The 56,390-nt window shown below is 64.0% G+C and carries 53 protein-coding genes (2 of these 53 only partly in view); 19 read left to right on the top strand and 34 right to left on the bottom strand.

Features of this window, described 5'->3' with window-relative positions; translation table 11 throughout:
* Positions 1-579 carry the 5' portion of a hypothetical protein gene (locus AC5ZG5_RS10325; protein ID WP_456641760.1) on the bottom strand. 219 nt of this gene lie to the left of the window's left edge, so only the first 579 of its 798 coding nucleotides appear in the window; it begins with the start codon at positions 577-579; its stop codon lies beyond the left edge, outside the window.
* 116 nt (positions 580-695) lie between these two features.
* Between AC5ZG5_RS10325 and AC5ZG5_RS10330 the strand changes: the two genes are divergently transcribed.
* From AC5ZG5_RS10330 to AC5ZG5_RS10345, 4 genes are all read left to right on the top strand, one after another.
* The gene (locus tag AC5ZG5_RS10330; protein WP_456641761.1) at positions 696-1,208 is read left to right on the top strand and encodes a YaiI/YqxD family protein; all 513 of its coding nucleotides are present in this window, start codon (positions 696-698) and stop codon (positions 1,206-1,208) included.
* Entirely contained in the window at positions 1,208-3,019 is a 1,812-nt protein-coding gene (locus AC5ZG5_RS10335; protein ID WP_456641762.1) for an ABC-F family ATP-binding cassette domain-containing protein, read from the top strand. Before AC5ZG5_RS10330 ends, AC5ZG5_RS10335 begins: the two co-directional genes overlap by 1 nt.
* Before the next feature lie 3 nt (positions 3,020-3,022).
* Positions 3,023-4,102: a D-TA family PLP-dependent enzyme gene (locus AC5ZG5_RS10340; RefSeq protein WP_456641763.1), complete on the top strand. Its 1,080-nt coding sequence runs from the start codon at positions 3,023-3,025 to the stop codon at positions 4,100-4,102.
* Between the two features lie 303 nt (positions 4,103-4,405).
* On the top strand, positions 4,406-4,801 hold the full coding sequence (locus AC5ZG5_RS10345) for a hypothetical protein (RefSeq protein ID WP_456641764.1): 396 nt from the start codon (positions 4,406-4,408) through the stop codon (positions 4,799-4,801).
* A 552-nt stretch (positions 4,802-5,353) separates the two neighbouring features.
* On the opposite strand, the gene AC5ZG5_RS10350 is transcribed toward AC5ZG5_RS10345, so the two are convergent.
* From AC5ZG5_RS10350 to AC5ZG5_RS10385, 8 genes are all read right to left on the bottom strand, one after another.
* Positions 5,354-6,583, bottom strand: coding sequence for a BaiN/RdsA family NAD(P)/FAD-dependent oxidoreductase (locus AC5ZG5_RS10350; protein ID WP_456641765.1), 1,230 nt, complete (start codon positions 6,581-6,583; stop codon positions 5,354-5,356).
* A 152-nt stretch (positions 6,584-6,735) separates the two neighbouring features.
* Complete coding sequence (locus AC5ZG5_RS10355; protein WP_456641766.1) at positions 6,736-7,653, bottom strand: SDR family NAD(P)-dependent oxidoreductase; 918 nt, start codon at positions 7,651-7,653, stop codon at positions 6,736-6,738.
* Positions 7,654-7,772: 119 nt separating this feature from the next.
* Entirely contained in the window at positions 7,773-8,249 is a 477-nt protein-coding gene (locus AC5ZG5_RS10360; RefSeq protein WP_028164634.1) for a MaoC family dehydratase, read from the bottom strand.
* Positions 8,250-8,253: 4 nt separating this feature from the next.
* Complete coding sequence (locus AC5ZG5_RS10365; RefSeq protein ID WP_456641767.1) at positions 8,254-9,987, bottom strand: AMP-binding protein; 1,734 nt, start codon at positions 9,985-9,987, stop codon at positions 8,254-8,256.
* A 51-nt stretch (positions 9,988-10,038) separates the two neighbouring features.
* Positions 10,039-10,926, bottom strand: a complete 888-nt coding sequence (mmsB, locus tag AC5ZG5_RS10370) for a 3-hydroxyisobutyrate dehydrogenase (protein ID WP_456641768.1) — start codon at positions 10,924-10,926, stop codon at positions 10,039-10,041.
* 25 nt (positions 10,927-10,951) lie between these two features.
* Positions 10,952-12,028: an enoyl-CoA hydratase/isomerase family protein gene (locus AC5ZG5_RS10375; protein ID WP_456641769.1), complete on the bottom strand. Its 1,077-nt coding sequence runs from the start codon at positions 12,026-12,028 to the stop codon at positions 10,952-10,954.
* Positions 12,025-13,170: an isobutyryl-CoA dehydrogenase gene (locus AC5ZG5_RS10380; RefSeq protein ID WP_028164630.1), complete on the bottom strand. Its 1,146-nt coding sequence runs from the start codon at positions 13,168-13,170 to the stop codon at positions 12,025-12,027. Before AC5ZG5_RS10380 ends, AC5ZG5_RS10375 begins: the two co-directional genes overlap by 4 nt.
* 119 nt (positions 13,171-13,289) lie before the next feature.
* Positions 13,290-14,786, bottom strand: a complete 1,497-nt coding sequence (locus AC5ZG5_RS10385; protein WP_456641770.1) for a CoA-acylating methylmalonate-semialdehyde dehydrogenase — start codon at positions 14,784-14,786, stop codon at positions 13,290-13,292.
* A gap of 175 nt (positions 14,787-14,961) precedes the next feature.
* On the opposite strand from AC5ZG5_RS10385, the gene AC5ZG5_RS10390 reads away from it, so the two are divergent.
* A complete protein-coding gene (locus AC5ZG5_RS10390) occupies positions 14,962-15,873 on the top strand; it encodes a LysR family transcriptional regulator (RefSeq protein WP_456641771.1) in 912 nt (303 codons plus the stop codon).
* A 105-nt stretch (positions 15,874-15,978) separates the two neighbouring features.
* Here AC5ZG5_RS10390 and AC5ZG5_RS10395 read toward each other — a convergent pair whose 3' ends face one another.
* Both AC5ZG5_RS10395 and AC5ZG5_RS10400 read right to left on the bottom strand, forming a co-directional pair.
* Positions 15,979-16,593, bottom strand: coding sequence for a TetR/AcrR family transcriptional regulator (locus tag AC5ZG5_RS10395; protein WP_456641772.1), 615 nt, complete (start codon positions 16,591-16,593; stop codon positions 15,979-15,981).
* A gap of 60 nt (positions 16,594-16,653) precedes the next feature.
* Positions 16,654-17,190 (bottom strand): PaaI family thioesterase, encoded by a 537-nt coding sequence (locus AC5ZG5_RS10400; RefSeq protein WP_456641773.1) that lies wholly within the window; start codon positions 17,188-17,190, stop codon positions 16,654-16,656.
* A gap of 144 nt (positions 17,191-17,334) precedes the next feature.
* On the opposite strand from AC5ZG5_RS10400, the gene AC5ZG5_RS10405 reads away from it, so the two are divergent.
* The 3 genes from AC5ZG5_RS10405 (at position 17,335) to AC5ZG5_RS10415 (ending at position 20,916) form a co-directional block, all read left to right on the top strand.
* On the top strand, positions 17,335-18,105 hold the full coding sequence (locus AC5ZG5_RS10405; protein ID WP_456641774.1) for an enoyl-CoA hydratase: 771 nt from the start codon (positions 17,335-17,337) through the stop codon (positions 18,103-18,105).
* Positions 18,106-18,313: 208 nt separating this feature from the next.
* Positions 18,314-19,510 carry an acetyl-CoA C-acyltransferase gene (locus tag AC5ZG5_RS10410; protein ID WP_028164626.1) on the top strand — a complete coding sequence of 399 codons (1,197 nt, stop codon included), beginning with the start codon at positions 18,314-18,316 and terminating at the stop codon, positions 19,508-19,510.
* Positions 19,511-19,623: 113 nt separating this feature from the next.
* Positions 19,624-20,916: an MFS transporter gene (locus AC5ZG5_RS10415; RefSeq protein ID WP_456641775.1), complete on the top strand. Its 1,293-nt coding sequence runs from the start codon at positions 19,624-19,626 to the stop codon at positions 20,914-20,916.
* A gap of 132 nt (positions 20,917-21,048) precedes the next feature.
* Here AC5ZG5_RS10415 and AC5ZG5_RS10420 read toward each other — a convergent pair whose 3' ends face one another.
* From AC5ZG5_RS10420 to AC5ZG5_RS10430, 3 genes are all read right to left on the bottom strand, one after another.
* The gene (locus AC5ZG5_RS10420; RefSeq protein ID WP_456641776.1) at positions 21,049-22,389 is read right to left on the bottom strand and encodes a carbohydrate porin; all 1,341 of its coding nucleotides are present in this window, start codon (positions 22,387-22,389) and stop codon (positions 21,049-21,051) included.
* A 19-nt stretch (positions 22,390-22,408) separates the two neighbouring features.
* A complete protein-coding gene (locus AC5ZG5_RS10425) occupies positions 22,409-23,428 on the bottom strand; it encodes a transporter (protein ID WP_456641777.1) in 1,020 nt (339 codons plus the stop codon).
* Between the two features lie 132 nt (positions 23,429-23,560).
* Positions 23,561-24,340 (bottom strand): acetoacetate decarboxylase, encoded by a 780-nt coding sequence (locus AC5ZG5_RS10430; RefSeq protein ID WP_028164622.1) that lies wholly within the window; start codon positions 24,338-24,340, stop codon positions 23,561-23,563.
* 164 nt (positions 24,341-24,504) lie between these two features.
* Between AC5ZG5_RS10430 and AC5ZG5_RS10435 the strand changes: the two genes are divergently transcribed.
* Positions 24,505-25,677, top strand: coding sequence for a patatin-like phospholipase family protein (locus AC5ZG5_RS10435; RefSeq protein ID WP_456641778.1), 1,173 nt, complete (start codon positions 24,505-24,507; stop codon positions 25,675-25,677).
* Positions 25,678-25,830: 153 nt separating this feature from the next.
* Here AC5ZG5_RS10435 and AC5ZG5_RS10440 read toward each other — a convergent pair whose 3' ends face one another.
* Together AC5ZG5_RS10440 and AC5ZG5_RS10445 are read right to left on the bottom strand one after the other, a co-directional pair.
* Positions 25,831-27,390, bottom strand: coding sequence for an acyl-CoA carboxylase subunit beta (locus AC5ZG5_RS10440; protein ID WP_456641779.1), 1,560 nt, complete (start codon positions 27,388-27,390; stop codon positions 25,831-25,833).
* The gene (locus AC5ZG5_RS10445; protein WP_130228320.1) at positions 27,320-28,294 is read right to left on the bottom strand and encodes an IclR family transcriptional regulator; all 975 of its coding nucleotides are present in this window, start codon (positions 28,292-28,294) and stop codon (positions 27,320-27,322) included. The genes AC5ZG5_RS10440 and AC5ZG5_RS10445 overlap by 71 nt, the downstream gene beginning before the upstream one ends.
* 133 nt (positions 28,295-28,427) lie before the next feature.
* Between AC5ZG5_RS10445 and AC5ZG5_RS10450 the strand changes: the two genes are divergently transcribed.
* The 4 genes from AC5ZG5_RS10450 (at position 28,428) to glsA (ending at position 33,950) form a co-directional block, all read left to right on the top strand.
* Positions 28,428-28,649 carry an acyl-CoA carboxylase biotin carboxyl carrier protein subunit gene (locus tag AC5ZG5_RS10450; protein WP_028164618.1) on the top strand — a complete coding sequence of 74 codons (222 nt, stop codon included), beginning with the start codon at positions 28,428-28,430 and terminating at the stop codon, positions 28,647-28,649.
* Positions 28,650-28,805: 156 nt separating this feature from the next.
* Complete coding sequence (locus AC5ZG5_RS10455; protein ID WP_456641780.1) at positions 28,806-29,951, top strand: TAXI family TRAP transporter solute-binding subunit; 1,146 nt, start codon at positions 28,806-28,808, stop codon at positions 29,949-29,951.
* A gap of 47 nt (positions 29,952-29,998) precedes the next feature.
* A complete protein-coding gene (locus AC5ZG5_RS10460; protein ID WP_456641781.1) occupies positions 29,999-32,074 on the top strand; it encodes a TRAP transporter permease in 2,076 nt (691 codons plus the stop codon).
* A gap of 22 nt (positions 32,075-32,096) precedes the next feature.
* The gene (gene glsA / locus AC5ZG5_RS10465; protein WP_456641782.1) at positions 32,097-33,950 is read left to right on the top strand and encodes a glutaminase A; all 1,854 of its coding nucleotides are present in this window, start codon (positions 32,097-32,099) and stop codon (positions 33,948-33,950) included.
* A gap of 203 nt (positions 33,951-34,153) precedes the next feature.
* Here glsA and AC5ZG5_RS10470 read toward each other — a convergent pair whose 3' ends face one another.
* From AC5ZG5_RS10470 to AC5ZG5_RS10535, 14 genes are all read right to left on the bottom strand, one after another.
* Complete coding sequence (locus tag AC5ZG5_RS10470) at positions 34,154-34,681, bottom strand: carboxymuconolactone decarboxylase family protein (protein WP_456641783.1); 528 nt, start codon at positions 34,679-34,681, stop codon at positions 34,154-34,156.
* A 375-nt stretch (positions 34,682-35,056) separates the two neighbouring features.
* Positions 35,057-35,416: a Zn-ribbon domain-containing OB-fold protein gene (locus tag AC5ZG5_RS10475; protein WP_456641784.1), complete on the bottom strand. Its 360-nt coding sequence runs from the start codon at positions 35,414-35,416 to the stop codon at positions 35,057-35,059.
* On the bottom strand, positions 35,413-36,549 hold the full coding sequence (locus AC5ZG5_RS10480) for a thiolase family protein (protein WP_456641785.1): 1,137 nt from the start codon (positions 36,547-36,549) through the stop codon (positions 35,413-35,415). Before AC5ZG5_RS10480 ends, AC5ZG5_RS10475 begins: the two co-directional genes overlap by 4 nt.
* Before the next feature lie 139 nt (positions 36,550-36,688).
* A complete protein-coding gene (locus tag AC5ZG5_RS10485; RefSeq protein ID WP_130231085.1) occupies positions 36,689-37,855 on the bottom strand; it encodes an acyl-CoA dehydrogenase family protein in 1,167 nt (388 codons plus the stop codon).
* Between the two features lie 11 nt (positions 37,856-37,866).
* On the bottom strand, positions 37,867-39,066 hold the full coding sequence (locus tag AC5ZG5_RS10490; protein ID WP_456641786.1) for a CaiB/BaiF CoA transferase family protein: 1,200 nt from the start codon (positions 39,064-39,066) through the stop codon (positions 37,867-37,869).
* Positions 39,067-39,196: 130 nt separating this feature from the next.
* Positions 39,197-39,397, bottom strand: coding sequence for a hypothetical protein (locus tag AC5ZG5_RS10495; protein ID WP_027579670.1), 201 nt, complete (start codon positions 39,395-39,397; stop codon positions 39,197-39,199).
* A gap of 154 nt (positions 39,398-39,551) precedes the next feature.
* A complete protein-coding gene (locus AC5ZG5_RS10500; RefSeq protein WP_456641787.1) occupies positions 39,552-40,718 on the bottom strand; it encodes an acetyl-CoA acetyltransferase in 1,167 nt (388 codons plus the stop codon).
* A 54-nt stretch (positions 40,719-40,772) separates the two neighbouring features.
* Positions 40,773-41,420, bottom strand: a complete 648-nt coding sequence (gene eda / locus AC5ZG5_RS10505) for a bifunctional 4-hydroxy-2-oxoglutarate aldolase/2-dehydro-3-deoxy-phosphogluconate aldolase (RefSeq protein WP_456641788.1) — start codon at positions 41,418-41,420, stop codon at positions 40,773-40,775.
* Positions 41,417-42,385 carry a sugar kinase gene (locus AC5ZG5_RS10510; RefSeq protein ID WP_456641789.1) on the bottom strand — a complete coding sequence of 323 codons (969 nt, stop codon included), beginning with the start codon at positions 42,383-42,385 and terminating at the stop codon, positions 41,417-41,419. Before AC5ZG5_RS10510 ends, eda begins: the two co-directional genes overlap by 4 nt.
* A 21-nt stretch (positions 42,386-42,406) precedes the next feature.
* Positions 42,407-43,393: a D-erythronate dehydrogenase gene (gene denD, locus AC5ZG5_RS10515; RefSeq protein WP_028164606.1), complete on the bottom strand. Its 987-nt coding sequence runs from the start codon at positions 43,391-43,393 to the stop codon at positions 42,407-42,409.
* Between the two features lie 44 nt (positions 43,394-43,437).
* Positions 43,438-44,346 (bottom strand): carbohydrate ABC transporter permease, encoded by a 909-nt coding sequence (locus AC5ZG5_RS10520; RefSeq protein ID WP_456641790.1) that lies wholly within the window; start codon positions 44,344-44,346, stop codon positions 43,438-43,440.
* Entirely contained in the window at positions 44,339-45,298 is a 960-nt protein-coding gene (locus tag AC5ZG5_RS10525; protein WP_208826716.1) for a carbohydrate ABC transporter permease, read from the bottom strand. Before AC5ZG5_RS10525 ends, AC5ZG5_RS10520 begins: the two co-directional genes overlap by 8 nt.
* A 114-nt stretch (positions 45,299-45,412) precedes the next feature.
* Positions 45,413-46,735 (bottom strand): ABC transporter substrate-binding protein, encoded by a 1,323-nt coding sequence (locus AC5ZG5_RS10530; protein WP_028164603.1) that lies wholly within the window; start codon positions 46,733-46,735, stop codon positions 45,413-45,415.
* 157 nt (positions 46,736-46,892) lie between these two features.
* Positions 46,893-47,954, bottom strand: coding sequence for an ABC transporter ATP-binding protein (locus tag AC5ZG5_RS10535; protein ID WP_028164602.1), 1,062 nt, complete (start codon positions 47,952-47,954; stop codon positions 46,893-46,895).
* Positions 47,955-48,175: 221 nt separating this feature from the next.
* Between AC5ZG5_RS10535 and AC5ZG5_RS10540 the strand changes: the two genes are divergently transcribed.
* The 3 genes from AC5ZG5_RS10540 to AC5ZG5_RS10550 all read left to right on the top strand — a co-directional run bounded on the left by AC5ZG5_RS10540 (position 48,176) and on the right by AC5ZG5_RS10550 (position 51,636).
* Positions 48,176-49,984: an IlvD/Edd family dehydratase gene (locus AC5ZG5_RS10540; protein WP_456641791.1), complete on the top strand. Its 1,809-nt coding sequence runs from the start codon at positions 48,176-48,178 to the stop codon at positions 49,982-49,984.
* A 153-nt stretch (positions 49,985-50,137) separates the two neighbouring features.
* Positions 50,138-50,872, top strand: coding sequence for an SDR family oxidoreductase (locus tag AC5ZG5_RS10545; RefSeq protein WP_456641792.1), 735 nt, complete (start codon positions 50,138-50,140; stop codon positions 50,870-50,872).
* A gap of 17 nt (positions 50,873-50,889) precedes the next feature.
* A complete protein-coding gene (locus AC5ZG5_RS10550) occupies positions 50,890-51,636 on the top strand; it encodes an SDR family NAD(P)-dependent oxidoreductase (protein WP_456641793.1) in 747 nt (248 codons plus the stop codon).
* Here the strand turns inward: AC5ZG5_RS10550 and AC5ZG5_RS10555 are convergent, their stop codons facing one another.
* The gene (locus tag AC5ZG5_RS10555) at positions 51,637-52,479 is read right to left on the bottom strand and encodes a LysR substrate-binding domain-containing protein (RefSeq protein WP_456641794.1); all 843 of its coding nucleotides are present in this window, start codon (positions 52,477-52,479) and stop codon (positions 51,637-51,639) included.
* Positions 52,480-52,581: 102 nt separating this feature from the next.
* Here AC5ZG5_RS10555 and AC5ZG5_RS10560 point away from each other — a divergent pair, with 102 nt between their 5' ends.
* From AC5ZG5_RS10560 to AC5ZG5_RS10570, 3 genes are all read left to right on the top strand, one after another.
* The gene (locus AC5ZG5_RS10560) at positions 52,582-53,499 is read left to right on the top strand and encodes a DMT family transporter (RefSeq protein WP_456641854.1); all 918 of its coding nucleotides are present in this window, start codon (positions 52,582-52,584) and stop codon (positions 53,497-53,499) included.
* Positions 53,500-53,610: 111 nt separating this feature from the next.
* The gene (locus AC5ZG5_RS10565) at positions 53,611-54,291 is read left to right on the top strand and encodes a site-2 protease family protein (RefSeq protein ID WP_028164597.1); all 681 of its coding nucleotides are present in this window, start codon (positions 53,611-53,613) and stop codon (positions 54,289-54,291) included.
* A 43-nt stretch (positions 54,292-54,334) separates the two neighbouring features.
* A complete protein-coding gene (locus AC5ZG5_RS10570; protein WP_130227807.1) occupies positions 54,335-54,742 on the top strand; it encodes a hypothetical protein in 408 nt (135 codons plus the stop codon).
* A gap of 130 nt (positions 54,743-54,872) precedes the next feature.
* Here the strand turns inward: AC5ZG5_RS10570 and AC5ZG5_RS10575 are convergent, their stop codons facing one another.
* The 3 genes in view from AC5ZG5_RS10575 to exbB are tightly spaced (at most 12 nt apart) and all read right to left on the bottom strand, a layout consistent with a single transcriptional unit that may run on beyond the window.
* A complete protein-coding gene (locus tag AC5ZG5_RS10575) occupies positions 54,873-55,661 on the bottom strand; it encodes a cell envelope integrity TolA family protein (protein WP_456641795.1) in 789 nt (262 codons plus the stop codon).
* 12 nt (positions 55,662-55,673) lie between these two features.
* Positions 55,674-56,144 (bottom strand): TonB system transport protein ExbD, encoded by a 471-nt coding sequence (exbD, locus tag AC5ZG5_RS10580; protein ID WP_028164594.1) that lies wholly within the window; start codon positions 56,142-56,144, stop codon positions 55,674-55,676.
* A gap of 3 nt (positions 56,145-56,147) precedes the next feature.
* Positions 56,148-56,390: the end of a tonB-system energizer ExbB gene (exbB, locus tag AC5ZG5_RS10585; RefSeq protein ID WP_130227795.1), read on the bottom strand. 747 nt of this gene lie beyond the right edge of the window; the window shows 243 of its 990 coding nt (coding positions 748-990); its start codon lies beyond the right edge, outside the window; its stop codon occupies positions 56,148-56,150.

Raw genomic sequence — 56,390 nt, forward strand, 5'->3', positions numbered from 1 at the left:
GATGGCGTTGTCCACCAGGAGCTTGTTCATCACCTTCTGCAGCATGCCGGGATGGCCGAGATGTTCGCGCGTGTAGATCGTGTGGGTTTCCCTGATATCGGCGAGATATCCCGTCGCAGCATCGCCGGCCCAGACGTACGGCCGGGTGCCGAGCCATTTGCCGACTTCGTAGGACGAGGCATTCACCGGCTTGCGCTCGGCGACTGCGGCGACCTCGATGTAATCCCTGATCGAAACAGCGGGCGCCGCAGTCGGCAGCGACGCGCTGCCGGTGGCGCAAAGCTCGCCGCGCCTGAACACCTCGATCGCCAGCGCGCCGTCGCGCTCCTCGCCCCTCACCTCGGCCTGTTCGCCATCATAGACCGGCTTGAGGAAACGCGCGTCGATCAAGCCGCGCCCGAGGAAATCGCGGCCCCATGTCGCAACCGGTAGGTGCATCATATATGCCATCACGTCGACGCCGGGGACCAGCCCGCCCGAGAAGCCGTACCGCCGCGCCACCGCATCGTCATGGATCTTGTTCTCGGACTCTTTCGAGGTGTTATAGGCCGAGACGCGGTAGGTTTGCGGATGGCTCATGGGGTTCCCCTTATTTCGGTTGTTTGTCTGACCGGATCGTACGCCATCAACCGTCCGTGGCAAGCCTGTGGGCGGCCTCGCAATTTTCCGCCCGATGGGTTACATGCGGCCCACGAATGAACCGCCAAACAGTGATGCCGACTAAAAACCCCACCCGCATCTATGTCGATGCCGACGCCTGTCCGGTGAAGGACGAGGTCTATCGCGTCGCGCTCCGGCACGGACTTGCCGTCAGCGTGGTCGCTGGCAATTTCATCCGCGTGCCGCAGGACCCGCTGATCGAACGCGTCGCCGCCGGTTCCGGCATGGACGCCGCGGATGACTGGATCGCCGAGCGCGCCGGACATGGCGACATCGTCATCACCGCGGATATTCCGCTGGCGAGCCGCTGTGTGAAGGCCGGCGCAGACGTGATTGCGCCGAACGGCAAACCGTTCACGGAGCAGTCGATCGGCATGACCCTGGCGATGCGCAATCTGATGACCGACCTGCGCTCGTCGGGCGAGATCACCGGCGGGCCACGATCGTTCTCGCCGCGCGACCGCTCGGCGTTCCTCTCGGCACTCGACACCGCGATCCGCCGCATCCAGCGCCGCCGCGCCGAACAAACCGTAACGGGACAAAACTGATGGCGCCGCCCCTGATCCAGCTCAAGGACATCAGGCTGACGTTCGGCGGCACGCCGCTACTCACGGGCGTCGAGCTGTCGGTCTCGGCCGAAGAGCGCGTGTGCCTGATCGGGCGCAACGGCTCCGGCAAATCGACGCTGCTCAAGATCGCGGCCGGGCTTGTCGAGCCTGACGCCGGCAACCGTTTCGTGCAGCCGGGCGCGACCATCCGCTATCTGCCGCAGGAGCCGGATTTCGGCGATCACGCCACCACGCTCGCCTATGTGGAAGCCGGTCTTGGACCCGGCGATGACCATTATCAGGCGCGCTATCTGCTCGAGCAGCTCGGACTGCACGGCGACGAAGATCCCGCCCATCTCTCCGGCGGCGAGGCGCGTCGCGCGGCGCTCGCGCGGGCACTAGCGCCCTCGCCCGACATCCTGCTGCTGGACGAGCCGACCAACCATCTCGATCTGCCGACCATCGAATGGCTGGAAGGCGAATTGCAGAACCGGCGCTCGGCGCTGGTGCTGATCAGCCACGACCGCCGCTTCCTCACCAATTTGTCGCGCGCGACCGCCTGGCTCGACCGCGGCCAGATCAGGCAGATCGACCGCGGTTTCGGCGCATTCGAGGCCTGGCGCGACGAAGTGCTGGCGGAGGAAGAGCGCGATCAGCACAAGCTCGACCGCAAGATCGTCAACGAGGAACACTGGCTGCGCTACGGCGTCTCCGGACGACGCAAGCGCAACGTCAAGCGGCTTGCCAATCTGCATACGCTGCGCGCGCAGCGGCGGAACTATCGCGGCACCGCGGGCAGCGCCAATCTCGCTGCTGCCGAGGCAGACAAATCCGGACGGCTGGTGATCGAGGCGAAGAACATCAACAAGGCATTCGGCGAGCGCAACATCGTGGAGGATTTCTCGATCCGCATCCAGCGCGGCGACCGCGTCGGCATCGTCGGCCCGAACGGCGCCGGCAAGACCACGCTGGTCAACCTGCTGACCGGCGCGGAGGCACCCGATGCCGGCAGCGTGCGGCTCGGCGTGAACCTTGAAATGGCAACGCTCGACCAGCACCGCGAAAGCCTCGATCCGAAATCGACGCTGTCGGAAGCCCTGACCGGCGGTCGCGGCGACCACGTGATGGTCGGTGGCAAGCCGAAGCATGTCGTCAGCTACATGAAGGACTTCCTGTTCTCGCAGGAACAGATCCGCACGCCACTGGAAGTGCTCTCCGGCGGCGAGCGCGGCCGGCTGATGCTGGCTCGCGCACTTGCAAAACCCTCGAACCTCCTGGTGCTGGACGAGCCGACCAACGATCTCGATCTCGAAACCCTCGACGTGCTCGAGGAGATGCTCGGCGATTACGAGGGCACGGTGATCCTGATCAGCCATGATCGCGACTTCCTCGATCGCGTGGTGACGTCAGTGATCGTGCCCGAAGGTAATGGCCGCTGGATCGAATATGCCGGCGGCTATTCAGACATGCTGGCGCAGCGCGGCGCGGATCTGAAGCGCGAGGCGGTGAAGACGACGGTTGTCGAGGAGAAAAAGGAAACGAAGGCTACGGCGCCGACGGCTACGCCAAAGCGGCGGCTGAGCTTCAACGAGAAGCACGCGCTGGAGACATTGCCGAAGACGATCGAGAAATTGCACGCGGAAATCGCAAAACAGCAGAAGCTGCTTGACGATCCCAACCTCTACGCAAAGGATCGCAAGACATTCGACGACGCCTCCGCCGCGATCGCCAAGGCGCAGCAGGAGCTTTCCGCCGCCGAAGACCGCTGGCTCGAACTCGAAGTGCTGCGCGAAGAAATTGAACAGGCATAATCCATGACCAATCCCCTCGCCGCAAAAATCGCCCGCGACTATGGCACGCCTTGCGCCGTCATCGACATGGACCGCGTCGAACGCAACATCGCGCGGATCCAGGCGGCGTGCGATGCGGCCGGCGTGGCGCATCGTCCGCATATCAAGACCCACAAGAACCCGATGCTGGCGCAGATGCAGATCGCGGCCGGCGCCAAGGGCATCACCTGCCAGAAGCTCGGCGAGGCCGAGATCATGGCGGATGCCGGGATCGCCGATATCCTGATCAGCTACAATTTGCTGGGCGACGAGAAGATGGCGCGGCTGGGCGCGCTGCAGGGGAAAGCAAACGTCACCGTGGCGGCGGACAATTCGGTTGTCGTCGCCGACCTGCCGAAGGCCGCGGCTGCGTCGGGCCGCACGCTGTCGGTCGTGGTCGAATGCGATACGGGGCGCAAGCGCGCCGGTGTCGAGACGCCGGCAGAAGCTGTCGCATTGGCGCGCGAGATCGCCGGCGGCAAGGGGCTACAGTTTGCCGGCTTCATGCTGTATCCGACCGAGACCGGCTGGGCGGACGCGCAGAAATTCTTCGACGAGGCCCTGGCCGGCGTGCGCGCCCACGGGCTTGACGCGACCATCGTATCCACCGGCGGCACACCGAACCTGAAAAATCTCGGCAAGCTGAAGGGCGCGACCGAACATCGCTTCGGCACCTATATCTACAACGACCGCATGCAGATCGCCGCCGGCGTCGCCACCTGGGACGACTGCGCGCTGCACATCTATTCGACGGTGGTGAGCCGCGCCGCGCCCGAGCGCGGCATCCTCGATGCCGGCTCGAAGACGCTGACCACCGACACCGGCGGACTCGAAGGCCACGGGCTGATCCTCGAACATCCCGAGGCCAAGATCGCGAAGTTCGCCGAGGAGCACGGCTTTCTTGATCTCTCCCGCAGCAACACGCGTCCCAATGTCGGCGACGTCGTCCGCATCGTGCCCAACCATGTCTGCGTCGTCGTCAACATGATGGACGAGGTGGTGATGGTGCGCGGCGAGGAGATCATCGGAACGCTGCCGGTCGCCGCGCGCGGAAAGCTGCGCTAGCCAAAGCGTGGTGATCTGAATCTCTCACAATACGCCTACCCGCTGGCTCGACTTGGCGACCGAGCTGGCAGCGCTCATTCGAGACATCCCTCTCTTCTCATCAGACGGCCGGCTGGGGCGCGTCACTTACTGGTAGAGATCGAAACATTCCCCCATCGAGTTTGGCGCAGCGCCTATATGGCAGAGGCGCTGTCTAGTTCACGCGCTAATCTGGCGCATGTACAACGCTAGCTTGCAGGCATAGATTACTACGACTGGGTAGCGCCCTACTGCAAAATGCTTTTCATTAGGGAGGAATTGACCGTGGCCGTCATCAGGAAAGTGAAGACAGCTCGGGGCACGGAAGATAGAGACATCACACAGCCAACTCTTTCCTACCCCGACACCGACCTTCCGAGAGTGATCGTTGAGGTGTGGAACAACCGTGGACACATATTGGACCGGGACCCCGACAGCAACATTCCGACGAAACAGGCCGTAGATGAGGCTACGGAACTGATTAATCGAGAAACCGGCATGGCACTGAGGCGTGCCGTCATCATCACCGAAGAAGAGCACGATAATCACTATACTATGCAAGACGATGACGAAATCGTCTTTGTACTGCCGAACCTAAGCCGGATAATCAAAGGCTCAAGCCAACATCAGCTTCTCGAGTCTGCCAAGTTGCTGATGGCCTGTACGCCGAATGGGATTTAGGCATAGGCCTGGCCCAGGCTTAGCAAAAAAGGTAGCTGACTAAGTGATGGTGCTCGACCGCACCGCCGACTGCGGCGCGGGCGCCATATCGTGCGAGGTCAGCCGCGGCGTCGCTACATTTCAGCACTGACTGATCCACAGGGCTTGAAGGTTTGGAGCGAGTGCCCGTGCAAGCACCCTTCATGTTTCTGGGCGTAGGCAAGCACGCCCATGATAATCAAAGCCACCACGACCAGTCCGGCTACGAGGTTCTGCACCATGGCTGCCACTCCAGCTCAACTCACAAGGCGACCAACGCGATCGTGCCCCGGCGCGATCGTGGGGATCAACGCCGGGGCGCGCTTCCTCTCCGCCGACCGGGGCTGGGGGCTGAGTGGCCAGCGAGAGGTCGCGCAGCCAAGGAGAGCACAGCCGTCGAACTGATGGCAGTGCAAACCGTGCCGCGCAGTGCAAAAAATCTGGACGTCGTACAGCGCCTTCGGCTGAGTGCAGCAAAACCCATCAACTCCTCATCGGGACTAAGATGATGGGTTTCGCTGTGCTCTAGCCATCCTACGCATCGAGCCAGTTCAACGCGCCCTTCCCCGCGGCGGCGCCCGTCGCAAACGACGCCTGCAAGAGATAGCCGCCGGTGGGCGCTTCCCAGTCGAGCATCTCGCCGGCGACGAAGATGCCGGGCAAGCGGCGGAGCATGAAGTTGTCGTCGAGCTCGTCGAAGGCGATGCCACCGGCGGTGGAGATGGCGCGGGCGATGGGTGCTGTGCCGGAGAGGCGCAAGGGTACGGCGTTGATGAGGCGCGCGAGATCGGCGGGAGGCTGCAAGGGCAAAGACTCACCTGATGCTTTCGCCGCTTCCTGCAGCAGGCCGATGGCGACGGGCGACAGATTTGCGGTCTTGCGCAGGAAGTTCGAGAACGATTGCTTGCCCTTCGGCGTTGATAGCTTTGCGGCGAGTTCATCGATTGAGAGATCGGGCCTCAAGGCGATATGGAGCGTTGCCTCGCCATCACGGAGGATCGCCTCGCGCAGATCGGCCGATAGCGCGTAGATGGCGCCTCCCTCGATGCCGGTGCGGGTGATGATGGCTTCTCCCCGTACCTGCTGCTCGCCGAAGCTTAACGCGACGCTCTTGAGCGGCTGGCCCTCGAAGCGATCGCGGAAGATATCCGACCAGGCGACGGTGAAGCCGGAATTGGCCGGCCGCAGCGGCGAGACTCTTACGCCTTTCGCCGCGAGCACATCCACCCATGCGCCATCAGATCCGAGTCGCGGCCAGCTCGCGCCGCCGAGCGCCAGGATGGTGGCGCGGGCTTCAACGGCGCGCGTTCCTTCCGGCGTTTGAAACAGCAGGCGGCAGTCATTGTCCCACCCGCTCCAGCGATGCCGCAGCAACAGCCGCACACCTGCGCCGTCTAACCGGCGCAGCCAGGCGCGCAGCAGCGGCGAGGCCTTGAACGCTTTCGGGAAGACACGGCCGCTGGAGCCGACAAAGGTCAGCTGGCCCAGCGCCTCGCTCCAGTCGCGCAACGCTTGCGGCGGGAACGCTTCGATGGCGGCCTCAAGATGCGGCATCGCCTCGCGATAGCGCGCGAGGAATTTTGGCAGCGGCTCGCTGTGGGTGAGATTGAGGCCGCCGCGGCCGGCCATCAGGAATTTGCGGCCAGCCGACGGCATCGCGTCGTAGATCGTGACCAGCGCACCGGCCTGCGCCAGCACCTCAGCCGCCATCAGGCCGGCGGGGCCGGCGCCGATGACGGCAACTTCGTGTGGAGTGGAAGGCATGGCTTGAGTTTAGGCAGGATTCTCGTACCGCAAAACGGCCGTCATGCCCGGGCTTGACCCGGGCATCCACGAAGAACTTGCGCAGCCCTCACGACGTGGATGGCCGGGTCAAGCCCGGCCATGACGGTTGAGTGCGGCGACGCGACGTCGCGTTACAGCTTGACCCCTGCTCTTGCTGCCGCCTGGGCGACATATTTCTGCGTCTGCTCGAACGCGCCCTGCAACGCCCTGGCTTTCGACATGTCGCTGATCTCAGCGAAATGCGCGGCGATGGCGTCGGGGGTCCATTCGGAGGGCGGCAGGTTGATGCCCTCGGTCTCCAGGATCTTGATCACCGCAAACGAGCCGGCGCCGGCGCCCATGATGGTGCGGGTCGGCGCATCCTCGCTCAGCATATATTCCACCGCCGGCGTAATCGCTTCCGGTTTCATCAGCGCGAGCGCCTGCGGCGGCAGCAATTCCTCGGTCATGCGGGTCGCGGCCGTCGGCGAGATGGTGTTGACGCGGATGTTGTTCTTGCGGCCTTCCTCGGCGAGCACGTTCATCAGCCCGACCATGCCGGCCTTCGCCGCACCGTAATTGGCCTGACCGAAATTGCCGTAGAGGCCCGAGGACGACGTCGTCAGCACGATGCGGCCGTAATTGCGGTCGCGCATGCCGGCCCACACCGCCTTGCAGCAGTAGAAGCTGCCGACGAGATGGACGTCCAGCACCTTCTGGAAATCGGCGACTTCGAGCTTGCCGAACGACTTGTCGCGCAGGATGCCGGCATTGGCGCAAAGCAGATCGACGCTGCCCCACTCCTTGGTCGCGCGCTCGAGCATCGCCGTGACCTGCTCGAAGTTCGAGACGTCGGCGCCGTCGGCGATTGCGGTGCCGCCCGCTTTCCGTATCTCCTCGACCACAGCTTCAGCCGGCGACAGCGAGGCGCCGGTACCGTCGCGCGCGCCGCCGAAATCATTGACCACCACCTTGGCACCACGGCTCGCGAGCCCCAGCGCGTGCGCCCGTCCGAGACCATTGCCCGCGCCGGTGACGATGGCGACGCGTCCGTCAAACCTGATTGTCATGAAGTGTGTTCCCGATTTGTCATGCCCGGGTTTGACCCGGGCATCCATCAAAAATCAAAGCGTTTTGAGCAGCGATGGATGGCCGGGTCAAGCCCGGCCATGACGCTGAAAGGAGCGGCTCAGGCGAAGTAGATCAGGCCGAGCCAGTCGGCGACCAGCGCCGGCTTCTCCTCGCCTTCGATCTCGACCGTAACGTTCGTGCGCGACGCCAGCTCGGTCGGCTTGCGCAGCTTGGCCTCGGCGAGCACGAAGCGTCCGCGGACGCGCTTGCCGGAGCGCACCGGCGAGATGAAGCGCAGCTTGTCGAAGCCGTAATTGACGCCCATCGTGGTGCCCTCGATGACGGGCATCACCTGGTAGGACATGATACTGAGCAGCGACATCGTCAGGAAACCGTGGGCGATCGTGGTGCCGAACGGGGTGTCCTTCGCGCGCTCAGGGTCGACATGGATGAACTGGTGATCCTCGATCACGTCGGCATAGGTATCGATCCGCTGCTGATCGATCAGGTGCCAGGCCGACACGCCGATCTCCTTGCCGACCATGCCCTGATACGTCTCCAGCGACACGGGCGGCTTCTTCCAGACTTCGTTCATTTTTCTAATTCTCCGATCCAGTCGCGCGGACCTTCTGCAGCTCCGGGAATTCTTCCTCGCGGAACTCCACGCCGCGCAAACTGTCCTCGCGATTATCCTCATGTTCGAGCCGACGCAACTGCACCCGGCGGATCTTTCCGGAGATGGTCTTGGGCAGCTCGGTGACGAGCTCGATCTTGCGGATGCGCTTGAACGGCGCCAGGCGGGTGTGCAGATGCCCAAAGATCGACAGCGCCGTTTCCGGCGTGCGCTCGACGCCCGAGACCAGCAGCACATAGGCCTTCGGAATTGCGAGCCGGATCGGATCGGGGCTCGGCACGACAGCAGCTTCCGCGACCGCCTCATGCTCAAGCAAGATGCTTTCCAGTTCGAACGGGCTGATGCGGTAATCGGATGATTTGAACACGTCGTCGGTGCGGCCGACGAAGGTCAAATACCCGTCCTCATCGCTGAACACGACGTCGCCGCTGCGATAGATCGCGCCGTCGGCTCCGGAGAGCTTGCCGTCATCGCCCTGATAGCCCTGCATCAGACCAGCGGGCCTGTCGGCACCGAGTACCAGCGTGACCTCGCCCTCCCGGGTCGGATTGCCGTCGAGATCGGTAATCGCGACGCGATAGCCGGGCAGCGGCCGGCCCATCGAGCCGATCTTGACCTTCTGACCCGGCGAGTTGCCGGCCAGCGCAGTGGTCTCGGTCTGGCCATAGCCGTCGCGAATGGTCAGGCCCCATGCCGCCTGCACCTGATCGATCACTTCCGGGTTGAGCGGCTCGCCGGCGCCGCAGACCTCGCGGAGCGACACCTTGAAGGTCGACAGCTTCTCCTGGATGAACAGGCGCCATACCGTCGGCGGCGCGCATAGCGTGGTGACGCCGCAGCGGCCGATCGTTGACAGCAGCGACTTGGCGTCAAAGCGCGGCTGGTTGACCACGAACACGGTGGCCCCAGCATTCCAAGGCGCGAAAAAGCAGCTCCAGGCGTGCTTGGCCCAGCCGGGCGAGGAGATGTTGAGATGCACGTCGCCCGGCTGCAGGCCGATCCAGTACATGGTCGAGAGATGACCGACCGGGTAGCTGCGCTGGCTGTGCCGCACCAGTTTTGGCTTCGCCGTGGTTCCCGACGTGAAATAGAGCAGCATCGGGTCGTCGGCCTTGGTCGGCCCATCGGGCGTGAAGGTTTCCGATGCATCCGCGGCCTGCTCGAAAGGCAGCCAGCCGTCGTGCTGCGACGTCGCTCCGACCACGATGCGCACGAGTTTATCGCTGCCGAGGCCGGAGAACTTCGCAACCTGATCCTGCGTTGCGACCACCGCCCTCGCCTTGCCGCGGTCGAGCCGGTCGCGCAATTCGTCTGCCGTCAGCAGCGTGGTTGCAGGAATCACGACGACGCCGAGCTTCATCGCGGCCAGCATGGTCTCCCAGAGCGGCACGACATTGCCGAGCAGAAGCAGCAAATGATCGCCGCGCCTCAAGCCTTGCGTGCGCAGGAAATTCGCAACCTGATTGGAGCGGCGCGACAGCGTGGCGAACGACAGTTTCGTCTCGCGGTCGCTGCCGGCATCGACGATCCACAGCGCCGCGCGGTCGCGGCTGTCAGGGTTTTGCGCGAGCTCGGCATCGAACCAGTCCAGCGCCCAGTTGAAGGGCACCGGATCGGGCCAGCGAAAACCCTTTACCGCGGTCTCGTAATCCGTGCGGTGCTGAAGCAGAAACGCGCGCGCTTCCTGAAAGGTGGTCATCAGGTCATTCCCTCCGCGCCTTATCCGGCCGCTAAGGGAAACCAGCGACCATTATTTTCCGGCGAGTGCTCTAACGTGCTGGATAATTCCGGAAAAGTCGACCCCGCCGTGACCGGCTGCATCGAACGCCTGATAGATCTCCTGCGCATGCTTGCCGAGCGGCGTCACCGCGCCGGCGGTGTTGGCGGCGTCCTGCGCCAGCGTCAGATCCTTCACCATCAGGTTCGCGGCGAAGCCGGGCTTGTAGCCGTTGTTGGCCGGTGAGGTCGGAACCGGGCCCGGCACCGGGCAATAGCTCGTGATCGCCCAGCACTGGCCCGACGAAGTCGAGGCGACGTCGAACAGCGCCTGATGCGAGAGCCCGAGCTTCTCCGCGAGCACGAAGGCTTCGCCGACGCCGATCATGGAAATGCCGAGGATCATGTTGTTGCAGATCTTGGCCGCCTGCCCTGCACCGGCGCCGCCGCAATGCACGATCTTCTTGCCCATGTTCTCCAGCACGGGCTTGGCCGCCGCGAACGCCTTGTCCTCGCCGCCGCACATGAAGGTGAGCGTCGCTCCCTTGGCGCCGCCGGTGCCGCCGGAGACCGGCGCATCCACCGACAAAACGCCATGCTTGGCCGCAAGCGCATGCGCCTGGCGCGCGCTTTCGACATCGATGGTCGAGCTGTCGATGATAAGCGCACCCTTGGTCACCGCGGGCAGGATCTCGTTCCACACCGACAGCACATGCTTGCCGGCCGGCAGCATGGTGATGACGATGTCAGCGCCCTTCACCGCGGCGACGCTGCTTTCAGCAATCGCGGCGCCATCGCTCTGAGCCTGATTGCGCGACGCGGCCACCAGGTCGAAGGCCACCACCTTGTGGCCGGCCTTCACCAGGTTGGCAGCCATCGGACCGCCCATGTTGCCAAGGCCAATGAATGCAATCGTTGCCATCTGGATGTCCTCCCCGTTTCGTTTTCTATTTCTCGAATGTCAGCTCGTCGGCGCCGATCTCGGCGAAGTATGGCGCCAGCATTTCCGGTGTCACATCCTCGACCCGCGCCGGCGACCATTTCGGATTGCGGTCCTTGTCGATCACGGCGGCGCGCACGCCCTCGCGGAAATCGTCGCTGGCGAACACCGCGAGCGCGGCGCGATATTCCCGCACCAGGCATTCCTCGAGCGAGGACGATGTCCGCGCCAGCCGCAACAGCTTCAGCGTCACCACCATGCCGCGCGGCGATTTCTCGTGCAGCACCTTCAAGGTCGACAGCGCGAATTCCGAGCCGTCGCGCTGCAGCGATGCGATGATATCTTCCATGCGATCGTGCGCGAACCAGGAATCGATCCTGCGCTGCATCGCCGCAGCAGGACCTGAGGTCTCGCCGGTCGCAAAGCCGTCGATCAGCTTCCTGACCTCGGCGTGCGTCACGCCGGCGCGGACTTTCGTCAGCGCCTCGCGCAGTTCAGGCAATTTCGACGACGGCACCTCGGCGTCTGCAAACTTCGCATAGATCGCATCGGGCCCGTTCATGGTCTGCCCGGTCAGGCCAAAATAGGTCCCGAGTTCGCCTGATGACCGCGACAACAGCCAGGTGCCGCCGACATCAGGAAAAAAGCCGAGACCGACTTCGGGCATCGCCAGCTTGGTGCGCTCAGTGACGACACGGTGCGAAGCGTGGCCGGACAGGCCGACGCCGCCGCCCATCACCAATCCATCCATGAACGCCACGTACGGCTTCGGATATTTCGCGATCCGGGCGTTCATGACGTATTCCTGGCGCCAGAACCGCTTGCCGAGATCGCCTCCCGCCTTGGAGCTCTCGTAGAGCCCGCGGATGTCGCCGCCGGCGCAGAGGCCGCGGTCGCCGGCGCCTTCCAGCAGCACCACGGCAACAGCAGGATCGGACTCGAACCGGTCCAGCGCCGCGTCGATGCCTTCAGACATCTCCAGCTTCATGGCGTTGATCGCCTTGGGACGGTTGAGCCGGATCACGCCCGCCGCCCCTTCACAGCGAACGATCAGGTCGCCTTCATCTTGCACGGCAGCCGTCATCGCGCTCCCTCGATCATCTTCCGCGCCACGATCAGCCGCATGATCTCGTTGGTTCCTTCCAGGATCTGGTGCACGCGCAAATCGCGCACGATTTTCTCGACGCCATATTCGCTGAGATAACCGTAGCCGCCGTGCAGTTGCAGCGCCTGGTTCGCGACTTCGAAGCCGACATCGGTACCGAAGCGTTTTGCCATCGCGCACAGCTTGGTCGCCTCGGGATCTTTGCGGTCGAGCGCCGCGGCGGCGCGCCAGAGGAAGGTGCGCGCGGCCTCGAGTTCGGTCGCCATGTCGGCGACGCGGAACTGCAGCGCCTGGAATTCATCGAGCCGCTTTCCGAACGCCTTGCGGTCCTTCATGTAGGCGAGTGCCTTGTCGAGCGCGCTCTGGGCGCCGCCGAGCGAGCAGGCCGCGATGTTGAGCCGGCCGCCGTCGAGGCCGGCCATCGCGATCTTGAAGCCGATGCCTTCTTCGCCCAAACGGTTCTCGACCGGCACGCGCGCGTTCTCGAAGATCACCGCGCGCGTCGGCTGCGCATTCCAGCCCATCTTGCGTTCGTTGGCGCCGAGCGAGAGGCCCGGCGTGTCGGCGGGGATGACCAATGTCGAGATGCCGCCGGGGCCGTCGCCGCCGGTGCGGACCATCACGACATAGAGATCGCCGCCGCCGGCGCCCGAGATGAACTGCTTCTGGCCGTTCAGCACGTAATGGTCGCCGTCGCGCACCGCGCGGGTGCGCAGCGCCGCGGCATCCGAGCCGGAGCCCGGCTCGGTCAGGCAATAGCTCGCCAGCAGCTCCATCGTGCAGAGCTTTGGCAGCCATTTCTGGCGCTGGGTATCGTTGCCGAAGGCATCGATCATCCACGACGCCATGTTGTGGATGGAGATGAAGGCCGACGTCGTCGGACAGCCGGTCGCGAGCGCCTCGAAGATCAGCGCCGCGTCGAACCGCGTCATCGCGGAGCCACCGACATCGTCCTTGATGTAGATGCCGCCCATGCCAAGGGCTGCCGCCTCCCGCATCACGTCGACCGGAAAATGCTTCTCCTCGTCCCAGCGCAGCGCATGCGGCGCGATCTTCTCCGCCGCAAACGCCCGCGCCATGTCTCTGACGGCGATCTGGTCCTCGTTCAGAGCGAACTGCATAGTGGGCTGCTCATTCTTGTCGTCATTGCGAGGAGCGAAGCGACGAAGCAATCCACGCCTCCGCTTGCTGCGCCATGGATTGCTTCGCTGCGCTCGCAATGACGGGCCAGGCTACACCGTCACTTCATCGTCGGGATCGAGAACTCCGCGCCTTCCTTGACGCCCGACGGCCAGCGCGAGGTGACCGTCTTGGTCTTGGTGTAGAAGCGGATCGAATCCGGACCATGCTGGTTGAGGTCGCCGAAGCCGGACTTCTTCCAGCCGCCGAAGGTGTAATAGGCGATCGGCACCGGGATCGGCACGTTGATGCCGACCATGCCGACATTCACCTTGGCGGCGAAATCGCGCGCCGCATCGCCATCGCGGGTGAAGATGGCGACGCCGTTGCCGTAGTCGTGGTCGGACGGCAGCGCCAGCGCTTCGTTGTAGTCATGCGCACGCACCACCGACAGCACGGGGCCGAAGATCTCTTCCTTGTAGATCCGCATATCCTTGGTGACGTTGTCGAACAGCGAACCGCCGAGATAGAAGCCGTTCTCATAGCCCTGCATCTTGAAGCCGCGGCCGTCGACCGCGAGCGTGGCGCCTTCCTTGATGCCGATGTCGATATAGCCCTTGACCTTCTCGACCGCCTCGCGCGTCACCAGCGGACCGTAATCGGCGGACGGATCGATCGAGGTGCCGATCTTTAAGGATTCCACGCGCGGGATCAGCTTTTCCATCAGACGGTCGGCGGTGGTCTTGCCGACGGGAACGGCGACCGAGACGGCCATGCAGCGCTCGCCGGCCGAGCCGTAGCCGGCGCCGATCAGCGCGTCGACTGCCTGGTCCATGTCGGCGTCGGGCATCACGATGGCATGGTTCTTGGCGCCGCCGAAGCACTGGCAGCGCTTGCCGGTCGCAGCGGCGCGCTCGTAAATGTATTGCGCGATCGGCGAGGATCCGACGAAGCCGATCGCCTTGATGTCGGGATCGTCGAGGATGGCGTCGACCGCTTCCTTGTCGCCGTTGACGACGTTGAGAATGCCCGGCGGCAGGCCGGCTTCGATCATCAGTTCCGCAAGCCGCATCGGCACGCCGGGATCGCGCTCCGAAGGTTTCAGGATGAACGCGTTGCCGCAGGCGATCGCGGGCGCGAACTTCCACATCGGGATCATCGCCGGGAAATTGAACGGCGCAATGCCAGCAACGACCCCGAGCGGCTGGCGCAGCGAATAGATGTCGATGCCCGGGCCGGCGCCTTCGGTGTATTCGCCCTTCATCAGATGCGGGATGCCGCAGGCGAACTCGACCACTTCCAGGCCGCGTTGGATGTCACCCTTGGCGTCGGGAACGGTTTTGCCGTGCTCGCGCGCCAAGAGTTCGGCGAGCTTGTCGTAGTCGCGCTGCACCAGTTCCAGGAACTTCATCATCACGCGGGCGCGCCGCTGCGGGTTGGTCGCCGCCCATTCGGGCTGCGCGGCCTTGGCATTCTCGACCGCGGCGCGCAGCTCAGCCTTCGAGGCCAGCGCCACCTTGGCCTGCACATCGCCGGTCATCGGCTCGAAGACGTCGGCCGTCCGGCCCGAGGTGCCCTTGACCTCCTTGCCACCGATGAAATGTCCGATTGAACGCATGAAAACCTCCCTGGTCCCGGCCGAACGCCTGATCCGCACCTTGAGTTTCGACACGTTTTCTTCACGCGAACCGGTATCCACTTCGCTCGAAAACGCTCTAGATCGCTTTACAAACCCTATTGACCCGCATTTTATGGGATTCAAGTCCGATAAATTGCACCATAGATGTGCGGAAATGCTGGATCAAGGCGGCGCGATCGACTGGGATGATTTTCGCTTCGTGCTCGCCATCGTGCGCGGCGGATCGGTGTCGGCTGCGGCAAAACAACTCGGCGTGGATCATGCCACGGTGATCCGCCGTGTCGACCGGCTGGAGCATCACCTTTCGGCGAAGTTGTTCGACCGCCGCAAGACCGGGTACCTCCTGACCGAAGCCGGCCAGCGCGTCGCCGACAGCGCGGAGGCGATGGAATCGACCATCGTCGCCAACCAGGAGGCGGTCGGCGGCTCGCGCGCGCATTTGACAGGGACGGTGCGGATCGGCGCGCCCGACGGTTTTGGCAGCCACTTCCTGGCCTCGCGCCTGGTGAAGTTCACCGACCGGTATCCCGATGTCGATCTGCAACTGGTGGCGACGGCGCGATTGTTCAGCCTGTCGAAGCGCGAAGCCGATATCGCGATCAGCCTGACGATGCCGAAGGAAGGCCGCATCGTCGGGCGCAAGCTGCTCGACTACAGCCTCGGCCTCTACGCTGCGCCCGCCTATCTCGAGCGCGCGCCGGACATCGCTTCGCGCGCTGACCTGCAACAGCATCGCTTCGTCGGCTACATCGAGGAACTCTTGTTCACGCCCGAGCTCGACTACCTGCCGCAGGTCTCGCCGAAGATTTCCGCCAAATTCCGCAGCGCCAATCTGATCGCGCAGCTCAACGCGACCATCGCCGGCTACGGCATCGCCGTGCTGCCGCATTTCATGGCGACAGCGCATCCGGAATTGTCACCGGTGCTGCGGGAGGAAGTGCGGATATCACGCACCTTCTGGCTTCTGATGCATGCCGACAGCAAGGACCTCGCCCGCATCCGCGCGGTGGCGGATTACATCTACGAGACGGTCGAGGATGAGCGGGCGTTGTTTAACGGGGGCTAATCCGTACACCGTCATTGCGAGCGGAGCGAAGCAATCCATGCCTCGGCAAGCGGCGACATGGATTGCTTCGCTGCCCTCGCAATGACGCGGAGAGAGTCGTACGGGTCAATGCGCCTTGGCGCGCGGCTTCTTGGCCGCCGGCTTGGCGGCACGAGACAATACGGCTTCGCGGCCCGAAGCGAGGATCTCGTCGGAGAACTCGCCATTGCCGGCGATGCGGGCCATCACGACGGTACCCATCATGGTCGCAAGCGTTGCCAGCGCCTGCTTGCGTGCGGCCTTCGGCGATACGTCCGGCATCTGGTCGGCTATCATGTCGATCATGCGTTCCAGCTTGGCGGCGAAGGCCTTGCGGGTCTTCGGGCTTTCGCGGGCGATCTCGGCGCCGAGCGAAGGAACCGCGCAGCCGCGGCCGGGATCGTCGCGGTGCGTCGTCGTCAGATAGGAATCGACGATGGTTGCCAGCCGCTTCTCCGGCGGCGTCTCCTCAACGATCTTGCGCCAACGCTCGTTGCCGCGATCCATCGCATAGTTGAACGCCTCGATCACCAGCGCTTCGCGGGAATCGAAATGGGCGTAGAAGCCGCCATGGGTCAGTCCGACCTCCTTCATCAGGTCGGCGACGCCGATGCCATGAGCGCCGCGTTCGCGCAGCCTGACCGAGGCCTGCTTCACGATCCGCTCGTGGGTCTCTGCTTTGTGTTCTTTCGAATAACGCATGAGAGTCTCATTGGATGTTTCCAGTCATATAATAGCACCAAGATGTAAAGAAAGCTGCAGCTATTTCAAATTCGTGCCACCGATCATGGCGAAGGTCGCGGTAGAGTGCACTGCAAGATTGCCGGCGCCGTCGCGGACGAAACCTTCGGTGTAGCTGTTTTGGCGGCCGAGCTTGATCACCTTGCCCTCTGCCCGGATCGTGCCTGAACGTACCGACAGCGGTCGCAGATAAGTGAGCTTCAGGTCGAGCGTGACCGAGGTCTGGCCGGCGGGGAGCATGGTCGAGATCGCGCAACCCATGGCAGTATCGAGCAATGCCGCAGCGGTCGCGCCGTGCAGGAGCCCGATGGTGTTCTCGAGGCTCTCCTCGGGATCGAGTTCCATCACGATCCGGCTGGGCTCGACGACAGCCATCCGGAAACCGATCAGTTTGGCGAACGGCGGCGGCGGCAGGATGCCGTCGCGGATCCCGCACATCGCTTCCATCCCCGTCATCGCGGCAGCGACCTTCGCGATCGGCCTAGGCGCCTGCCAATGCACCACCCGCTCGCGGCGGGACGTTGGCGAGAGCAGATCGACAGTATCGACGAAGGTCATGGCAACTCCTTTCAAGTGACGTTAGATGATAATCATCATTCTATTGCACGCACTGCTGCGTCGCAACACCGGTTGCGCGACGGCTTGACAAGCGCCGCCATTGTCCGGGAAGTGGCCGGATGTTCCCCTGCCCGAGATGATGCCATGGAAATGCTCAACCCCCATTGCGGCGTCGACCGCGATTCCCGCGGCGTGGTCCGCCTCACCGTCTGCAACGCCGGCTCGCTGAACATCCTGAGCTCGGCCGTCACCGATGGCGTCCGCGAAGGGTTCGAGAAGCTTGCCGATGACCGCGATATTCGCGCGGTGATCCTGGCCGGCCAGAGCGAGAAGAGCATGATCGGCGGCGCCGATATCAAGGAGATGGCCAAGCTCGAGCAGAAGTCGGCGGAAATCTTCATCACGCGACTGCGCGACCTCTGCGAGGCCGTGCGCCGATTCCCGGCGCCGGTCATCGCGCGAATGCCGGGCTGGTGTCTCGGCGGCGGGCTGGAAGTGGCCGCAGCCTGCGATTTCCGGATCGCGGCGCATGACGCAAAATTCGGCATGCCCGAGGTGCGCGTCGGCATCCCCTCGGTGATCCATGCGGCGCTGCTGCCGCGCCTGATCGGCTGGAGCCGCGCGCGCTGGCTGGTGATGACCGCCGAGAACATCGACGCACCCACCGCGCTCGCCTGGGGCCTTGTCGACAAGGTCGCGAAACAAGGCGAGCTTGACGCCGAGGTCGAACGCACCGTGGCGGCGCTGCTCGAATGCGGCCCCGAAGCGCTGCGCATCCAGAAGAATTTGCTGCGGCAATGGGAAGAACTGCCGCTGACGGAGTCGGTCAATCTGAGCGTCGGCGTGTTCGGGAAATCGTTCCTCACCGGCGAACCGCAGCGGCTGATGCAGGGGTTTCTAGGGCGAAAGCGGTAGCCGCAAAGCGCGCCGTCATGCCCGGCGAAGGCGGGGCATCCAGTACCCGCCAAACGACGTTCTGTGGTTACTGGATCATCCGCCTTCGCGGATGATCACAGCGGTGGGGATGAAGCACGACAATTTCTCATGCCGGCGGGCGTTGCAATTTTTGCGACGCATCATATGATTATCATCATGTGACCAAGAATCCTCCAGGGAGCCCGCCATGGCCAATGCCTCCGATCCCGTCGTTATCCTTTCCGCCGCCCGTACGCCGCTCGGCCGTTTCATGGGCGAATTGTCGCCGTTCAGCGCGCACAAGCTCGGTTCCCATGTGATCGGTGCAGCGCTGGAGCGGGCAAAGCTCGCGCCTGAACGCGTCGATGAAGTGTTCATGGGCAATGTGCTGCCGGCCGGCCAGGGCCAGGCGCCGGCCCGCCAGGCCGCGCGCGGCGCCAAACTGCCCGACGCAACCGGGGCGACCACGGTCAACAAGGTCTGCGGCTCCGGCATGAAGGCGACCATGCTCGGGCACGACATCATCAAGGCCGGCTCGGCCGAGATCGTGGTGTCCGGCGGCATGGAGAGCATGAGCAACGCGCCGTATCTGCTTGCCAAGGCGCGCGGCGGCTATCGCGCCGGCCATGACCGCATCATCGACCACATGATGATGGACGGACTTGAGGACGCCTACGAGACCGGACGCTCGATGGGCGATTTCGGCGAGGCGACGGCGGAGGCCTATCAGTTCACACGCAAGGACCAGGACACTTACGCGATGGAGACGCTCACGCGGGCGCGCAACGCGGTCGAGGGCGGCGCGTTCAAGGCCGAGATCGCGTCGATCACGATCACGGAGAAGGCAGGCCCGCGCGTGATCGCCAATGACGAGCATCCGCTCAAAGTGGATCCCGCCAAGATCCCCGGATTGAAGCCGGCATTCCGCGCCAACGGCACCATCACGCCGGCCGCCTCCTCCGCCAATGCCGACGGAGCCGCGGCGCTGATCCTGGCCAAGCGCTCGCTGGCCGATCGCGACGGCCTGCCGGTACTGGCCGAGATCAAGGGCCATGCCACCCACAGCCAGGAGCCGCAATGGTTCACCACGGCGCCGATCCCGGCGATCCGCAAACTGCTCGACAAGGTCGGCTGGAGCGTCGGCGACGTCGACCTGTTCGAGATCAATGAGGCCTTCGCGGTGGTAGCGATGGCGGCGCAGCGCGACCTCGGAATCCCGCGCGAAAAACTCAACATCAATGGCGGCGCCTGCGCGCTGGGTCACCCGATCGGCGCCACCGGCGCGCGGCTGATCGTGACGCTGCTGCATGCGCTGGAAGCGCAGAACCTGAAGCGCGGTGTCGCCGCACTCTGCATCGGCGGCGGCGAAGCCACCGCGATCGCGGTCGAGCGGGTCGCGCATTAGCCTTCGCCCCCTAATGTCCTGAAACGAGGGAAGTATGGCATTTACGTCATGCCTCCCTCGCGGCAGTATCTGCCTGACGAGCTAACCTTCCAGTTAGAATTTTCCGAGGCTGCATGATCTCGAACTGGCTGGCGGCCGCCCTTGGCCGCCGCAATGTCCATTACGGCTGGGTGATGGTCGGCGTCACCTTCCTCGCCGCGCTAATTGCCGCCGGCACCGTCGGCGCGCCCGGCGTCTTCATCGTGCCGCTGCAGCAGGAGTTCGGATGGAGCACAGCGGAGATCTCCTCCGCGCTCTCGATCCGTTTCATCCTGTTCGGTCTGATGGCGCCCTTTGCCGCGGCGCTGATGAATCGTTACGGCTTGCGCAATGTGACCTTGGTGGCCCAACTCATCGTGGTTTCCGGCCTGCTTGCCTCGCTCGCGATGACACAGGTCTGGCAGTTGGTGCTGCTGTGGGGAGTCGTGATCGGAATCGGCACCGGCATGACGGCGCTGGTGCTGGGCGCGACGATCGCTGCGCGCTGGTTCGTCGCGCAGCGCGGCCTCGTCATCGGCATCATGACCGCGAGTGTCGCAACCGGCCAACTCGTCTTTCTGCCCTTGATCGCAACCCTCACTGAGCGCTTCGGCTGGCGGATCGCGCTGTCGCTGGTCTGCGTCGTGCTCGGCCTGTCCGCCTTCCTGGTGCTGCTCGTCATGCGCGACCGGCCGAGCGACGTCGGCCTCCGCCCGTTCGGCGACACCGGCAAGGAGCCACTCCCCGCGCCGCCGCCGAGCAACACGCCGATCATGGCGGTCGCGCTCGGCACGCTGCGCGACGCGTCGAAGTCGCCGGTATTCTGGATCCTGTTCGCGACCTTCTTCATCTGCGGCGCCTCCACCAATGGCCTGGTCCAGGTGCACTTGATCCCGATGTGTCTCGATTTCGGCATTCCGCAGGTGCAGGCTGCGAGCCTGCTCGCCGCTATGGGCATTTTCGATTTCTTCGGCACCATCGTCTCGGGCTGGCTGTCGGACCGCTATGACAACCGCTGGCTTCTGTTCTGGTATTACGGCCTGCGCGGGCTGTCGCTTATCTTCCTGCCGTTCACCGATTTCTCATTCTACGGCCTGTCGCTGTTTGCGATGTTCTACGGGCTCGACTGGATCGCTACCGTGCCGCCCACCGTGCGCCTGACCGCGCAGAACTTCGGTGTTGAGCGCGCCAATCTCGTATTCGGCTGGATTTTTGCCGGACATCAGCTCGGCGCCGGTGCCGCCGCCTTTGGCGCCGGCCTGTCGCGGACGGTCTACGCAAGCTACCTGCCCGCCTTCTTCATTGCCGGCGCGCTCTGCCTCGTCGCTGCATCGATCGCGCTGGCGATCAGGCGGCCGGCGCTGAAAGCGGTCGCGGCAGCCGCTTAGATCCCGTGGGGTGGGCAAAGCGCAGCGTGCCCACTTTTCCTTGCACCGAACGTGGGTGGTGGGCACGCTCCGCTTTGCCCACCCTACAAGTCGCGGCGCGCCTCCAGAGTAACGTCGTCACTCATCACGCAGCTAATACGCGATGGTCGTACGTACACCGACCATTACACCATCCTTGATGCGATGCGTCTGCGTGGGATCGTAGGGATCGACCGCGCCGCCGCCCGGATGCGCAATATATTGAAGCACCGGCTGCAGATAGAAGCCGGGCCTGACCTCATGCTGATAGGTGACCTCGAAGATCGCCTCGTAGTCGCGGATCGGGTATGGCGTTCCGGTGAAGAACTGGATGTCGCGATCGAGAGCGCGGGCGCGGTCGGAGATTCTGGCATAGGTTGCAGCGACGCCGAACCTGTCGTTCGGATGGGCGTCGCTGAAGCCGGTGAACAGGAAGCCTCCGTCGACATAGGCGTTGACCAGGTTGCGATCGGACGGGCTCACCGAGGCCCGCATGAAGAATGCGACGCCCTTGTCCGAACCCGATGCGGCGCGCGCCAATTGCTGCTCGTAGACCATGAACAATCCCTGGTTTCGGCGCCACCACGCCGGATTGCCCGAGCTATTCGGATCGGCGAGCGACAGGCCGTCACCCGAAAAGCGCTGATCGGGAAACGACATCATGTGATACCAGCCACCGCCGGTGATCGTCGCCGGCAGCCGGCTCTCGCCGATCTCGAACTTGTATTTGAGCTGTCCGATCCACCACGACGGATCGTTGACGCGGAACAGAAGGCCGTTGGCATTGGCGAACTGCGCGTCGTCCGCGTCCGGCGGCGCCGCGCTGCCGTCGAACAGTGCGAGATAGGCCGTGATCCGGTCCGAGAGCGCCGCCTTGATGCGAATACCAGGCACGGCAAGCGGCGGCGACGGCCCGCCGGCCGGCAGGTTGATGCCTGTGATGCCGGGCCAGCCCAGCGCGGAGTTGATGAAAATATCGTCGTACTGGCTATCGATGAATTCGACATCGGAGGCCTGTTGGCCGACGCGGACGGCGAGCTTGCCGCCAAGCAGTTGCTGCTCGATCCAGAGCTCATAGAGCCGCGTCGAGGGCAAGGCCTCGACGCCGGAGACCAGCATCAGATTGCCGATATAGCTGCGCGACAGGCCGTCGCCATGGATCTGGAACACGTTGGCGTGGAAGGTGGCGCCGGTCCAGCCCATCACCTTTTCAAGGTCGATGGTGGTGCCGAGATCGAGACGCCCGGTATAGATCGCGCCGGTACGCATGCCGCCGGAGACGTTGGCGAGCCCCTCGCCGATATAGGTCAGGCTGAACTGGTAGCCGGCATCGGCCAGCCTGTCGCGCAGGTCCTTGTCGCTGCCGTCGGGCTGATCTGCCGCGCGGGCGGCTGCGAGGGCAAGGGCAGTGATCGCCGCGAATGCCGTGACCGCGCGGATGAGCACTCGGTACATGCAATGATACCGCAGCCCGTTATTTGACGATGCCCAGGCGACGCATGATCAGATAGGCAAGGCCGGAGGCGGCGATCAACAGCACCGCGGCCCACAGGAAGCCGCTGTCGACGTCGGTGAGCGGCAGTCCCTTGGTGTTCATGCCGAAGATGCCGGTGACCAGCGTCGGCGGCAGCAGCATCATGGTCACGACAGAGAGCGCGTGCAGATGCCGGTTGCTCTCCTCCTCCAGCTTGAAGCGAAGCTCTTCCTCCAGCAGCCGGCTGCGTTCGCGCAGCTCGGTGATATCGTGGTCGAGACCGTCGAGCCGCTGTGCGAGCTTTGCGGCATGCAGCCTTAGCGCCGGGCTGAGATTTTCGGGGCTCTTCTGCTCGAGCCGGTGGAACAGGACACGCAAGCCGGCAAGCTGACGATGCAGCCGCAGACAGGTTCGCCGCAACCGGCCGAGCCCGGCGCGCATCTCCGACTTGGTCTCGCCGGACAGCACCCGTTCCTCGATGCCGTCGATCTCGGTGGCGATCTTGTCGGCCATCCGGTCCATGGTGTCGGCGACCTCGTCGATGATCTTCTCAAGCAGCGCCGCGACCGTCGCGACACGATGGCCGCCTTCGAGCACGCGGCGCGTGGCATCCACCGCGCACAGCGCCTGATGGCGGCCGCTGATCAGGAGACGCTCGGTCATCGCGAAGCGAAGGAAGCCGGTTTCCTCCGTTGGGGAGTCGATCTCGCGCACGAGATCGGAGAACACGCCATAGACGCAGTTGTCGATGGTGTGGAGCTGCTGGAAATTGTCATGCGACAGCAAGAGATCGCGCGCCAGCATCGGAAACTGCAGGCCGCCAAGCCATTGCCGGCTGCGACCATCCGCCAGATTGAAATGCAGCCAGAGCCTGCCATCATGGCTGAACTCGATCGGCGCATCGATGGGCAAGGATTCAGCGGTGCCGTCGCCATGCAGACGGAACGCCCACACCAGGCCAGGGATCACCGGAGTGGCGTCCGCCGGCACGCTGACAATTTTCGCTGGTTCAGCCGACATGACCAGCCCGAAGCTCAACGCGAGACATCGTCAACCCCTGCGCAAGCCAGCACATATCAGTGCGGGACACCTTCCCCACACGCCGGCACGCGACGATTGAATTACGCTTCTGTTACAGTTTGATGTCGCAGCCTACTCCGCCGCGAGACCCGTTGCGGCCAGCTCGGCTTCCTTGTTGTAATCGTGCACGACGCGGCCGAAGGGCAGCGTCAGATCGGCGAGGAAATGATGCGCGCCGACCACTCGCCGCACCGGAAAATCCGCAACCGGCGCATTGACGTGCGGTACCAGATGCAGCCGGCCGGGACCGATCCATGAGCCCTTGACGTTGATGTCGGTCAGATTGATCGCGACGAGCTGGCAGACTTCGAGACGGCCATCGACTCCCGGGATCATCTTCAGATTAACTTGCGTCTTCGACAGCGTCGCGCGGGTGATGTCGCCATTGCCCGCCATGCTCTCATGCTTGTAGCCCATGGTGCCCATGGCGACGAGCTGGCCGGCGTATTCGAGCGTGCCGGTCAGCGTGTCCTTGACGATCTCGAGCTTGGGATGGGCGTATTTCTTCGGAAAGCCCCAGATCTCCCGGCCCGCCGCAATCGGCGGATCATCGTCGAGGTACATCTGCGAAACAAAATTGACCTCTTCGCCGTGCAAGCGCGCCGGGATCACCAGACCGGACTCGGTATAACTGCCGAAGCCGGAACTATCAGGCATCTTGATCCATTCGTAGTGCACGATCGGCTGATCAATCGGCTCGAGCGGCTCAGGCAGCCCGGCACGGATCAGCGCGGGATCGGTCTCGTAGGTAATGACCAGGAATTCGCGATTGACGAAGCGGTAGGGTCCTGCGGGATAGCTCGGGCCCGCGGCTGGCATTGACGGAAGCCGCAATAGTTCTTCCCTGCGCATCGCAAATCCCCCTGTTTGCAATTAATGGCCCGAACGCTAGCGACGGACATTGACATTGATATGAGGGATTTCCTTCAGCCGCGTGACCCGAATGTCCCCCTTGGCGGCTGTCATCAGCGCGTCACGGGCACACGGAATCGTTGGCGCGCAGGGAGTGCAAGGACATGGATGCGCGTAGCCCACATTTCGACGAACAAGAAACTGCAACCTCCCATCGCGGCTGGCGGCCGGAGCGCTGCGACCGTGTCGCGCTGGTGCTGCAAGGCGGCGGTGCGCTCGGCGCCTACCAGGCTGGCGTCTATCAGGCGCTGCACGAAGCAGGTATCGAGCCGGACTGGATCTGCGGCGTCTCGATCGGCGCGATCAACTCGGCAATCATCGCTGGCAATCCGCCGGAGCGGCGGCTTGAGCGACTGCACACATTCTGGGACCGCATCACCAGCCGCAAGATCTGGCACTATACGCCTGACGGAGACATCTTCCGCAAGGCGCGCAACTTCACCAGTTCATTCATGACGACGGTGCTGGGCCAGCCCGGCTTCTTCGCGCCCCACACCACCAGCCCATGGCTCAGCCCGGCCGGCGCCAGGACCGCGACGAGCTATTACGACACGGCGCCGCTACGCGAGTCGCTGCTCGAGCTGGTCGATTTCGAGCGCATCAACTCCAAGAGGATGCGCTTTGCCGTCGGCGCGGTGAACGTGCTGTCGGGCAATTTCATCTATTTCGACAACGCGCATGACGAGATCATTCCCGAGCACATCATGGCGAGCGGCGCGTTGCCCCCGGCGCTGCCGATGGTGAAGGTGGGCACCGACCATTTCTGGGATGGCGGCATCGTCTCCAACACGCCGCTGCAGCATCTGCTCGACCAGGTCGACAGCCTGAATTCACTGGTGTTCCAGGTCGACCTGTTCTCGGCCCGCGGCGTGCTGCCCCGCGACATCCACGACGTAATGGCCCGCCACAAGGACATCATGTATTCCTCGCGCACGCGCTACAACACCGATATGTATCGCAAGACCCACAATCTCCGCGCCCGCCTCTATAAGGCGCTGTCGAAGATTCCGAACGAGCAGCTATCGGAGGAAGAGCGCCAGCTCCGCGATTCCAACAGCGCCCTGCCGAGCATCGCGATCCTGCAACTGATCTATCAGCAGAAGGCCTATGAAGGCCACGCCAAGGATCACGAATTCTCGGGCACCTCGATGCGCGAGCACTGGATGAGCGGGCATGAAGACACCAAGCGCACGCTGATGCGGCGCGACTGGATCAAGATGCCCGACGCCGGCATGGGCATCGTGGTCCACGACGTGCACCGCGAGAGCGAGGTGTAGGACTGCCGAAAGGACGCAGGCGCCACGCACTCGCCCCTCATCCCGAGGAGCCTGCGTAAGCAGGCGTCTCGAAGGATGGGCCGCGGGTGAGATCGGGGCCTCATGGTTCGAGACGCCGCTACGCGGCTCCTCACCATGAGGGTCAGGCAGCAACTACGGCCTTGTCGACATGTTGCCTGGCGGCCCCGCGGTCCGGATCGGCTCAGCCAAACGCGCGAATTCGCAGAGCAGCGAGCGCGTCCTGCGGGGGTCGATCACCTCCTCGACCCAGAACTTTTCGGCCGAGCGGAATGGCGAGCGCAGCTTGTTCAGGCGGTCCTCGATCTCCTTCAGCTTCGCCGCCGGATCGGGCGCGGCCTCGATGTCGGCCCGGTAGGCGGCCTCGATGCCGCCCTCCAGCGGCAGCGAACCCCAATAGGCCGACGGCCAGGCGTAGCGCATCGAGAAGCGGTTCGCCGGCTGGTGCACCACGCCGGCGACGCCGAAGGCGTTGCGCACGATGATCGTGCACCAGGGCACGGTGCTCTGGTTGACCGCCGCCATCGCGCGCACGCCATGGCGTATGGTCGCGCTCTTCTCTGCCTCCAGCCCGATCATGAAGCCGGGGCAGTCCATCAGGTAGACCACCGGCAGATGGAAGGTCTCGGCGAAATCGACCCAGCGCACCACCTTCTGGCAGGCTTCCGCGGTCCACGAGCCGCCATAGTGGAAGGGATCGCTCGCCAGCAGCAGCACCGCCCTGCCCTCGAGCCGCGCCAGGCCGACAATGATCGGCTTGCCGAAATTGGCGCTCACCTCGAAGAACGAGCCCTTGTCGACGACAGCGTCGACGATCGGGCGCATCTTGTAGACCTGCCGGCGATTGCGCGGCACCGCCTTCGTCAGCGTTTCCTCTGATCGTTCAGGATCGTCGGTGCAGGGAATGGTCGGCGGCAGCTCGAACACCGATTGCGGCAGATATGAGAGGAAGCGCCGCGCGCACTCGAACGCCTCCTCCTCGGTCTCGACTGCCTGATCGATCGCGCCGGCGCGGGTCTGGATGTCGGCGCCGCCGAGCTCCTGCTTGGTCAGATCCTGTCCGAGCCGCTTCACCACCGGCGGGCCCGCAACGAACATCGCCGAGTTCTTCGTCATCACCGAATAATGCGTGGCCGCAAGTCGCGCCGCGCCAAGGCCTGCGACCGAGCCGAGCCCGAGACCAACGACCGGCACGCGCGCGAGGTTCGCGGTCGTGTACCAGTACCAGCGCGTGCCGCCGACGCCGCCGGGCAGGTTGGCCGCGCCGCGCGTCTCGATCGTCTTGACCGAGCCGCCGCCGCCGGAGCCTTCGATCATGCGGATGATCGGCAACCTGAAATCATGCGCCATCTCCTCGGCCATCAATGGCTTGGCGGAAATCGACGCATCGGCCGAGCCGCCGCGTACGGTGAAATCGTCGCCGACCACGACCACCGGACGGCCGCCCACCTTGGCGCGGCCGAACACGCAGTTCGCGGGCGTCAGCTGCTTGAGCTCGTTGTTCTCGTCATATTCGGCGATGCCGGATATGGCGCCGATCTCGTGAAAGGATTTCTGATCGACGATCTTGTCGATGCGCTCGCGAACGGTGAGCCGGCCTTGATCGCGCTGTCGTTTTACCTTCTCAACGCCTCCCATCTCCCGCGCGAACGCTTCGCGCCGGGCGAGCTCGTCGAGTTCCGGCTTCCAGTTCATTCCTTTCCTCCGCTTTTATGATCTTGTTATGGTTCACGGCTGCCGGAACAGGTTTTCGCTCGAGCCGGTTATTGAAGATGCTGGCGTCGGCGCCTTCGAGCAGGCTGGCGAGCGCGGCGCCGAGCTGCACCATTTGCGGCCCGACCTCCTTGTGCAGCCGCTTCTCGTCATACATCGCCGACAACAGGCCGATCGTGGTCACGACATAGGTCTGGTATTGCGGCGACCATAGCGGCACCGCGACGCCGTTGATGTGCGGACTCCAGAGGCCGCAGGCGACGACATAGCCGTGCTCGCGCAACAGGCGACGATTGCCCTCGATGCGCGGCTTGAGCAGCTTCGCGCCTTCGGGAATCTCGCGCTCCATCTCCGCGATCAGGGCATCGCCGACCTCGGGCTCGAGCGCGGCCGTATAGGCGTGGCCCGCAGCGGTGGTCGCCATCGAGATCCGGCTGCCGGTGACCTCGTGCAGGCCGAGAGCGTTCGCCGAGCGCGCGTATTCGAGGTAGACGAGCTGGAACCGATCGGGGATGACGAAGCCGACGGTGCCGGGCAATTGCTCGGCGACGTCCTGCAGACGCTGACGGATCAGGTTGCGGAGCTGCAGGCCCTTCATCATCGCGGTGCTCATCGCCACCGCGCTAGGACCTATCCGATATTTCTGGTCCCGCGGCAGATAGACGAGCTGGCCCATCCGCGTCAGCGTGTGCGTGAGCCGCGACACCGTCGATCGCGGCAGGCCGCAACGATTCGATATTTCAAGATTACCGAGCCGCGCTTCGTGTCCTTCGAAACATCTGAGGACATCAAACGCGCGCGACACGACCTGGATCACGTCGCCCTCGCCTGCGAGATCGCTGGCGAGCATTCCTTGCCGGCTAAGCCGCTCTGAGCGTCTTCCCATTTGTTATAGGCTCCATTCCGCCACACGGAATAAAATTCCACTTGCAGAACAAGCTACCTCAGGCAATGTGCGGCCACAACAAAAGCCGTTCGCAGAGCGCTATGCGTTTCGCGAAACGGATGGGGAGCGTGGAATGCCAGATATCAAGATCATCACCGAAGTGGCCGGCCGTGTATGCGCAATACCCGTTGAGGCCGGTGCCAGCATCGCAGATGGCGACGAGGTCGCGCTGGTTGAGGCGATGAAGATGGAGATTCCGGTGACGTCGACCGCGTCGGGCACGGTCAAGTCGATCCTCGTCAGCGTCGACGACGTGATCGCCGAAGGACAGGCGGTCGCCATCGTCGAGACCTGACGCGCACACATTCAAGGCTCGATCCGCGACAATCTGTCCGGTGATGCAACGATGGTGGTAGTGCGCGCCAACGGTGCGCCGTTGCCATCATCGCGATGCGATGCAATGATCCTCGCAAACAACAAGTTTCGCGTAGCGAAACATCAGGGAGGAATCATGATCCGTCGTCTGCTCGCGCTCGGCGTCACCCTACTCGCATCAGGACCTTCGCTCGCCGAAGATATCAAGCTGCCGCCGACGATGGGGGTGACCGCCTACGACACGGGCACCGCGGGATTCAATATCGCGGTCGGTGTCGGCAAGATGATGAAGGACAAATACGGCACCGACCTCCGCGTGCTGCCTGCGGGCAACGACGTGGCGCGGCTGGCGCCGCTCCGCGCCAAGCGCGCGCTGATGTCGGCGATGGGGTCCGGCACCTATTTCGCGCAGGAAGGCGTATTCGAGTTCGGCGCCAAGGAATGGGGACCTCAGCCACTGCAACTCCTGTTGTCCACGGTCGACTGCAATGCCGGCTCGCTCGGCGTCGCCGCCGATATCGGTGTCAAGGATATCAAGGACCTCAAGGGCAAGCGCGTCGGCTTCGTGGTCGGCTCGCCCGCGCTGAACCAGAACTCGCTCGCCATCCTCGCCTTCGGCGGTCTCAAACAGAGCGACGTCAAGGCCGTCGAATTCGCAAGCTACGGCGCGATGTGGAAGGGCCTGATCAACAACGACACCGACGCGGCGTTCGGCACCACCATCACAGGACCCGCGAAGGAAGCCGAGACCTCTCCGCGCGGACTGATCTGGCCACCGCTTCCCACCAATGACAAAGCCGGATGGGAACGGGTGCAGAAGGTCGGCTCGTTCTTCTTCCCGCATCGCGCGACCTGCGGCGCCGGCATCTCGCCGGACAAACCGATCGAACTCGGCACCTATCCCTACCCGATCTTCGTCGCCTATGCGTCAGTGCCAGCGGACCAGGTCTACGCCATCACCAAGGCGATGATCGTCAACTACGACGCTTACAAGGATTCCGCTCCGGGCGCGAGCGGGCTTGCCGCCGACAGGCAGACCAAGAACTGGGTCGTGCCCGTGCATCCCGGCGCCGTGAAGGCGCTGAAGGAAGCGGGCCAATGGACCGACCAGCAGGAGGTCCACAACAACGCGCTGTTCAAGCGCCAGGACGTGCTCACCGCCGCCTGGACGGAATATGGCAAGTCCAATCCGCCCGCGGACGAGAAGGCGTTCCTGGAAGGCTGGATGAAGGCGCGCGCGGCAGCGCTTGCCAAGGCCAACATGTCGAACGGCTTTGAATAAAGCCACCAGCTTCCATTGCAAGCTAACGCCATTGTGGGGATCTCCTGATGTCAGCTTCTCCGCTCGATAGCGCCGTGGCCGCGCCGCCGAAGAGGATCGAGTTCGAAGATCCCCACGCCGGGGCGGGCAACATGCAGGAGGCCGAGGTCACGCGCGTGCGCAGTTTGCGCGGCGGCTGGCGTTGGGCGCTGGTGGTCGCGACCGCGGCCACCATCCTGCTCTGCATCAACCAGCAATTCTCGCTGCGCTTCCTGATCGGCTACACCCAGCTCAACACCGAATATTTCTATCTGCTGATCGCGCTGATGCTGCCGTTCACGTTCCTGATCTTTCCGGGAACGGGGACCGCGCCGCTCGACCGGATTCCCTGGTACGACCTTCTCCTGTTCGTGCTGACGTTTGCTGCGGCGATCTGGCTGATGCTCAACATCCGCAAGGCCGCGCAGTACGGCTGGGAATCCGACGGCGCGCCACGCAACGTCCTGATTGCAGGCGTCGTGATGTGGGCGATGCTGATGGAGGCCTTGCGCCGCACCGGCGGCTGGAGCCTCTTGCTCAGCGTGTTCCCCTTCACAGTCTATCCGCTGTTTGCCGAGGCCAAATGGCTCGGGCCGTTTCGCGGCTCCGAACTCACCTTCGACCAGGCCACCGCCTATCATGTACTCTCGGGCGAGAGCCTGCTTGGGATTCCGATCCAGGCCTTTGCCGATACCGTGATCGGCTTCCTCGTGTTCGGCACCGCGCTGATGATGACGGGTGCCGGAAAATTCTTCATCAACATCGCCTTTGCGCTGTGCGGCACGTTCCGCGGCGGCGCGGCGAAGGTCTGCATCTTCGCGAGCGGACTGCTCGGCATGATGTCCGGCTCGATCATCTCCAACGTGCTCACTGCCGGCACCATGACCATCCCGGTGATGAAGCGCAGCGGCTTCCGCGCCTCCTATGCCGGCGCCATCGAGGCCTGCGCCTCGACCGGCGCGGTGCTGGCGCCGCCGGTGATGGGCGCCACCGCCTTCGTGATCGCGCAGTTCCTGAACATCAGCTACGCCGAGGTCGCGGTCGCCGCGATCATTCCCGCCGCGCTCTATTATATCGGCCTGTTCATGCAGGTGGACTCCTATGCGGCGCGTCATGGCTTGAAAGGCATCCCGCGCGCCGAACTGCCGCGGGTCATGGATACGCTCAAGTCCGGCTGGTACTACGTGTTCGTGATCGCGCTGCTGATCGTGATGTTGCTCTACTTCAAGCGCGAGAGCCACGCCCCGTTCTACGCCACTGCGTTGCTTCTCGTGCTGAACCAGTTCTTCTCCAAGGAGACGCGCTGGACGCCAGCCACGATCGCGAAATTCCTCGAAGTCAATGGCCGCACCTTCGTGGAGCTGGTCGGCATCCTCGCCGGCTGCGGGCTGCTGATCGGCGCATTCTCGATGACCGGCGTGGTCTCCAGCCTCGCCAACGACCTGCTGACGCTTGCCGGCGACAACGCCTTCCTGCTGCTGGCGATGTGCGCCCTCACCAGCCTGATCCTGGGGCTCGGGCTGACCACCACGGCCTGTTACATCTTCCTCGCCATCCTGGTGGCGCCGGCGCTGGAGAAGCTCGGACTGAACCGGATGGCGGTGCACATGTTCATCTTCTACTGGGGCATGCTGTCGTCGATCACCCCACCGGTCGCGATCGCTTCGTTCGCCGCAGCCGGCATCGCCGGATCGCCGGCGATGAAAACCGGGTGGGAATCGATGTGGGTCGGCAGCATCATCTATTTCATCCCGTTCTTCTTCGTGCTGAACCCGGCGCTGGTGCTGCAGGGACCTTCCCCCTATCTCGCCGGCCTCGGTCTGATGGCGCTCGCCGGTTTCGGCACGCTGTTCATCTGCGGCGGTATACAGGGCTATCAGGCCTTTGTCGGCGATCTCAGCCGCGCCGGCGCGCTGGAATGGCCGCTGCGGGTGCTGCTCGTGATCGGCGGCTTCGTGGTGGCGACGCCCGGCGGCGGCATCAACCCGTTGTCGCAGATGCAGGTGACGCTGCTCGGGCTTAGCATCCTGGTGCCGACGGTCCTGATCGCGCTGCTGCTGGTCCGGCGGCAGGCGCTCATACCGAACCAGTTGCGCGCCCCCTGATTGCGTTGCACAACAGGAGGCGATGAAACCCGAGCCGCCTCCTTCCAGCGCCACCGCCTGGACCCGCTCAAGACCGCCTCTGCTGCGGTTCCTGCAGTCATGCCGCGACGAGTTCGCCGCCGAGACCGGTGGCGCCGTCGCCGATTACATCCCCGAGCTCGGCAAGGCCGACCCTGCCCATTTCGGCATCAGCCTCGCCACCCTCGACGGTCACGTCTACGAGGTCGGCGACACCAAGGTGCCCTTCACCATCCAGTCGATGTCCAAACCCTTCGTGTTCGCGCTGGCGCTGGACACGCTGGGGGCGGCGCGGGTGGAAAGCGCGATCGGCGTCGAGCCGTCGGGCGATCCTTTCAACTCGATCCGGCTGAATGCGGAGAACCATCCCTTCAACCCGATGGTCAATGCCGGCGCCATCGCCTGCACCGGGCTGATCCATGAGGCCAAGGGCGATGCCGCCTTCGACTATATCCGGCATGCGCTCGGCCGCTTCGCCGGGCGCGAGCTCGCGCTCGACGAGGCCGTCTATCTTTCCGAAAGCACGACCGGGGACCGCAATCGGGCGATCGGCTATCTCCTGCGCACCAATGCGGTGATCAAGGACAACGTCGCCTCCGTGCTGGATGTCTATTTCCGGCAATGCGCGGTGCTGGTGACCGCGCGCGATATCGCGATCATGGCGGCAACGCTTGCCAATCGCGGCATCAATCCGGTGACCGGCAAGCAGGTGATGACGCCGTATGCGATCTCGCGCACGCTCTCGGTGATGACCTCGTCGGGCATGTACGATTTCGCCGGCGAATGGATCTATCGCGTCGGCATCCCCGCCAAGAGCGGCGTCGGCGGCGGCATTCTGGCCGCGCTGCCCGCCCGACTCGGGCTCGGCAGCTATTCGCCCAAGCTCGACAAGCACGGCAACAGCGTGCGCGGCATCAAGGTGTGCGAAGCGCTGTCCTCGCATTACGACCTGCATATGCTCAACCGCAGCGACGATGCGCGCACCAGCATCATCGCCGATTACAATATCGGCAAGAGCCCGTCGCGCCGCGTCCGCCGCCCGCATGAGCGCGACATCCTCGCGGCGCATCACGAGGAGGTGCGGATCATAGAATTGGTCGGCACGCTGTCGCTCTCCGCTGTCGATTACGTGTCGCGGCGGATGGCCTCGGAGCGGCGGCCGCAATTCGTCGTGTTCGACCTGCACCGCGTCACCTCCACCACCCGTGCCGGCGCGCGGCTGGTGGCGGAGGCCTTCGAGGAACTGGCCGCGCTCGGCGTCACCGTGATCCTGTCCGGAATCAAACGCTCATCGACGGAATGGAAGACGCTGCGCGAGTGGACGGCCAAGCTCGGCAACATCAGGGACTTCTACCTGCTCGATACCGCAATCGAATGGGCGGAGGACCAGATCGTCTACCGCTATGGCGGGTCGATCGATTTCTTCGAGACCACGGAATTGTCCGAGCAGCCGCTGCTGGCCGGATTGAGCGCGGAAGAGCTGACCGACCTCGCGTCGCTCGCTTCGACCCACACCTACCGCTCCGGCGAGAAGATCATCTCCGCCGGCGATGCCGCTGGCTCGCTGTTCTTCCTGCGCAGCGGTGTCGTGCACGTCACCCTGCCCGACGGCGTCCGCCTGGCGACGCTCACCGCCGGCATGGCGTTCGGCGAGATGGCGCTGATCGAGCCCATCCGTTCCGCCGACGTGCTGGCGGACCAGGCCGCGACCGCCTGGGAAATCCCGCTGCGCGACTTCGAACGGTTCCGCAAGCAGCACCCGCGCGCCGGCGAGCGGATCATGCGCAACCTCGCGCAACTGCTCGCCGACCGGCTGATCGTCGCAAACGCGAAGGTCGATCTGCTGACGGCGACGTAGAGTCCCTTCTCCCCGCGCGCGGGCCTTCCCAGTTCCCTCTCCCCGCTCTTCGCGGGGAGAGGGTTAGGGTGAGGGGCCGCTTCCGCGAAGATGGTGATAGCTTTATTCGCAGAAGCAGCCCCTCACCCGGATCGCATCTTCGATGCGATCCGGCCTCTCCCCGCGCGCGGGGCGAGGCGAAGAAGAGCGCGGCGCCAGATCGATCAACCCACCACTTCCGATACCGGCTGCAGGTCGATCTCGAACGTTTCGAGGAATTTCGAGGTCATGATGTAGAAGCCGACCGAGAGCTGCAATTCGACGAGCGCGGCTGGCGTCAGTTTCGAGGCGATCGCGTTGAAGCTGGCGTCCGTCGGCTTGTTGAGCCTGACGATCTCATCGGTGAAAGCGAGCGCGGCGCGCTGCACGTCGTTGAAGCAGGTGGCGGACTGCCAATTCTCCAACGCTTCGTTCTGTTCGTCTGTGACGCCGACATTCTTGCCGATCCGTTTATGCGCGACGATTTCGTAAGGAGCTTCGCACAGGATGCCGGTGCGGGTGATCGCAAGCTCGCGGACAACAGGATCAAGCTCGCCTCTGTGTCGGATCGCGCCACCGAGCCGGCAATATTGCTCAAAATAACTGGGCGAATGCGCCATCATGCGGAAGATGTTGGCGTTGCGATTCTTGTCGAGGATTTCACGGGTGCGATCGCTGGCTTTGGCGGGATCGCTGTATTCGATGCGGGCCATTCTTTTCCGTCTCGTTCTTTTTTCTCGATTTGCTTCGGTTCCGTTAAGTTTCAAAACACTATCCGCCGCTTGACGCAGGAGCAACACAGCCGAGTCAAAATGCCGCCGCAATGCTGACCGACCCTGCTACCGTCGATATTCGCCGAGTGGGGACTCAATCGGAGCGAATGTCCGACGCGGGGTGTTCCGAGAGTACCAATCTAAAAGGCCGTCGCTTGCGCGGATTCCGCGCCACGATGAGTCACGCCCAAGTCTAGGGAGACAGGCATGAAGGAAGCCACCAGGAGGGCGGCCTCGGAGGCGCTCGCGCAAATGCTGGCGGTGACGGCAATGGTCGTCATCGCCAGCATTGTGCTCTATTGGCGGTGACCGCGATCATCTAACCTTTTCAAAGTACGGCACCACGCGGCCCGCGAACTGCGCAAACCGCGCGGTCACCTTGTCACCGATCGCAAGATCATTCTCGCCGTGGGCCATCATGCGGAAACCTTCGGCGGTGTCGACCAGCACGATGTTGTAGGGCACATGCGCGCGCGTCTCGGGCGTCGCGGCGCGGCAGACCAGCGAGGTCGCGTAGACCGTCCCTGTCCCGCTGGCGCGCTTTTCCTGCGGATCGGGCGTGCCGCAGGCGGCGCAAAAGCTGCGGCGGAAATATTGCACAGCGCCGCAAGCGGTGCAGGATTGGTAGACGATCGCTTCCGCGCCGCTGGTCCAGTCTGCAAGCTTGCCGCTCATCGCACCCGCTCCAGGAACATGCTGACATGCGAGGACAGCACGCCGCCATCGCCATGCAATAGCGCGACCGAGGCGTCGCGGACCTGGCGGTTGCCGGCTCGCCCGGTCATCTGCAGATGCGTCTCGACCAGATGCGCCATCGCGCCGCCGACGCCGCAATGGCCGTAGCTCAGGAGACCGCCATGGGTGTTGAGCGGCATCTCGCCGTCCTGATTGAAGTAACCCGCACGCACGCGCGCGGCTGCCTCGCCGCGTTTTGCGAGGCCAAGGTCTTCAAGCAGCATTGCAAGCGTGATGGTGAAGCTGTCGTAGACTGCGGCGTAGCGCACATCGGAGATCGCAACGCCCGACGCTGTTTTGGCCTTTCCAATCGCAATCTCGGCGCCGAGTTCGCTCAACGCCGGCGCGGCGGTGACATGCTGATGCGTATGCGCCTGCGCACAGCCGCGGATGCGCACGCCGATGTCGCTGGTCCGCTCGCGGCTGATCACGAAAGCCGCGCCGCCGTCGGAGACCGGGCAGCAATCGAGCAGCTTCAGCGGTTTCGCTACCGGCTTTGAAGCCATCACGTCAGCGACCGTGATCGGGTCGTGGAATTGCGCGCCGGGATGGCTCAGCGCGTGCTTGCGCATCAGCACCGCGAATTCGGCAAGGTCTTCCTCGGTGACGCCGTATTCGTGCATGTAGCGCGAAGCAACGAGGCCGTAGTAGGCTGGGATGGTCGGACCCAGCGGCACTTCGTAATCGGGATGACCGACTTGGGCGAGCGCCTGGATCGAAGCGTCGCGGCTCTGGCCGGTCAGCCTGTTCTCGCCGCCGACCGAAAGCACATGCTTCGCCACGCCGGCATCGACGAGATGATGCGCCAGCATGGTCATCGCGAGCCCGGTGGCGCCGCCGACCTGCACGGCATGGGCATAGGACGGGCGGATGCCGAAATGCTCGGCGAACACGGTCGCGAGCATGATGTGCGGCGACACCGTCGAGTAGCCGCAGAGGATGCCATCGATCTCCGATCGCCTCACGCCGGCGTCCGAAATTGCAAGCTCAGCCGCCTTGCTCATGAGATCGAGCGAGGATGAGCCTTCGTGCTTGCCGAATGAGGTGAGCCCGACGCCGGTGATGAAGCTCATGGTCGCTCTCCGTCATTCCGGGGCGCGTCGAAGACGCGAGCCCGGAATCCATCGCACCTCCTCGCATGCGGCCCGATGGATTCCGGGCTCGCCGCTTCGCGTCGCCCCGGAATGACAGGGTGAATCATCGCGGCCATCCTCAATACGACTTCGGCAGCCCGAGCACCTTCTCGGCGATGAAACTCAGGATGAGCTGCGGGCTGATCGGGGCGATGCGCGGGATCAGGGATTCCCGCAGGTAACGCTCGACATGATACTCCTTGGCATAGCCAAAGCCGCCATGGGTCATCACCGCCTGCTCGCAGGCACGGAAGCCGGCTTCGGCGGCGAGGAACTTCGCCGAATTGGCGGCGGGCCCGCAAGGCAGGCCCTGGTCGTAGTGCCATCCGGCCGACAGCACCATCAGCCACGCGGCCTCCAGCTCCATCCAGCATTTGGCGAGCGGATGCTGGATCGCCTGGTTCATGCCGATCGGGCGGTTGAACACGATGCGGCTCTTGGCATAGGCCTGCGCGCGCGACAGCGCGACCTTGCCCAGCCCGACCGCTTCGGCCGCGATCAGGATGCGCTCCGGATTCATGCCGTGCAGAATATATTCGAAGCCGCGGCCCTCCTCGCCGAGGCGATCCTCGATCGGAATCTCGAAATTCTCGAAGAACAATTCATTGGAATCGACGGGCTTGCGGCCCATCTTCTCGATCTCGTGCACGGTGACGCGCTTCTTGTCGAAATCGGTATAGAATAGGCTCAGGCCCTGCGTCGGCGTCCGCACTTCTTCCAGGGGCGTCGTGCGCGCCAGCAGCAGGATCTTGTTGGCGACCTGCGCGGTCGAGATCCAGACCTTCTGGCCGTTGACGATGTATTTGTCGCCCTTGCGCACCGCGCGGGTCTTGAGCTGGGTGGTGTTGAGACCGGTGTTCGGCTCGGTCACCGCAAAGCAGGACTTGTCGCGGCCATCGATGATCGGCGGCAGCATGCGCTGGCATTGCTCCTTGGTGCCGAACACGACCACCGGATTGAGCCCGAACACGTTCATGTGCACGGCTGACGCGCCCGACATGCCGGCGCCGGACTCCGAGATCGTGCGCATCATGATCGCAGCATCCGTGATGCCGAGCCCGGAGCCGCCATATTCCTCGGGGATGCAGATGCCGAGCCAGCCCGCCTCGGCCAGTGCACGGTGGAAGTCGGCGGGGTAGCCGCCCTCCTTGTCCTTCTTCAGCCAATAGGCGTCGTCAAAGCGCGCACAGATTTTTGCCACAGCATCGCGGATGGATTCCTGATTGGCCGAGAGCGCAAAATCCATCTGTCTCTGTCCTAGTTGTCGAGTGTCTTGGTGACGCCGTCCCGGAGCATGGCGGCGATCTCACTTGCGGAGAAACCAGCCTCCCGCAGGACCTCCACGCTGTGCTCGCCGAGCCGCGGCGCCAGCCGCTTCGGCTCGGCTGTCGTCTCCGACCAGCGCGCCGAGACCTTCATGCTGCGGATGCGACCTTCCGTCGGATGCTCGATGACCGGAAACACATCGGTTGCAACGATGTGCGGGTCCTGCAACAGGGTCTCAAGATCGTGCATCGGCATGACCGGCACGTCGGCCTTCTCGAGAATCTCGTTCCACTCCGCGGTGGTCTTGGTCTTGAGGATGCGCGCAAGCTCGGCGTAGACGCAATCGATATTGGCGGCGCGGCCGGCGAAGGTCGCAAATCGCGAATCCCCGCGCAGATCGTCGCGCCCGATCGCGGTGAAGAAATTGTCCCACTGCTTGTCGTTGTAGACGATCACGCAAATATAGCCGTCGCTCGTCTTGTAGGGACGCCGGTCCGGCGACAGGTGCCGCTTGTAGCCGCCGCGGTCGAGCGGCGGATCGTAGGTGAGGCCGCCCATATGATCGCCCATGACGAAGCCGGCCATGGTCTCGAACATCGGGATGTCGACGCGCTGTCCCTGCCCGGTCTTGTCGCGATGCACGAGGCTTGCGCAGATCGCGCCGACCGCGGTCAATCCCACGATGCGATCGACCAGCGCGTTCGGTACGTAGCGCGGCACGCCGTCCGAGGTCTGCGCCATCAGCGCCGGCAGCGCGGTCGCGCCCTGGATCAGGTCGTCATAGGCGGGCTTGGCGGCATACGGTCCGTCCTGGCCGAAACCGAACACACCTGCATAGATCAGCCGCGGATTGATCTTGGAGACGACGTCGTAGCCGAGCTGCAATCGCGCCATCGCCTGCGGGCGCACATTGTAGACGAGCACGTCAGCCTTGGCGATCAGGCGCAACACGGCCTCGCGGCCGGCCGGCTTCTTCAAGTCGAGGCAGATCGAGCGTTTGCTGCGGTTGGTGTTGAGGTACACCGGGCCCATGCCGGTATGGCGCGTCGGGCCGATCTGGCGCGTAACGTCGCCGTCGGGCGATTCCACCTTGATGACATCGGCACCGTAGTCGCCGAGCGTCTGGGTCGCATACGGCCCCATCAACACGGTCGTCATGTCCACGACCTTGATGCCATCCAGCGGTCCCATAGCCTCGTCATCCTCTCAGAAAGGCAGCCAATCACGGCCGCGTTATCGCTTCCGGGGACCTAGTAACGGCAGGGCGTCCGCAAGATCAAGGCGCGCAGCGCGTATGGGCGTATGCGCGATGGGTAGCGGATTATCTTGTCGATCGCGCGTCGCGCTCCTTCATCAGCCGCTCGAGCTCGTCATTCTGCTGGCTGATGCGGTCCGCAATGCGCGCCTCGTTCTGCTCGCCGGATGCCGCGGCGGCCTGCTCGATAAGTTGCCTGATGTTGTCTTCAAGAATCGCGATACGGTCGTTGAGTTCGTCCAGCGACAACGAGCTTTCGTTACCCATGATACACGCTCCGAAAGTCTGCGCCGCGGCATACCGCGGCAAATTCGTCGCATTGTAGGTGGGCAAAGCGAAGCGTGCCCACCGTCACGAGCGGAGTGCTTGATGTGGGCGCGCTTCGCTTTGCCCACCCTACGCAGCCCGCTTCGCCTACAGCCTACTTCGCCGGCTCCAGCAGCGAAACGTAATTCGCAACCGCGGCGCCGCCCATGTTGAAGATGCCGGCGAGCTCGGGATTCTTCAACTGCATACCCTCGGGCGCCTGTCCCGTGAGCTGCATCGCGCTCATCACATGCATGGAGACGCCGGTGGCGCCGATCGGATGGCCCTTGGCCTTGAGCCCGCCGGACGGATTGATCGGCAGCTTGCCGTCCTTCAGCGTCCAGCCCTCCTTGATCGCACGGGCGCCCTGCCCGCGCGGCGTCAGGCCCATCGCTTCATACTCGATCAACTCGGCGACGGTGAAGCAGTCATGGGTCTCGACAAAGGAGAGATCGGACAGCTTGGCGCCGGCCTGCTCCAGCGCGCGCTGCCAGGCCACCGTGCAGCCCTCGAACTGCAGGATGTCGCGCTTGGACATCGGCAGGAAGTCCTGCGCATGGGCGGTGGCGCGGAAGTTCACCGCCTTGCCCATGGTCTTGGCGGTCTCCGCATCCGTCAGCACCAGCGCGGCGGCGCCATCCGACACCAGCGAGCAGTCGGTGCGCTTCAAGGGGCCGGCGACGAACGGGTTCTTGTCGCTCTCGGCGCGGCAGAACTCGAAGCCGAAATCCTTGCGCATCTGCGCGTAAGGGTTGGCGACGCCGTTCTTGTGGTTCTTGGCGGCGATCAGCGCCAGCGCATCGGACTGGTCGCCATATTTCTGGAAATAGGCCTGCGCGATCTTGCCGAACACGCCGGCAAAACCGCCAACGGTGTCGCCATCTTCCGGCAAATAGGACGCCTTCAACAGGTTGCGGCCGATCTCCGGCCCCGGCGTCCGCGTCATCTGCTCGACGCCGACCACCAGCACGAATTTAGCGCCGGTCTGGATGGCGCGGATTCCCTGGTGCACAGCGGCAGAACCGGTCGCGCAGGCGTTCTCGACGCGCGTGGCCGGCTTGAAACGGAACTGCGGATCGGCTTGCAGCACCAACGAGGCCGTGAAATCCTGCGGCGAGAAGCCTGCGTTGAAATGTCCCAGCACGATCTCGTCGACGTCGCCGGCCGAAATGCCGGCATCGGTCAGCGCCTCGTTGGCGACGCGTGTTACCAGGCTTTCAACGGTCTCCGCGTCGAATTTGCCGAAGGGCGTATGCGCCCACCCCACGATGCTGGCTGTCATGGCCGTTCTCCCAAAAATGTTCCTGTTCGCTTGTAGCTGATCCGTAACCGGACTTCACCCGGCTTTGCGCGATTTCAGGGTGCGGTCGCACATGGCGGTTATGCCGGCCCAATTGTTGGACCTGACCTCCGCGGGCGGGCAGAGCCAGGACCCACCGACCGCGACCACATTGGGCTCCGCCAGCCAGGCGGCGGCATTGGCCTCCCCGACGCCGCCGGTCGGGCAGAACCGCGCATTCGGGAACGGCCCGGCCAGCCCCCGAAGTGCCTTGATACCGCCTGACGATTCCGCAGGGAAGAATTTTGCGAGATCGAAGCCGTGCGCCAGCGCCTGCATCAATTCGGATGCGGTCGCGATCCCCGGCGCGAATGGCAGGCTGCTTGCCGCCGCCGCCTTCAGGAGCTCAGGCGTCGCACCTGGGCTGATCCCAAATTTGGCGCCGAGCGACTCGGCTCGGGCCAGATCATCAGGGCTCAGGATCGTGCCGATGCCGACGATCGCGTCCGGCACCTCGGCCATGATCGCCTTTGCCGCCTCGATCGCGACCGGTGTCCGCAAAGTGACCTCCAAGGCATACACCCCGCCGGCGACCAGGGCGCGCGCCAGCGGCACCGCATCCTCGCGCCGCTCGATGGTGAGGACGGGGATGACCTTGGCCTGGCTGAACAGCGTGACCAGCGTTTCCTGTTTGGCTGATGTCATTGCGAAACCCTGCGCGAACTCGGCGGCCGCGGCACTTTCTTCGGCGGCATGGCATAGCGCGGAATGATCGCGCCGGGATAGCACACCACGACGCCGGCCAGACGGTGGCCCGCCCGCGCGGCCTCCGGCGGCTCGGCGCCGGAAAGCCGGGCCCCAAGGTAGGCGGCCGCGAAACTATCGCCCGCGGCGGTGGTGTCGATAACCGGCTGGATCACCGGCTCCGCCCTCACTTCCCGCGATCCGCCGGCAAAGCGCAGCACGCAGGCCGGCTCCGGCAACTTCAGCACCACTTCCGGGCTCGGAATGCCCGCGAGCAGCGCCTCATGGCTCTCGCCGGGGTAGAGCGACAACAGGTCCTCGGTCGAGGCGAGCACGATGTCGGCCGCCTCGAACGCCGCGCTATAGGCGCTGCGCGCCTCGCTCAGGTCAGGCCAGCCGCGGGCGCGGAAATTGGTATCGAACGCGAAGCGCGTGCCAAGCAGGCGCGCACGCTTCAAGGCCGTCATCAACCGCCCTCGCCCGTAATCGTCATAGATCGAGAGCGTGATAGCGGAGAGATAGACGAGGTCGTAGGTCGCGAGTGAATTGAGGAGATCCTCAGTCTCCGGCAAATGCATCAGCTTGCGCGCGGCCGAGTTCTCGCGCCAATGGAAGAATTTCCGTTCGCCCTTCTCATCCGTCTGGATCAGATAGAGGCCGGGCAATTTACCAGCGAGCCGGGCGACGCGCTTGGTGCCGACGCCCTCGGCCTTCCAGGCAGCGATCATCTCCTCGCTCAACGCATCGTCGCCGAGCGCGGTGACGTAGTCTACGTCGACGCCGAGGCGCGCGAGATAGACGGCGGTGTTGAGGGTGTCACCGCCGTAACCCCGGGAGTAGAGGCCGCCTGTCGTCCCGCTTTGGGGTCCGCCTTGCGCCTGCCTCAACTCGATCATGCATTCGCCGATAGAGGCTACCCGCGTCATGACCGCACTCCGAAGGGAAAGCTAGGCTGCAAACTTGCCGCCGAGCTCGTCCTCGATGTGAATCCGGATGATGTCGTCGAAGGTCTTCTCGGCCGTGGTGAAGCCGAGCTTCAGCGCGCGGTCGGTGACGAAGTCGCGTGGCCAGCCGGAGACGATGCCGATGATGGTCGGATCCGGCACCCGCTTGATCCGCGCCGTGACGTTCTTGCCGGCGACGCGCTCGAGTGCTGCGATCTGCTCGCCGACAGTGGCGGAGAGCCCGGGCATGCTGAGGTTGCGGCGCGGGCCGATGGCATTGAGGTCCATGGTCCCGGCATGCACGAGGAAGCCGACCGCCGACCGCGGTGAAGCATGCCAGTGCCGCACGTCCTCGGACACCGGCAGGATCGCCTCCTCGCCGGCGAGCGGCTCGCGCATGATGTTGGAGAAGAAGCCCGACGCCGCCTTGTTCGGCCGGCCCGGCCGGACGCAGATCGTCGGCAGGCGGATGCTGATGCCGTCGAAGAGGCCCTTGCGGGTATAGTCGTTGATCAGAAGCTCGCAGATCGATTTCTGTGTGCCGTAGCTCGTCAGCGGCGTGTGGAAGAATTCATCGCCGATCTTTTCCGGGAACGGCGCGCCGAACACGGCGATCGAGGACGTGAACACCAGCCGCGGCTTGTAGCCGCCGCCGACCGCGCGGATGGCGTCGATCAGGTAGCGCGTGCCGTCGAGATTGATGCGATAGCCCTTGTCGAAGTCGGCCTCGGCCTCGCCGGACACGATCGCGGCGAGATGGAAGATCACGTCGGGCCGCTCGGCGATCAATGGCGCCGCGGCGCCGGCATCGGCGAAGTCGGACGCCACAACCGTGACCGGGATCGAGGCATTGGCCGGCTTTGCAGGCTCGACGACGTCCTGCAGGGTCATCCTGGTGATGTCCTGCTTGCCGAGGCGGCCGTCGCGCAGCAGACGGTCGGTCAATTTGCGGCCGACCATACCGGCGGCGCCGAGAATCAGAACGTGCAAGACCCAACTCCTTCGTGTTCTTCAGGGCTAGATGGGCGCCTGCGCTATTCCTTCACGGCTCCCGTCATGGCCGACACATAATGCTCGACGAAGAAGGCGTAAAGGATCACGAGCGGCAGTGAGCCGACCAGCGCGCCAGCCATCAGCGATCCCCACTTGTAGATGTCGCCGTCGACGAACTCGTTGACGATCGCGACCGGCACCGTCTTGTTCGGCGTCGATTGCAGGAAGGTCAACGCATAGATGAACTCGTTCCAGCACAGCGTGAACGAGAAGATGAAGGCCGAGATCAGACCTGGGATCGCCAGGGGCACGATGATCTTGACCAGGATCTGCCAGCGCGAGGCGCCGTCGATCAGCGCGCATTCCTCGAGCTCATAGGGGATGGTCTTGAAGTACCCCATCAGGAGCCAGGTCGAGAACGGAATGAGCAAGGTCGGATAGACCAGGATCAGCGACAGCGGCGAGTCGAACAGGCCGTAGGCCTGGATCACCGAGGCCAGCGGGATGAACAGGATCGACGGCGGCACCAGATAGGCGAAGAAGATCAGGATGCCGACGGTGTCGGCGCCCTTGAACCGCAGCCGCGTGATCGCATAGGCCGCCAGCACGCTGGCCGCGATCGACAGGAAGGTGGCGCCGACAGCCACATACATCGTGTTCCAGAGCCAGCGCGGATACTGCGTTTCGAACAGCAGCTTGCTGATGTGCTTGAAGGTCGGATGGACAACCCAGAACGGGTTGAACTTCTCCATGTCGATCAACTGCTCGTCCGGTTTGATCGACGTCAGTACCATCCAGTAGAACGGGAACAGCAGCACCACGAGGATGATGAACAGCGGCAGATAGAGCGTGATCAGGCGCCGCGGCAGCGACTCCAGATAGCTCATGCCCTCGGAGTCGTCGCTTGCGGCCTGCGCCGGTGCTTTGGTTTGCAGGGCTGAATCAGTCATTGTTCGATCCTTGCTGCCACTTGCGGCGCTGCATGCCGAACCAGGAGATCGCGATCGCGGCCAAAAGGAACGGGATCATCGCGGTCGCAATCGCCGCGCCCTCGCCCAGCCGTCCGGAGATGATGCCGCGCTGATAGCTCAGCGTCGCCATCAGATGCGTCGCGTTGACCGGCCCGCCGCGGGTCAGAGCCCAGATGAGCTGGAAGTCGGTGAAGGTGAACAGCACCGAGAACGTCATCACCACGGCGATGATCGGCGTCAGCAGCGGATAGGTGATGTAGCGGAAGCGCTGCCAGTTGGTGGCGCCATCGAGCGTCGCGGCCTCATAGAGCGAGGGCGACACCGTCTGCAGGCCGGCCAATAGCGTGATCGCCACGAACGGAACGCCGCGCCAGACATTGGCGAAGATGACGCTGGCGCGGGCCCAGGTGCTGTCGCCGAGGAAGTTGATGTTGTGTTCAATCAGGCCGAGCTTGATCAGCGACCAGGAGATGATCGAGAACTGGGCGTCATAGATCCACCAGAATGCGATCGCCGACAGCACCGTCGGCACGATGAAGGGAATCAGCACGATCGAGCGGATCATGGCCTTGAACGGCATGTGCCGGTTCAAGAGCAGCGCGAGGTAGAGGCCGATCGCGAATTTGATGACGCTGGCGATCAGCGTGTAGAGGATCGTGTTGAAGACCGACAGCCAGAAGATCGCGTCGTCCCACAGCCATAGATAGTTCTCCAGGCCGATGAAGACGCCGGCACGGCCGATGCGTTCGTCCGTGAAGCTCATCCAGATGCCGAGCCCCAGCGGATAGGCCAGGAACAGGATCAGGAAGGCCGCGGCCGGCAGCATGAACCACAGCGCCGCCCAGTTACGGCTGGCGCGCAGTCTTGACCAAAGTGACTGCTCGCCGGCAGCGGCAGCCTGTACCGGCATCGATGTCTGGACAGTGCTCATTCCGTCTCCAACTCCAAATCGAAGGCAACGCCCGGCCCGAGCCCCCACGGCCGAGCGTCGCCCCGATCACCTTCATATCCAAAGCCGGCGCGGCACTTCGCGCCGGCCGTTCGCTTAGCGGAAGATGCGCTTGGCCGCGCGTTCGGCCGAAGCCATCGCGGTCTTCGTATCCTCGCGTCCGGTGCAGTAGTTCGCGTACATGTCGACGAGCACGAAGTCGGCGATCGCAGCCGCCGCGTTCTCGCTCATCTGCGCCTCGCCGGCGGGCGTCGACGCGCTCTGCGCCACGCTGCGGTATGGCGTCGTCTTCGGGTCTGCGGTCCAGACCGGGTTCTTGTCGTAGCCGAGGAGGAAGTGGGACAGATAACCCTGCGCCGCTTCGATCCAGGGGTTGAACTGGTCCGGCTCCAGCATGAAGGCGGTGAACGCCTTGCAGGTCTGCGGATACTTCGAGAAGGTGAAGATCAGGATCGGGAACCCGAGATGAAGCTCGCGCGTCTTGCCGTCGATGCCGGGCGGCAGATGCGCATGGTTCATGTCCTCCGCGATCTGCGGATTCTCCTTCTTCGCCGTCACATAGATCGAGATGCCGTTCGTGGTGAGGTGAAGCTGGCCGGCGAGGAACGCCTTGTTGTTGGAGCTGTCGTTCCATGACGCCGTGCCCGGCACGAAGTTCTCGTAGAGGCCCTTGACGTACTCCAGCGACTTGGCGGTCTCGGGCGAGTTGATGACGACCTTGTTGTTCTTGTCGATCATCTTGCCGCCATGGGCCCACAGCGCCCAGTGCAGCCAGCCGTTGGCGTCGCCCGAGGCATGGCCCAGCGCCATGCCGGCCGGCGTGCCGTTCTTGTTCATGCCCTTCACGAGGTCGGCAAAGCCGGCGAGATCCTTCGGGAACTCCTTGTGGCCGGCCTTCTCGGCCGCGGCGACGCGGTAGTTGACGAGGCCGCCGGTGGCGGCAACGGGAATGCCGATCCATTTGCCGTTGAGCATGCCGTAGGCCTTGCCGGAGTCAGTCCAGCCGCCGCATTTCTGGCCGAGATAGTCGGCGACGTCGGTAACATCGACGCATTTGCTCGGGAACAGGAACGGCAGCGAGTAGAGACCCCAGACCATGTCGAGGCCCTGCCCGGTATTGGCGGCAACCGACGCCTTGGGCTGGATGTCATCGTAGGATTCGTTGGAGACGTTGATCGTGACGTTGTTGGCCTTCTGGAACGCGTCGACGATCTTCATGAAGGCAACGTCTTCGGCTTCGACGAAGCGCTTCCAGCGCAAAAGGTTGATCTTGGCCCCCGGCTCCGGCTTCCACGGCGAAGTCTGCGCCCAGGCCTTCGCATAGCCCAGCAGTTCGTCGCCCGACATCGTCGCGGCGGCTGCCAGAAGACCCGCACCGCCCTTGAGCAGCGAGCGGCGATCGGTCGTAAACTTATTCATTTCAAGTCTTCTCCCTTAATTTTATGGTCTTGCTTGGCCTAGTTAATCCGGCCGCCTAGAGCGTGATGACTTTTCTTCGAATTGTCATCCCGCTCTAGCTCTTTGTTCGAGCATGATCTTCTTCGGAAAACCGGTGTCCACTTTTCCGGATCATGCTCTAAAGACGGTGGCCGGTGTCCTTGTCGAACAGGTGAGCGGACGACGCGCGCGGCCGCAAATGAATCCTTTCGCCGGGCTTGACGTCGTGTCGCTCGCGGAACACCGCAATGATGTCCTGCTTGCCGATGCGCGCCACGATCTGGGTTTCCGAACCGGTGGGCTCGACGACGATGACTTCAGCCTCGATGCCGTCACTGGCGAGGTCGAGATGCTCGGGCCTGATGCCATAGACCACCGGCTTGCCGTCGGAGGCGGTCGGCGCGGTCGCCAGCGGCAACCGGGCGCCCTCCTCGGTCTCGACATAAACCTGACCGTTGGCTTTCAGATGCCCGTTGAGGAAGTTCATTGCGGGCGAGCCGATGAAGCCGGCGACGAACTGGTTGTCGGGCTTGTCATAGAGCTCGAGCGGCGATCCCATCTGCTCGACGATGCCGTCATGCATGACGACGATCTTGTCGGCCATCGTCATCGCCTCGATCTGGTCGTGGGTGACATAGACCGTCGTGGTCTTCAGCCGCTGGTGCAGTTCCTTGATCTCGGTGCGCATGGCGACGCGCAGCTTGGCGTCGAGATTGGACAGCGGCTCGTCGAACAGGAACACCTGGGGATCGCGGACGATCGCGCGCCCCATTGCGACGCGCTGGCGCTGACCACCCGACAATTGACGGGGGAAGCGCTCAAGGAGCGGCGTCAATGCGAGGATTTCGGCGGCCTTCTTGACCCGGGAGGTGATGTCCTGCTGGTTCGCATTCCGCAATTTCAACGAGAAGCCCATATTTTGGGCAACGGTCATATGCGGGTATAGCGCGTAGTTCTGGAACACCATCGCGATGTCGCGCTCTTTCGGCTGCACGTTGTTCACGACGCGATTGCCGATCGAGATCGTCCCGGAGGTGATGTTCTCCAGTCCCGCCAGCATGCGCAGCAATGTCGACTTGCCGCAGCCGGAGGGGCCGACCAACACCACGAACGCACCGTCCTCGATCGGAACAGTCACGCCGTGCAGGACTTCAAACCCACCGAACGACTTGCGCACGTCGCTAATCTGCACCGACGCCATTCAATTCCCTCCGATTCTAGCGGCGGTTAGGACCACAAAGGCCCTGCCCACTCTTCAAGTTGAGCTGCCTCTTAGCAGAATTTTTTCGCGATGTCGTTGGATCAAAGTTGAATATCGCGGCACTCAATCAATTGCGAACAGTCGGTCGACGTGCATAAAGTCGCGTCAATGAAACAAGGCTGAGTGCAGTGCAGCATGCCTTTTGCGCTCGGGGAGAAACAATGAACAAGCCCGTTACGCCAGTCACCAAACGCAAGCTCCGCTCCAGTGAATGGTTCAACAACCCGCACAATCCCGGCATGACCGCGCTCTATCTCGAGCGCTACCTTAATTATGGACTGACGCGGCAGGAACTGCAGTCCGGCAAACCGATCATCGGCATTGCGCAGACCGGCAACGATCTCTCGCCCTGCAATCGCCATCATCTTGAACTGGCGCATCGGGTGCGCGAAGGCATCCGCGAAGCCGGCGGTATCGCGATGGAGTTTCCGACCCATCCAATTCAGGAGACGGGGAAGCGGCCCACCGCCGCGCTCGATCGCAATCTCGCCTATCTCGGCCTCGTCGAAGTTCTCTTCGGCTATCCGCTCGATGGCGTGGTGCTGACCACCGGCTGCGACAAGACCACGCCCGCCTGCCTGATGGCGGCGGCGACCGTGAACCTGCCCGCGATCGTGCTGTCGGGCGGGCCGATGCTGAATGGCTGGCACAATGGCGTGCGCTCAGGTTCCGGCACCGTGGTCTGGAAGGCGCGCGAGCAACTCGCCGCCGGCGAGATCGATTATGAGGAGTTCATGAACGTCGTCGCCTCCTCGGCGCCGTCGGTCGGCCATTGCAACACGATGGGCACCGCCTCGACCATGAACTCGCTGGCCGAAGCGCTCGGCATGTCGCTGCCAGGATGCGCGGCGATCCCCGCGCCCTATCGCGAGCGCGGCCAGATCGCCTATGAGACCGGCAAGCGCATCGTCGAGATGGTCTGGGAGGACCTGAAGCCTTCCGACATCCTCACCCGCAAGGCGTTCGAGAACTGCATCGTGGTGAATTCGGCGATCGGCGGCTCGACCAACGCGCCGATCCACATCAACGCACTCGCCCGCCATGTCGGCGTCGAATTGTCGATCGACGACTGGCAGAAATATGGCCACGACGTGCCGCTGCTGGTGAACATGCAGCCGGCCGGCTTCTATCTCGGCGAGGAATATCACCGCGCAGGCGGCGTGCCTTCGGTGGTGCGCGAATTGATGACGCACAAGCGCATCCATGAAGATGCGGTGACGGTCAACGGCCGCACCATGGGCGAGAACTGCAAGGATGCAGCCCGGCCCGATGCCGACGTGATCTGGACCTACGACAAGCCGCTGGTGAAGGACGCAGGCTTCCTGGTACTGCGCGGCAATCTCTTCGATTCCGCGATCATGAAGACCAGCGTGATCTCCAAGGAGTTCCGCGACCGCTATCTGGTCAACCCGAAGGACCCGAACGCCTTCGAGGGTCGCGCCATCGTGTTCGAGGGGCCGGAGGATTACCACAAGCGGATCGAGGATCCCTCGCTCGAGATCGACGAGCACTGCATGCTGTTCATCCGCGGCGCCGGTCCGATCGGCTATCCCGGCGGTGCCGAAGTCGTGAACATGCAGCCGCCGGCGGCGCTGATCAAACGCGGCATCCTGTCCCTGCCGTGCATCGGCGACGGACGCCAGTCCGGCACCTCGGGCTCGCCGTCGATCCTCAACGCCTCGCCGGAAGCGGCCGCCGATGGCGGGCTGGCGATCCTGAAGACCGGCGACCGGGTGCGCATCGACCTGAACAAGGGCACCGCCAACATCCTGATCTCGGATGACGAGGTGAAGAAGCGGCATGCCGAATTGAAGGCGAATGGCGGCTTCCGCTATCCGGCGAACCAGACGCCATGGCAGGAACTCTATCGCGCCACCGTCGGCCAGCAGGCCACCGGCGCCTGCCTCGAACTCGCCACCCGCTATCACGACATCGCCGGCAAGGTCGGCGTGGCCAGGGATAATCACTAGGTCGGCGTCATTCCGGGGCGTCGCGAAGCGGCGAACCCGGAATCCATTGCGCCACATACGCAAGCGGACAAATGGATTCTCTGATGTGCAATTGCGCATCATAGCTCACGCTTCGCGTGCCCCGGAATGACGAGCAGAATGAAGGGAGACAACATGTCAGACCGCCTGAAGGGCAAGCGCGCATTCGTCACCGCAGCGGCCGTGGGCATCGGCCGCGCCTGCGCGGTGGCCTTTGCGCGCGAGGGCGCCGCCGTGTTCGCCACCGATATCGACGAGGAGAAGCTCGCGCTCCTCAAGCAGGAGGGCATCCCCGAGGTGGCGCGGCTGGACGTGCGCGACACCGCTGCGGTCGCGGCGATGGCCAAGCGCGTCGGCAAGACTGACATCCTGCTCAATGCCGCCGGCTTCGTCCATCACGGCACGGTGCTCGATTGCTCCGATGAGGACTGGGATTTCTCCTTCGACCTCAATGTGAAGTCGATGCACCGCACGATCCGTGCCTTCCTGCCGGGCATGCTGGACGCGGGCGGTGGCGCGATCGTGAACATCGCCTCCGCCGCCGGCGTGTTCAAGGCCGCGCCGAACCGTTACGTCTACGGAGCGACCAAAGCGGCGGTGGCCGCCCTCACCCGCTCGGTCGCGGCCGACTTCATCTCCAAAGGCATCCGCTGCAACTGCATCTGCCCCGGCACGGTCGAGACGCCCTCGATGCTACAGCGCGCCGCCGCCGCAGGCCCGCAAGGGCGCGACATGTTCATCGCCCGCCAGCCGATGGGCCGGCTCGGCACCGCCGAGGAGATCGCCGCACTCGCCGTCTATCTCGCCAGCGACGAGAGCGCGTTCACCACCGGCGTCGCGCATGCCATCGACGGCGGCTGGACCCTCTAATTTCAAGGAAGCACACCATGAACGAATACGATCTCACCGGCCGCGTTGCGGTTGTCACCGGCGGCGCGCAGGGATTTGGGCGCGCAATCACCGATCGCTTTGTCGCCTCCGGCGCCAAAGTCGCGATCTGGGATCATGACATCGCGCTGGCGGAGAAGACCGCGAAGGAGATCGGCCCGGAGGTGGCCGCCTTCAAGGTCGACGTTACCGATCCCGCCGGCGTCGAGAAAGCGCGCGACGAAGTGCTGAAAGCGTTCGGCAAGATCGACATCCTCGTCAACAATGCCGGTATCGCCGGCATCAACAAGACCGTGTGGGAGACTGACCTCGACGAATGGCGCAAGGTACTGCGCATCAACCTCGACGGCCCCTTCATCTGCTGCAAGGCGATCGTGCCGGCGATGCTCAAGCAGGGCTACGGCCGGATCGTCAACATCGCCTCCATTGCCGGCAAGGAAGGCAATCCGAACGCGGCGCATTATTCGTCGTCGAAGGCCGGCCTGATCGCGCTGACGAAATCGCTCGGCAAGGAACTCGCGCAACACGATATCCTCGTCAACGCGGTAACGCCGGCGGCGGCGCGTACCGCGATCTTCGACCAGATGACGCAGCAGCATATCGATTTCATGCTGTCGAAGATTCCGAAGGGCCGCTTCGTGCTGGTGGAAGAACTCGCCGCGCTGGTCGCCTGGCTGGCGTCGGAGGATTGCGCCTTCTCCACCGGCGCTGTGTTCGACATCTCGGGCGGCCGCGCGACCTACTAATTAAATCGGTTGGCGGAGCTCCGCGACCAGATGGTCGGCCAACAGTAACGCCGCGCGCGACAGGTTCGCGGCGCGATGCAGCCTGATCTCGGCGCGCGGCAGCGGCGGCATGCCGTCGCGATCCGACAGGCGCCGGAGCCGCGGCGGAAAGGTCCCGGCCTTGACCACGGTCACGGCCAATCCCTGCACCGCGATCGCCTCGACCGCCGCGAGGCTGTGGCTGACGAAGGCGAGCCGCCACGGCCGCTTCGCAGCGTCAAGCGCCTGCATCGCCCAACTCCGGAACAGGCAGCCCTGCGGGTAAAGCGCCACCGGAAGCGGATCAAGCTCCTCGACGCGATGCTCCGGGCTCGCCGCCCACACCGCCTGCTCGCACCGCAGGAGTTCGCCTTCGCCGCGTCCTTCCGGGTGCATGGCGATGACGAGGTCGTAGGCCTCTCCGAGCCGGTCGGTCATGGACGAAGTCAGCCCCGTCTCCATCTCGATATGGATCAGCGGATAATTGGCGACGAAGCTGGCGAGCAGCGGCGGGACCAGTAGCGTGCCGTAGTCGTCCATCACGCCGAGGCGGACGCGCCCCTCTACCTTGTGCTCCCGGACGCGGCCCATCGCCTCCTCGTTCAGGCTGAGGATGCGGCGCGCATAGCCGAGCAAGCCTTCGCCGGCCGCGCTGAGGTCAACATTGGCTTTGGTGCGATGAAACAGCTCCGCCTGCAGCCGCTCTTCCAGCCGCTTCACCTGCATGCTGACTGCCGATTGCGTCCGGTTCAGCGCCACGGCCGCACGGGTGAAGGAACGATGGTCCGCCACCGCAACGAATGCCTTCAGGAGGTCCGGATCCATGCTCATAACGAACCGTGATTTTATCCATAAGATAAATTTGATTTCTTGATTATGGCGTGTCCCCCTACCGTCGGCAAGAACCGAAAAATGGGGTCAAGCCGGATGGGCGAAACTTGGGGTGTCCTGGCCGCGGTGCTTTCGAGCGCGCTTGGCGGCACGTCGATCGGGGCAACGCGCTACCTCGTGGGCGCCATCGACCCGCTCGCCATCGGCGCGTTCCGCTTCGGCATCGGCTTCCTGCTGCTGCTTCCGCTCGTCCTGATACAGGGACGAGGCTGGCCGGCGCGACGCGACTGGCCGGCGGTGATTGGCCTCGGCCTGTTGTTCTTCGCCCTGTTCCCGATCCTGTTCAACGCATCGCTGATCTTCACGACGGCGGCGCGCGGTGCGCTCGCGCTCTCGACATTGCCGCTATTGACGATGGCGGTCGGCGCGGCGCTTGGCAGCGAGCAATTGACGGTGCGAAAGACCACGGGCGTACTGGTGACGATAACAGGTGTCGCCATGGCCCTGCTCTCCGGCCTCAGCACCGCGCCTGACGGGGCGTGGCGCGGCGATCTCCTGATGGTCGCGGCCGCGCTCTGCATGGCGCTCTACAGCATCTGGTCGAGGCCCTTCATCCGCCGCTCCGGCCCCATCCCGTTCACGACGATAGCCATGGCCGCCGGTGCCGCCTGCCTTATCCTCGCCTCGCTCGCGCGTGGCAGTTTTGCCCCGGTCGCCGCTTTCGGTGTCCCACAATGGTTCGGCGCGGTCTATCTCGGGGCCTTCGGCGCGGCGCTGACGTTCTATCTCTGGGCATTCGCGCTGGAGCGCACGACGCCGACCCGCGTCGCGATCTCGGTGACCGTCAATCCGATCGCGGCATCGCTCGTCGGCGCCACGCTGCTGGGCGAGCCGCTGCGCTGGAATCTGGTGATTGGCATCGTGACCGTGTTCGCGGGCATCTGGATCGCGACGACGCAATCCGGCCCCAAGGAGGTCGTCGAGGCCGATCCGGCAGTGCAGAAGCTACGCTGACGGCCGATATTCCGCGCTAATGCGTCGCAGCGCATTTCCGCCTTGCGCCGGAACCCGGCCGCAACCATCATGTGTGGTTGAGAGCGGCGCCGCCGCGACCGGATATCCCCCTTGAACATCTCCCTCTACACCATCTCCGTCTGGGTGCTGCCGCTCCTGATCGCCATCACCTTCCATGAGGCGGCGCACGGCTTCGTCGCCCACCGGCTGGGTGACAACACCGCCTGGCAGCTCGGCCGCGTCAGCTTCAATCCGTTGAAGCATATCGATCCCTTCGGCACAGTGGTCCTGCCCGCCGTGCTGTTGCTGTCGCAGTCGCCCTTCCTGTTCGGCTATGCCAAGCCGGTGCCGGTCAATTTCCGCAATCTCAAGCATCCCCGGCTCGACATGGTCTGGGTGGCGCTGGCCGGCCCCGCCACCAACATCATTCTCGCTTTGGTTGCCGCACTGGCATTCCACTTACTCCCATTCGTCCCGCCGGACAGCGCGCGCTGGGTCGCGGACAATCTCAAAAACGCCTTCCTCATCAATATCGTGCTCGCGATCTTCAACATGATGCCGATCCCGCCGCTGGATGGCGGCCGGGTGGCGGTCGGGCTCTTGCCCCGGCCGCTCGCCGAACCGCTCGCGCGCCTCGAGCCCTACGGGTTGCTGATCCTGATCGGGCTTTTGATCTTGCTGCCCCTGCTCGGTTCGCAGCTTGGTCTCAATCTTGATATTATTTCCGCGATACTGCGGACACTGACCGGCTATGTGATAGGTGCGCTTCTCCTCATCACCGGCAACGCCTAGGTTGAGAAAAAATCGCGAGGGCCTCTTGATCAAAGCTGCCGATATGCTGATCGCTCGACGTGCAGACACCCGTGCCAGAGCGGACTTCGCGACCTGGAAAATGCTCGCCAAGCTGAACGGCACGTCGTCCCTGTCGGCCGACGCGCAGAACTTCCTCGGCACCTACAACAAGCTCCTGGAGCAGATGCCGGAGCTTGAGGCGAGCGAGGCCACCATCAAGCTGATGTACAAGAGCTATTATGCCGAGATGGGCGGTGCCGGCACGCCGCCCGACGTCCCCGCGCCCTCCCGCGAGCCGGTCGCCGACCGCGGCAATGTCACCGCCTTCCGCCGCCTCCCCGCCAAGAAGCCGGGGGTATCGGGCCCGACAGGCAAACGGCCGCTCCCTGTGGCGCTGATCTTCGCCTGCCTCGTCGTGGTCTACGTCGGCATCCGCTATTTCTGGCGCTAGAGCCGCGTTGCAGCCGTAGGATGGGTAGAGCGAAGCGAAACCCATCATTCGCGCAGCGTGCTTTGAGACCGATGGGTTTCGCTTCCGCTCTACCCATCCTACGAGCTAATCCGCCCTGTGCCTCAATCCGTTACTTCGGCTTCTTGAAGTTCACGTCGAGGCTGAAGGCGAATTGGTCTTCGGTGAGTTCGGCTGGCGGCGCGGGGACGGGGTCGGAGCGACGGACCATCGAGATGGCCGCGTCATCGAAGGCCGGGTCGCCTGAGGACTCCGCGACAGCGACGTTGACGATGTTACCGCGGCGGTTCAGCACGATGCTGACCTTCACGGTGGTCGCCTTGCTCTTGTTGTGCGGATAGCGCTTGTGGAGCTCGAAATAGGCGCTGATCTTGCGGCCCCAGTCGGCGGTGAGCTTCTGCCTGTCCTTGCCGATGCCGCGATTGGGGGCCTTGGCCTGCTCGGCCTCCGGCGCGTTCTCTTCCAGCGTCTGCCGCGCGGTTGCTTCCTGGGCCGGCGCCTCCTCGGAGGCCTGGGTCTGGACGGCCTGGACCTTGGGATCGTCTTCCTGGGGTTTCTTCGAGTCGTTCTGCGTGACGATGCGGTCGGGGTCTTCGGACTCCTGCGGCACGTCCTTCGGAAGGTCGGTCTCCTTGACCTCGGCCTTCTGCTCGGAGAGCTGCGGAGCGGCCTGCGAGGCATCGGCGTCGGGCCCCGGCGGCAGATTCTCGTCCTCGACCTTGGGCGAGGCCATCTCCACCGCGAACTCGGCGGCATTTGCGCCCAAGCCGTCGCCGACGTCATCGCCGCGCAAATTCGCCAGCGCCAGCGCCGCGCCGCCAACATGCAGCGCAAGCGCCGTCGCTGCGGCGCAAATCCATAGCCGTCGGGAAGGCTTCTGCTCGAGATCGAGGTCAGACATCGCTGTCCGTCGTCAAGGTTTTGCCGGTTCGGCGGCCTGCGGTGCGGCAGGCGCGCCGGGAACACCTTCGAGCGTCACCAGCTTGACCCTGTTGTAGCCGCCCGAGCGCAGGATTTCCATCACCCCCATCAGCTCGCCGTAAGGCACCGCGCGATCCGCTCGCAGGAATACATACTTATCCTTGCTCATGTCGGCCAAGGTATCGAGCGAATGCACCAGCTCAGTGCGCTTGACCGCATTTTCGCCGATCGCAAGCGTCAGGTCCGACTTGATGCTGACATAGGTCGGCTTATCCGGCTTCTTCTGCGGCGTCGCACTCGACGTCGGCAGATCGATCGGCAGGTCCACGGTGGAGAGCGGCGCGGCCACCATGAAGATGATCAGCAGCACCAGCATGACGTCGATGAATGGCGTGACGTTGATCTCGTGCGATTCCGCGAAATCGTCGTCGTCGCCGTCATTGTCCGCGATCGAGACAGCCATCGCCTACTCCGCCGCCGTGCGCGAATGTGCGCCGCTGGACACGCTGACATTGGTGCGGTCGAGGTCGCGCGACAGCAGCCGCGCAGCCGCGCCCGAGGCACGGCCGACCAGTTCCAGATAACCCTTCGTCACCCGCGAGAAGTGATTGTAGATGATCACGGCCGGGATCGCCGCGACGAGGCCGATCGCGGTTGCGAGCAGCGCCTCGGCGATGCCGGGCGCGACCACCGCGAGGTTGGTGGTCTG

The sequence above is a fragment of the Bradyrhizobium sp. Ses1 genome, from assembly GCF_059512365.1.

Bases quoted from the DNA above. Each gene is read 5' to 3' on its own strand.
- AC5ZG5_RS10330 (WP_456641761.1), top strand. From the start codon at position 696: ATGAACCGCCAAACAGTGATGCCGACTAAAAACCCCACCCGCATCTAT.
- AC5ZG5_RS10335 (WP_456641762.1), top strand. From the start codon at position 1,208: ATGGCGCCGCCCCTGATCCAGCTCAAGGACATCAGGCTGACGTTCGGC.
- AC5ZG5_RS10340 (WP_456641763.1), top strand. From the start codon at position 3,023: ATGACCAATCCCCTCGCCGCAAAAATCGCCCGCGACTATGGCACGCCT.
- AC5ZG5_RS10350 (WP_456641765.1), bottom strand. From the start codon at position 6,583: ATGCCTTCCACTCCACACGAAGTTGCCGTCATCGGCGCCGGCCCCGCC.
- AC5ZG5_RS10355 (WP_456641766.1), bottom strand. From the start codon at position 7,653: ATGACAATCAGGTTTGACGGACGCGTCGCCATCGTCACCGGCGCGGGC.
- AC5ZG5_RS10360 (WP_028164634.1), bottom strand. From the start codon at position 8,249: ATGAACGAAGTCTGGAAGAAGCCGCCCGTGTCGCTGGAGACGTATCAG.
- AC5ZG5_RS10365 (WP_456641767.1), bottom strand. From the start codon at position 9,987: ATGACCACCTTTCAGGAAGCGCGCGCGTTTCTGCTTCAGCACCGCACG.
- mmsB (WP_456641768.1), bottom strand. From the start codon at position 10,926: ATGGCAACGATTGCATTCATTGGCCTTGGCAACATGGGCGGTCCGATG.
- AC5ZG5_RS10375 (WP_456641769.1), bottom strand. From the start codon at position 12,028: ATGACGGCTGCCGTGCAAGATGAAGGCGACCTGATCGTTCGCTGTGAA.
- AC5ZG5_RS10380 (WP_028164630.1), bottom strand. From the start codon at position 13,170: ATGCAGTTCGCTCTGAACGAGGACCAGATCGCCGTCAGAGACATGGCG.
- AC5ZG5_RS10385 (WP_456641770.1), bottom strand. From the start codon at position 14,786: ATGCGTTCAATCGGACATTTCATCGGTGGCAAGGAGGTCAAGGGCACC.
- AC5ZG5_RS10390 (WP_456641771.1), top strand. From the start codon at position 14,962: ATGCTGGATCAAGGCGGCGCGATCGACTGGGATGATTTTCGCTTCGTG.
- AC5ZG5_RS10395 (WP_456641772.1), bottom strand. From the start codon at position 16,593: ATGCGTTATTCGAAAGAACACAAAGCAGAGACCCACGAGCGGATCGTG.
- AC5ZG5_RS10400 (WP_456641773.1), bottom strand. From the start codon at position 17,190: ATGACCTTCGTCGATACTGTCGATCTGCTCTCGCCAACGTCCCGCCGC.
- AC5ZG5_RS10405 (WP_456641774.1), top strand. From the start codon at position 17,335: ATGGAAATGCTCAACCCCCATTGCGGCGTCGACCGCGATTCCCGCGGC.
- AC5ZG5_RS10410 (WP_028164626.1), top strand. From the start codon at position 18,314: ATGGCCAATGCCTCCGATCCCGTCGTTATCCTTTCCGCCGCCCGTACG.
- AC5ZG5_RS10415 (WP_456641775.1), top strand. From the start codon at position 19,624: ATGATCTCGAACTGGCTGGCGGCCGCCCTTGGCCGCCGCAATGTCCAT.
- AC5ZG5_RS10420 (WP_456641776.1), bottom strand. From the start codon at position 22,389: ATGTACCGAGTGCTCATCCGCGCGGTCACGGCATTCGCGGCGATCACT.
- AC5ZG5_RS10425 (WP_456641777.1), bottom strand. From the start codon at position 23,428: ATGTCGGCTGAACCAGCGAAAATTGTCAGCGTGCCGGCGGACGCCACT.
- AC5ZG5_RS10430 (WP_028164622.1), bottom strand. From the start codon at position 24,340: ATGCGCAGGGAAGAACTATTGCGGCTTCCGTCAATGCCAGCCGCGGGC.
- AC5ZG5_RS10435 (WP_456641778.1), top strand. From the start codon at position 24,505: ATGGATGCGCGTAGCCCACATTTCGACGAACAAGAAACTGCAACCTCC.
- AC5ZG5_RS10440 (WP_456641779.1), bottom strand. From the start codon at position 27,390: ATGAACTGGAAGCCGGAACTCGACGAGCTCGCCCGGCGCGAAGCGTTC.
- AC5ZG5_RS10445 (WP_130228320.1), bottom strand. From the start codon at position 28,294: ATGGGAAGACGCTCAGAGCGGCTTAGCCGGCAAGGAATGCTCGCCAGC.
- AC5ZG5_RS10450 (WP_028164618.1), top strand. From the start codon at position 28,428: ATGCCAGATATCAAGATCATCACCGAAGTGGCCGGCCGTGTATGCGCA.
- AC5ZG5_RS10455 (WP_456641780.1), top strand. From the start codon at position 28,806: ATGATCCGTCGTCTGCTCGCGCTCGGCGTCACCCTACTCGCATCAGGA.
- AC5ZG5_RS10460 (WP_456641781.1), top strand. From the start codon at position 29,999: ATGTCAGCTTCTCCGCTCGATAGCGCCGTGGCCGCGCCGCCGAAGAGG.
- glsA (WP_456641782.1), top strand. From the start codon at position 32,097: ATGAAACCCGAGCCGCCTCCTTCCAGCGCCACCGCCTGGACCCGCTCA.
- AC5ZG5_RS10470 (WP_456641783.1), bottom strand. From the start codon at position 34,681: ATGGCCCGCATCGAATACAGCGATCCCGCCAAAGCCAGCGATCGCACC.
- AC5ZG5_RS10475 (WP_456641784.1), bottom strand. From the start codon at position 35,416: ATGAGCGGCAAGCTTGCAGACTGGACCAGCGGCGCGGAAGCGATCGTC.
- AC5ZG5_RS10480 (WP_456641785.1), bottom strand. From the start codon at position 36,549: ATGAGCTTCATCACCGGCGTCGGGCTCACCTCATTCGGCAAGCACGAA.
- AC5ZG5_RS10485 (WP_130231085.1), bottom strand. From the start codon at position 37,855: ATGGATTTTGCGCTCTCGGCCAATCAGGAATCCATCCGCGATGCTGTG.
- AC5ZG5_RS10490 (WP_456641786.1), bottom strand. From the start codon at position 39,066: ATGGGACCGCTGGATGGCATCAAGGTCGTGGACATGACGACCGTGTTG.
- AC5ZG5_RS10495 (WP_027579670.1), bottom strand. From the start codon at position 39,397: ATGGGTAACGAAAGCTCGTTGTCGCTGGACGAACTCAACGACCGTATC.
- AC5ZG5_RS10500 (WP_456641787.1), bottom strand. From the start codon at position 40,718: ATGACAGCCAGCATCGTGGGGTGGGCGCATACGCCCTTCGGCAAATTC.
- eda (WP_456641788.1), bottom strand. From the start codon at position 41,420: ATGACATCAGCCAAACAGGAAACGCTGGTCACGCTGTTCAGCCAGGCC.
- AC5ZG5_RS10510 (WP_456641789.1), bottom strand. From the start codon at position 42,385: ATGACGCGGGTAGCCTCTATCGGCGAATGCATGATCGAGTTGAGGCAG.
- AC5ZG5_RS10520 (WP_456641790.1), bottom strand. From the start codon at position 44,346: ATGACTGATTCAGCCCTGCAAACCAAAGCACCGGCGCAGGCCGCAAGC.
- AC5ZG5_RS10525 (WP_208826716.1), bottom strand. From the start codon at position 45,298: ATGAGCACTGTCCAGACATCGATGCCGGTACAGGCTGCCGCTGCCGGC.
- AC5ZG5_RS10530 (WP_028164603.1), bottom strand. From the start codon at position 46,735: ATGAATAAGTTTACGACCGATCGCCGCTCGCTGCTCAAGGGCGGTGCG.
- AC5ZG5_RS10535 (WP_028164602.1), bottom strand. From the start codon at position 47,954: ATGGCGTCGGTGCAGATTAGCGACGTGCGCAAGTCGTTCGGTGGGTTT.
- AC5ZG5_RS10540 (WP_456641791.1), top strand. From the start codon at position 48,176: ATGAACAAGCCCGTTACGCCAGTCACCAAACGCAAGCTCCGCTCCAGT.
- AC5ZG5_RS10545 (WP_456641792.1), top strand. From the start codon at position 50,138: ATGTCAGACCGCCTGAAGGGCAAGCGCGCATTCGTCACCGCAGCGGCC.
- AC5ZG5_RS10550 (WP_456641793.1), top strand. From the start codon at position 50,890: ATGAACGAATACGATCTCACCGGCCGCGTTGCGGTTGTCACCGGCGGC.
- AC5ZG5_RS10555 (WP_456641794.1), bottom strand. From the start codon at position 52,479: ATGGATCCGGACCTCCTGAAGGCATTCGTTGCGGTGGCGGACCATCGT.
- AC5ZG5_RS10560 (WP_456641854.1), top strand. From the start codon at position 52,582: ATGGGCGAAACTTGGGGTGTCCTGGCCGCGGTGCTTTCGAGCGCGCTT.
- AC5ZG5_RS10570 (WP_130227807.1), top strand. From the start codon at position 54,335: ATGCTGATCGCTCGACGTGCAGACACCCGTGCCAGAGCGGACTTCGCG.
- AC5ZG5_RS10575 (WP_456641795.1), bottom strand. From the start codon at position 55,661: ATGTCTGACCTCGATCTCGAGCAGAAGCCTTCCCGACGGCTATGGATT.
- exbD (WP_028164594.1), bottom strand. From the start codon at position 56,144: ATGGCTGTCTCGATCGCGGACAATGACGGCGACGACGACGATTTCGCG.